Origin of the sequence: Rhodoferax sp. (assembly GCF_028688795.1) — a bacterium.
Classification (GTDB): Bacteria; Pseudomonadota; Gammaproteobacteria; order Burkholderiales; family Burkholderiaceae_C; genus Rhodoferax.
The window spans coordinates 1-57,671 of record NZ_JAQTXM010000029.1; the positions used below are offsets into that span (position 1 = coordinate 1).

Annotated in this window: 49 protein-coding genes (1 of these 49 running past the window's edge); 23 read left to right on the forward strand and 26 right to left on the reverse strand. The window is 57.9% G+C overall.

Features of this window, described 5'->3' with window-relative positions:
• The first annotated feature begins 277 nt into the window (after positions 1-277).
• From PHQ58_RS18220 to PHQ58_RS18255, 8 genes are all read left to right on the forward strand, one after another.
• Positions 278-1,312 (forward strand): LacI family DNA-binding transcriptional regulator, encoded by a 1,035-nt coding sequence (locus tag PHQ58_RS18220; protein ID WP_300113787.1) that lies wholly within the window; start codon positions 278-280, stop codon positions 1,310-1,312.
• A 148-nt stretch (positions 1,313-1,460) separates the two neighbouring features.
• Entirely contained in the window at positions 1,461-2,132 is a 672-nt protein-coding gene (locus PHQ58_RS18225; RefSeq protein ID WP_300113789.1) for an amino acid ABC transporter permease, read from the forward strand.
• Positions 2,132-2,785, forward strand: a complete 654-nt coding sequence (locus PHQ58_RS18230; RefSeq protein ID WP_300113791.1) for an amino acid ABC transporter permease — start codon at positions 2,132-2,134, stop codon at positions 2,783-2,785. Before PHQ58_RS18225 ends, PHQ58_RS18230 begins: the two co-directional genes overlap by 1 nt.
• A 55-nt stretch (positions 2,786-2,840) precedes the next feature.
• Positions 2,841-3,644, forward strand: a complete 804-nt coding sequence (locus tag PHQ58_RS18235) for a transporter substrate-binding domain-containing protein (RefSeq protein ID WP_300113793.1) — start codon at positions 2,841-2,843, stop codon at positions 3,642-3,644.
• Positions 3,645-3,679: 35 nt separating this feature from the next.
• Positions 3,680-4,471: an amino acid ABC transporter ATP-binding protein gene (locus PHQ58_RS18240; protein ID WP_300113796.1), complete on the forward strand. Its 792-nt coding sequence runs from the start codon at positions 3,680-3,682 to the stop codon at positions 4,469-4,471.
• Positions 4,461-5,339 (forward strand): glutamine ABC transporter ATP-binding protein, encoded by an 879-nt coding sequence (locus PHQ58_RS18245; protein WP_300113799.1) that lies wholly within the window; start codon positions 4,461-4,463, stop codon positions 5,337-5,339. The genes PHQ58_RS18240 and PHQ58_RS18245 overlap by 11 nt, the downstream gene beginning before the upstream one ends.
• Complete coding sequence (locus tag PHQ58_RS18250) at positions 5,336-6,280, forward strand: sugar kinase (RefSeq protein WP_300113802.1); 945 nt, start codon at positions 5,336-5,338, stop codon at positions 6,278-6,280. The genes PHQ58_RS18245 and PHQ58_RS18250 overlap by 4 nt, the downstream gene beginning before the upstream one ends.
• 3 nt (positions 6,281-6,283) lie before the next feature.
• Positions 6,284-7,291: a D-glycerate dehydrogenase gene (locus PHQ58_RS18255; protein WP_300113804.1), complete on the forward strand. Its 1,008-nt coding sequence runs from the start codon at positions 6,284-6,286 to the stop codon at positions 7,289-7,291.
• A 7-nt stretch (positions 7,292-7,298) separates the two neighbouring features.
• Here PHQ58_RS18255 and PHQ58_RS18260 read toward each other — a convergent pair whose 3' ends face one another.
• The 5 genes from PHQ58_RS18260 to PHQ58_RS18280 form a co-directional block, all read right to left on the reverse strand.
• The gene (locus PHQ58_RS18260; RefSeq protein ID WP_300113806.1) at positions 7,299-8,027 is read right to left on the reverse strand and encodes a glutaredoxin family protein; all 729 of its coding nucleotides are present in this window, start codon (positions 8,025-8,027) and stop codon (positions 7,299-7,301) included.
• 43 nt (positions 8,028-8,070) lie between these two features.
• Positions 8,071-10,125 carry a M3 family metallopeptidase gene (locus PHQ58_RS18265; protein ID WP_300113808.1) on the reverse strand — a complete coding sequence of 685 codons (2,055 nt, stop codon included), beginning with the start codon at positions 10,123-10,125 and terminating at the stop codon, positions 8,071-8,073.
• A 65-nt stretch (positions 10,126-10,190) separates the two neighbouring features.
• A complete protein-coding gene (folD, locus tag PHQ58_RS18270) occupies positions 10,191-11,057 on the reverse strand; it encodes a bifunctional methylenetetrahydrofolate dehydrogenase/methenyltetrahydrofolate cyclohydrolase FolD (RefSeq protein ID WP_300113810.1) in 867 nt (288 codons plus the stop codon).
• A gap of 76 nt (positions 11,058-11,133) precedes the next feature.
• On the reverse strand, positions 11,134-11,760 hold the full coding sequence (locus PHQ58_RS18275) for a response regulator (protein ID WP_300113812.1): 627 nt from the start codon (positions 11,758-11,760) through the stop codon (positions 11,134-11,136).
• Positions 11,757-14,309 (reverse strand): PAS domain S-box protein, encoded by a 2,553-nt coding sequence (locus tag PHQ58_RS18280; protein ID WP_300113814.1) that lies wholly within the window; start codon positions 14,307-14,309, stop codon positions 11,757-11,759. The genes PHQ58_RS18275 and PHQ58_RS18280 overlap by 4 nt, the downstream gene beginning before the upstream one ends.
• Positions 14,310-14,465: 156 nt before the next feature.
• Between PHQ58_RS18280 and aceE the strand changes: the two genes are divergently transcribed.
• From aceE to PHQ58_RS18305, 5 genes are all read left to right on the forward strand, one after another.
• Complete coding sequence (aceE, locus tag PHQ58_RS18285; protein WP_300113816.1) at positions 14,466-17,186, forward strand: pyruvate dehydrogenase (acetyl-transferring), homodimeric type; 2,721 nt, start codon at positions 14,466-14,468, stop codon at positions 17,184-17,186.
• Between the two features lie 109 nt (positions 17,187-17,295).
• On the forward strand, positions 17,296-19,044 hold the full coding sequence (gene aceF, locus PHQ58_RS18290; RefSeq protein ID WP_300113819.1) for a dihydrolipoyllysine-residue acetyltransferase: 1,749 nt from the start codon (positions 17,296-17,298) through the stop codon (positions 19,042-19,044).
• A gap of 24 nt (positions 19,045-19,068) precedes the next feature.
• Positions 19,069-20,895, forward strand: coding sequence for a dihydrolipoyl dehydrogenase (gene lpdA / locus PHQ58_RS18295; protein ID WP_300113822.1), 1,827 nt, complete (start codon positions 19,069-19,071; stop codon positions 20,893-20,895).
• A gap of 361 nt (positions 20,896-21,256) precedes the next feature.
• Complete coding sequence (locus tag PHQ58_RS18300) at positions 21,257-22,951, forward strand: AMP-binding protein (protein ID WP_300113825.1); 1,695 nt, start codon at positions 21,257-21,259, stop codon at positions 22,949-22,951.
• Positions 22,952-23,062: 111 nt separating this feature from the next.
• Positions 23,063-23,782, forward strand: coding sequence for an SAM-dependent methyltransferase (locus tag PHQ58_RS18305; protein ID WP_300113827.1), 720 nt, complete (start codon positions 23,063-23,065; stop codon positions 23,780-23,782).
• Positions 23,783-23,817: 35 nt separating this feature from the next.
• On the opposite strand, the gene PHQ58_RS18310 is transcribed toward PHQ58_RS18305, so the two are convergent.
• From PHQ58_RS18310 to mltG, 6 genes are read right to left on the reverse strand one after another with little or no spacing between them, the layout of a single operon-like run.
• Complete coding sequence (locus PHQ58_RS18310; RefSeq protein ID WP_300113830.1) at positions 23,818-24,498, reverse strand: ankyrin repeat domain-containing protein; 681 nt, start codon at positions 24,496-24,498, stop codon at positions 23,818-23,820.
• Complete coding sequence (locus tag PHQ58_RS18315) at positions 24,495-25,292, reverse strand: TatD family hydrolase (protein WP_300113833.1); 798 nt, start codon at positions 25,290-25,292, stop codon at positions 24,495-24,497. The genes PHQ58_RS18310 and PHQ58_RS18315 overlap by 4 nt, the downstream gene beginning before the upstream one ends.
• 38 nt (positions 25,293-25,330) lie before the next feature.
• Positions 25,331-25,729: a PilZ domain-containing protein gene (locus tag PHQ58_RS18320; protein ID WP_300113836.1), complete on the reverse strand. Its 399-nt coding sequence runs from the start codon at positions 25,727-25,729 to the stop codon at positions 25,331-25,333.
• A complete protein-coding gene (locus tag PHQ58_RS18325; RefSeq protein WP_300113838.1) occupies positions 25,726-26,730 on the reverse strand; it encodes a DNA polymerase III subunit delta' in 1,005 nt (334 codons plus the stop codon). Before PHQ58_RS18325 ends, PHQ58_RS18320 begins: the two co-directional genes overlap by 4 nt.
• Positions 26,727-27,374, reverse strand: coding sequence for a dTMP kinase (gene tmk / locus PHQ58_RS18330; protein ID WP_300113841.1), 648 nt, complete (start codon positions 27,372-27,374; stop codon positions 26,727-26,729). Before tmk ends, PHQ58_RS18325 begins: the two co-directional genes overlap by 4 nt.
• A gap of 14 nt (positions 27,375-27,388) precedes the next feature.
• On the reverse strand, positions 27,389-28,372 hold the full coding sequence (gene mltG, locus PHQ58_RS18335) for an endolytic transglycosylase MltG (protein WP_300113843.1): 984 nt from the start codon (positions 28,370-28,372) through the stop codon (positions 27,389-27,391).
• 47 nt (positions 28,373-28,419) lie between these two features.
• Here mltG and PHQ58_RS18340 point away from each other — a divergent pair, with 47 nt between their 5' ends.
• The gene (locus PHQ58_RS18340; RefSeq protein ID WP_300113846.1) at positions 28,420-29,349 is read left to right on the forward strand and encodes a folate-binding protein; all 930 of its coding nucleotides are present in this window, start codon (positions 28,420-28,422) and stop codon (positions 29,347-29,349) included.
• On the opposite strand, the gene PHQ58_RS18345 is transcribed toward PHQ58_RS18340, so the two are convergent.
• From PHQ58_RS18345 to PHQ58_RS18360, 4 genes are all read right to left on the reverse strand, one after another.
• Positions 29,350-30,792, reverse strand: a complete 1,443-nt coding sequence (locus tag PHQ58_RS18345) for a diguanylate cyclase (RefSeq protein WP_300113849.1) — start codon at positions 30,790-30,792, stop codon at positions 29,350-29,352.
• Between the two features lie 88 nt (positions 30,793-30,880).
• Positions 30,881-31,096: a hypothetical protein gene (locus PHQ58_RS18350; protein WP_300113852.1), complete on the reverse strand. Its 216-nt coding sequence runs from the start codon at positions 31,094-31,096 to the stop codon at positions 30,881-30,883.
• 11 nt (positions 31,097-31,107) lie between these two features.
• Positions 31,108-31,290 (reverse strand): DUF3563 family protein, encoded by a 183-nt coding sequence (locus PHQ58_RS18355; RefSeq protein ID WP_300113855.1) that lies wholly within the window; start codon positions 31,288-31,290, stop codon positions 31,108-31,110.
• A 463-nt stretch (positions 31,291-31,753) separates the two neighbouring features.
• On the reverse strand, positions 31,754-32,704 hold the full coding sequence (locus tag PHQ58_RS18360) for an alpha/beta hydrolase (protein WP_300113858.1): 951 nt from the start codon (positions 32,702-32,704) through the stop codon (positions 31,754-31,756).
• Positions 32,705-32,845: 141 nt separating this feature from the next.
• Between PHQ58_RS18360 and PHQ58_RS18365 the strand changes: the two genes are divergently transcribed.
• Positions 32,846-36,406 (forward strand): DUF2126 domain-containing protein, encoded by a 3,561-nt coding sequence (locus tag PHQ58_RS18365; RefSeq protein WP_300113862.1) that lies wholly within the window; start codon positions 32,846-32,848, stop codon positions 36,404-36,406.
• Positions 36,407-36,488: 82 nt separating this feature from the next.
• Entirely contained in the window at positions 36,489-39,344 is a 2,856-nt protein-coding gene (locus PHQ58_RS18370; protein WP_300113865.1) for an EAL domain-containing protein, read from the forward strand.
• Positions 39,345-39,357: 13 nt separating this feature from the next.
• On the opposite strand, the gene PHQ58_RS18375 is transcribed toward PHQ58_RS18370, so the two are convergent.
• On the reverse strand, positions 39,358-40,092 hold the full coding sequence (locus PHQ58_RS18375; protein WP_300113868.1) for a ProQ/FINO family protein: 735 nt from the start codon (positions 40,090-40,092) through the stop codon (positions 39,358-39,360).
• A 69-nt stretch (positions 40,093-40,161) separates the two neighbouring features.
• On the opposite strand from PHQ58_RS18375, the gene PHQ58_RS18380 reads away from it, so the two are divergent.
• The 3 genes from PHQ58_RS18380 (at position 40,162) to PHQ58_RS18390 (ending at position 44,493) form a co-directional block, all read left to right on the forward strand.
• Entirely contained in the window at positions 40,162-42,879 is a 2,718-nt protein-coding gene (locus PHQ58_RS18380; RefSeq protein WP_300113870.1) for a circularly permuted type 2 ATP-grasp protein, read from the forward strand.
• On the forward strand, positions 42,876-43,937 hold the full coding sequence (locus PHQ58_RS18385; RefSeq protein WP_300113873.1) for a transglutaminase family protein: 1,062 nt from the start codon (positions 42,876-42,878) through the stop codon (positions 43,935-43,937). Before PHQ58_RS18380 ends, PHQ58_RS18385 begins: the two co-directional genes overlap by 4 nt.
• Positions 43,938-44,034: 97 nt before the next feature.
• Positions 44,035-44,493 (forward strand): RidA family protein, encoded by a 459-nt coding sequence (locus PHQ58_RS18390; protein WP_300113876.1) that lies wholly within the window; start codon positions 44,035-44,037, stop codon positions 44,491-44,493.
• On the opposite strand, the gene PHQ58_RS18395 is transcribed toward PHQ58_RS18390, so the two are convergent.
• From PHQ58_RS18395 to PHQ58_RS18420, 6 genes are all read right to left on the reverse strand, one after another.
• Positions 44,490-46,319 carry a methyl-accepting chemotaxis protein gene (locus PHQ58_RS18395; RefSeq protein ID WP_300113878.1) on the reverse strand — a complete coding sequence of 610 codons (1,830 nt, stop codon included), beginning with the start codon at positions 46,317-46,319 and terminating at the stop codon, positions 44,490-44,492. The two genes, PHQ58_RS18390 and PHQ58_RS18395, sit on opposite strands and share 4 nt — an antisense overlap.
• 51 nt (positions 46,320-46,370) lie before the next feature.
• On the reverse strand, positions 46,371-46,928 hold the full coding sequence (gene folK / locus PHQ58_RS18400; RefSeq protein WP_367187347.1) for a 2-amino-4-hydroxy-6-hydroxymethyldihydropteridine diphosphokinase: 558 nt from the start codon (positions 46,926-46,928) through the stop codon (positions 46,371-46,373).
• Entirely contained in the window at positions 46,929-48,530 is a 1,602-nt protein-coding gene (gene pcnB / locus PHQ58_RS18405; RefSeq protein WP_300113880.1) for a polynucleotide adenylyltransferase PcnB, read from the reverse strand.
• 83 nt (positions 48,531-48,613) lie between these two features.
• Positions 48,614-49,279, reverse strand: coding sequence for an HAD family phosphatase (locus tag PHQ58_RS18410; RefSeq protein ID WP_300113883.1), 666 nt, complete (start codon positions 49,277-49,279; stop codon positions 48,614-48,616).
• A 2-nt stretch (positions 49,280-49,281) separates the two neighbouring features.
• Complete coding sequence (gene hda, locus PHQ58_RS18415) at positions 49,282-49,965, reverse strand: DnaA regulatory inactivator Hda (RefSeq protein WP_300113935.1); 684 nt, start codon at positions 49,963-49,965, stop codon at positions 49,282-49,284.
• The gene (locus PHQ58_RS18420; protein ID WP_300113886.1) at positions 49,965-51,077 is read right to left on the reverse strand and encodes an AI-2E family transporter; all 1,113 of its coding nucleotides are present in this window, start codon (positions 51,075-51,077) and stop codon (positions 49,965-49,967) included. Before PHQ58_RS18420 ends, hda begins: the two co-directional genes overlap by 1 nt.
• A 180-nt stretch (positions 51,078-51,257) precedes the next feature.
• Between PHQ58_RS18420 and purM the strand changes: the two genes are divergently transcribed.
• Both purM and PHQ58_RS18430 read left to right on the forward strand, forming a co-directional pair.
• On the forward strand, positions 51,258-52,310 hold the full coding sequence (gene purM, locus PHQ58_RS18425) for a phosphoribosylformylglycinamidine cyclo-ligase (protein WP_300113889.1): 1,053 nt from the start codon (positions 51,258-51,260) through the stop codon (positions 52,308-52,310).
• A gap of 141 nt (positions 52,311-52,451) precedes the next feature.
• Complete coding sequence (locus PHQ58_RS18430; protein WP_300113892.1) at positions 52,452-53,645, forward strand: MFS transporter; 1,194 nt, start codon at positions 52,452-52,454, stop codon at positions 53,643-53,645.
• Here the strand turns inward: PHQ58_RS18430 and PHQ58_RS18435 are convergent.
• Complete coding sequence (locus PHQ58_RS18435) at positions 53,642-54,157, reverse strand: DinB family protein (RefSeq protein WP_300113895.1); 516 nt, start codon at positions 54,155-54,157, stop codon at positions 53,642-53,644. The genes PHQ58_RS18430 and PHQ58_RS18435 overlap by 4 nt on opposite strands.
• Positions 54,158-54,445: 288 nt before the next feature.
• Here PHQ58_RS18435 and PHQ58_RS18440 point away from each other — a divergent pair, with 288 nt between their 5' ends.
• Complete coding sequence (locus PHQ58_RS18440; RefSeq protein WP_300113898.1) at positions 54,446-55,006, forward strand: isochorismatase family protein; 561 nt, start codon at positions 54,446-54,448, stop codon at positions 55,004-55,006.
• 10 nt (positions 55,007-55,016) lie between these two features.
• Positions 55,017-56,012 (forward strand): GlxA family transcriptional regulator, encoded by a 996-nt coding sequence (locus tag PHQ58_RS18445; protein WP_300113900.1) that lies wholly within the window; start codon positions 55,017-55,019, stop codon positions 56,010-56,012.
• 113 nt (positions 56,013-56,125) lie between these two features.
• On the opposite strand, the gene PHQ58_RS18450 is transcribed toward PHQ58_RS18445, so the two are convergent.
• From PHQ58_RS18450 to PHQ58_RS18460, 3 genes are all read right to left on the reverse strand, one after another.
• Positions 56,126-57,079 carry a PA2778 family cysteine peptidase gene (locus PHQ58_RS18450; RefSeq protein ID WP_300113903.1) on the reverse strand — a complete coding sequence of 318 codons (954 nt, stop codon included), beginning with the start codon at positions 57,077-57,079 and terminating at the stop codon, positions 56,126-56,128.
• Entirely contained in the window at positions 57,076-57,471 is a 396-nt protein-coding gene (locus PHQ58_RS18455) for a PA2779 family protein (protein WP_300113906.1), read from the reverse strand. The genes PHQ58_RS18450 and PHQ58_RS18455 overlap by 4 nt, the downstream gene beginning before the upstream one ends.
• A gap of 94 nt (positions 57,472-57,565) precedes the next feature.
• Positions 57,566-57,671, reverse strand: partial view of a SirB1 family protein gene (locus PHQ58_RS18460; protein WP_300113909.1) — the 3' end only. 764 nt of this gene lie beyond the right edge of the window; only the last 106 of its 870 coding nucleotides appear in the window; the start codon falls outside the window, past its right edge; its stop codon occupies positions 57,566-57,568.

Genomic DNA, 57,671 nt, shown 5'->3' on the forward strand with positions numbered 1-57,671 from the left:
CGGGCTCTGGAAAGCGGTACCCTGCTAGAGAAATCTTCGACAAGAAAATGCCCTCCAAACCGTTACGGCTCAGAGGGCATTTTAACAAATCAACCCAAAAGCGTCAACACTTTAAACTACCGGCTAGGCGACAGCGATGCGGGGCTTTTCTAATTGCACTCGCATGTTTGCGATGCTAGTATTGACTGAAACTGGTTTCAGAAATCTTTAACAAATTCGCAAGTTTGGCCCATTGTCGATGTCCAGCAAATTAACTCTTTCATCAGTCCAAATCGCTTTGCCAACGTCACGCGCCACGATTGCGGATGTGGCACGTGAGGCTGGTGTCTCCAAAGCCACGGTCTCACGCTTCCTTAATCACCGCGACAAACTGCTGACCAAAGACATTGCCACTCGCGTGGAAGTCGCCATTGCTGCGCTGTCTTACATCCCCAGCCCAATGGCCCAATCGCTCAAACGAGGACGTTCACGGCTGATCGGTCTGGTTGTAGCAGACGTCACCAACCCGTTTTCGGTCGCGGTTTTGCGTGGTGCAGAAAAGGCGTGTCAGGAAGCTGGCTACCTGCTGATGATGTTTAACTTGGGTAATGACAGTTGCCGCGAAAGCGAGGCGATTGAGACGCTGACCGCTTATCAAGTGGAAGGCTTCATCTTGAACACGCTGGGCGGTGATGCCAAGGCTGTCACTGAGGCTGCTCGCCACGGCAAGCCGGTTGTGCTGGTAGACCGTCGCCATCACGGCATGCAAGCTGATTTTGTGTCGCTTGACAATGTGGGTGCGGTTCGCATGGGTGTCAGCCACCTGCTTGGTGCCGGTTATCAGGAGCTTCTGTTTGTTTCAGAACAGATCAAGGGCGTTAGCTCCCGGGAGGAGCGGGAGGCTGCGTTTCGCGCTTTTATTGGTAATACGGCGCCTGATTCATCCGGCCTGCAAGGTCGAACCTTCGAACACGCAGCCGATGACCCGCAGGCGCTTGATGATGCCCTGCGCAGCCTGCGCGAGCGTGCTGGCAACCGATTGCCGGCCGTGCTTTCCAGCAATGCAGTGGTGACCTTGCGGGTGGTTGCTGCCATGGCGCGGCTGGGCTGGATGTTGGGAACCGATGTCGGACTGATAGGCTTTGATGACACGGAGTGGTCGCCCTACATTGGGCCGGGCCTGAGCAGCATTGCACAGCCGACTGACGACTTGGGTCGCATTGCGGCTGGCTGCCTCATCGAGCGCTTGAAAGGCCTGCAATTGCCGCCGCGCCAGATTTTCCTGTCTGGTCAGCTGGTGCCGCGCGGCTCGTCGGTGCATACGGTCATTTAGCCCTCATTAGGGTTTTCCTTAGTTGCAAATTGGAATGGGGCATTCTTATAATTATCTGAAACCGGTTTCAGTGCGTCCTTGAAGACAGGAAGATTGGATCCAGTTGACCTGTAAATTTCTGTGATTAACCTGGCGATTGCGCCTGTCCATGAACTATTCTTTTCAATTCGGTGATGTCTTTGCAGCTTGGCCGCTGCTGGTCAAAGGTACGCTCAACACCATTGAGTTGTCGGTGCTCGCCATGCTGCTGGGTTTGATGGTGGCCATTGTTTGCGCCTGGGGCAAAACTGCTGGGCCGCGCCCGTTGCGCTGGGTCATCAATGCTTACATTGAGCTCATTCGCAACACGCCTTTTCTGGTGCAGTTGTTTTTCTTCTTTTTTGCATTGCCCGCACTTGGTCTGCGCTGGTCGGCCTACGCCGCTGCGCTGGTCGCGATGGTGGTGAACCTGGGTGCCTACGCCACGGAGATCATCCGCGCGGGCATCGAGTCCATTCCAAAGGGGCAGATTGAGGCTGGCTTGGCGCTTAACTTGAAGCGCCACGAAATCTTTCGCTTTGTGATTCTGAAACCGGCGCTGCGCACGGTTTACCCGGCGCTCACCAGCCAATTCATCCTGCTGATGCTGAGTTCGGCCGTGGTGTCGGCCATATCTGCAGACGATTTGACCTCGGTTGCAGCCAATTTGCAGTCTCAAACCTTTCGCAGTTTCGAAATTTACATCGTTGTGGCCGGCATCTATCTGCTGCTGGCGCTCTCGTTTTCTGCACTGTTTCGGGTAATTTACCGCCTGACACTCAACTATCCGGCAGGTCGCTGATGCGTACTTTTGGTTTTTCCGAATTTTTGTTCATTCTTGAGGCTGCAAAATGGACCGTTGCGCTGTCAATGATTGCCTTCATTGGTGGTGCCATTGGTGGACTGATCATTGCGCTGTGTCGCACCTCGGACAACCGCGTCGCGCGGCTGCTGTCGAGCGCTTTCATTCAGATTTTTCAGGGCACACCTTTGTTGCTGCAACTCTTTCTGGTGTTCTTTGGTGCACCGGTTTTGGGGCTGGAGATCAACCCCTGGGTCGCAGCTGGCGCAGCGCTTATTCTTAACAGCAGCGCTTTTCTGGGTGAAATCTGGCGCGGTTGTATTCAGGCGATACCCAGCGGCCAATGGGAGGCAGCACAGGCACTGAGCCTGTCCTATGTGTCTCGCATGCGGGACGTGATCTTGCCGCAGGCTGGTCGAATTGCGCTGGCCCCCACGGTTGGCTACATGGTGCAGATCATCAAGGGCACGTCCCTGGCGGCCATCATTGGTTTTGTCGAGGTCACACGTTCTGGACAGATCATCAACAACGCCACTTTTCAGCCGCTGATTGTGTTCAGCGTGGTGGCTGCCATTTATTTCGTGTTGTGCTGGCCCTTGTCTTTTCTGGCTGCACGCATGGAACGACGGCAAGCAGCAGCCCTCACGCGTTGAGCTATTTTCTCTTTCTCACCCTGTTATTTATCACCACAACTCTGGAGACTTCACCATGATCAAGCATCTGCAACGTCGCACATTCACGGGCGCCCTGGCGCTGGGCCTGGCCACCACCTTGGTTGCCTGGGCGCCCTTTGCCAGCGCACAAAGCGTTGCCGACATCAAGAAAAAGGGCGAGTTGACCATTGGCATGCTGGTTGACTTTCCACCCTATGGCACCATGAACAGCAGCAACCAGCCCGACGGCTACGATGCTGACGTTGCCCGCCTGATGGCCAAAGACCTTGGCGTCAAGGTCAATCTGGTCCCTGTGACCGGCCCTAACCGCATTCCATTTCTTCTGACCAACAAGGTAGATTTGCTGGTGGCCTCGTTGGCGGTCACGCCCGAGCGCGCCAAGCAGGTGCAGTTCTCCAAGCCATATGCAGCCGCCAGCATTGTGGTGTACGGTGACAAAAAAGCCGGCATCAAGACCGCCGCTGACCTCAAGGGCAAACGCGTTGGTGTGGCCCGCGCCAGCACGCAAGACGTGGCCTTGACCGCTGTAGCACCCGAAGGCACCGAAATTCGCCGCTTTGATGATGACGCGTCGGCCATGCAAGCCCTGATGTCCGGCCAGGTGGATGCCATTGGCTGCTCGACCACGGTGGCTGCACAAATCGACAAACGCGCACCGGCCAATACTTTCGAGAACAAGTTCCTGCTGCGCCAGCAAGTTATGGCCGTGGCCATGCGCCCCGGGCAAGCCGAATTACTGAGCACGGTGGACGACTTCGTGGCCCGTAACACGGCCAATGGCGAGCTCAACAAGCTCTACCGCAAATGGCTGGAAACCGATTTGCCAAAGATGCAATAAACCCGGTGCAATATCGCTGATAACGGTGCTTCTAAATGACAGACACAACGCAAACCTCTCCCGCCGTAGCCCTTGACGCTGAACCCATCATCCGCATCGAAGCGGTAGACAAATGGTTCGGCAAGTTTCAGGTGCTGACCAACATCAACTTGAGCGTGCGAGCCGGGGAGCGCATTGTGGTCTGTGGCCCGTCGGGTTCGGGCAAGTCAACCCTGATCCGCTGCATCAACCGGTTGGAGACGGTGCAAACTGGCCGCATCGTGGTGGATGGCATTGACCTGACCGCCGGCGGAAAAAACGTGGACTCGGTGCGGCAGGAGGTTGGCATGGTGTTCCAGCAGTTCAACCTTTTTCCGCACCTGACCATTTTGCAAAACTGCACACTGGCCCCCATGCGCTCGCGCGGCCTGAGCCAGCAAGAGGCTGAAAGCATCGCCATGAAATACCTCAAGCGCGTGCGTATTCCAGAGCAGGCGCAAAAATACCCAAGCCAGCTCTCAGGCGGTCAGCAGCAACGCGTGGCGATTGCGCGCGCCCTGTGCATGACGCCCAAAATCATGCTGTTTGACGAACCCACTTCCGCACTCGACCCTGAGATGGTCAAGGAAGTGCTGGACACCATGGTGAGCTTGGCCGAAGAGGGCATGACAATGCTGTGCGTCACGCATGAAATGGGTTTTGCCCGCAGTGTGGCCGACCGCGTGATCTTCATGGCCAACGGCAAGGTCATTGAGGAAGCGCCGCCACAGCAGTTCTTCAGCAACCCACAGCACGAAACCACGCGTAGCTTTCTGGGACAAATTCTGAATTCGCAACATGCGCACTGAGAACGATAGCGCGGCGCGTCCTTTCCAGTCAGGTGTGAGTGTGGCGCGACCCATTTTGATTTCGCTGTCTGCATTCGGCGCGGCTGAAGTGCGCCGCCATGGGCAAGGCTGGTTCAGCGAACTCAGTCTGGCGGCTGGTGCCGATGGCGTTGAAGTGCGCAGCGAGTTGCTGGTTGACCCGGTCAATGAGCTCCCAGCCATCGCGCATGCCATGCGAACTGTTAGCAATCGTCTGGTCTATTCCAGCGCGCAGTACCTCTGGGCAACTGATGGTCAACTTGACACTGCGGCGCTCGAAAGCGCACTGTCAGCCACGCAAACCTTGGGGGCATCGCGCCTGAAGATGTCTATTGGCGGCTTTGGCGTGGCCTCTCATCGCACCCTGGATGATCTTCAAGCGCACCTGCAAAGGACCAACATTGAGCTGCTCATTGAAAACGACCAGACACCGATGGCTGGCACGCTGAGCGCCATGCAAAACTTCTTTGCCGTAGCGCATGCCCAAGACCTGTTTTTGGGCATGACATTTGACATGGGCAATTGGCACTGGACCGGCGAGGACCCACTGCAGGCGGCGACCGCCCTGGCTTCCCAGGTGCGTTATGTGCATTGCAAGGGGGTGCAACGCCAGCCGCAACGCTGGGTTGCCGTGCCCTTGGCCGAGTCCAGCGCGCCTTGGCGTGCCGTGCTGCGCGCCATGCCTGCTGATGTGCCCTGGGCCATCGAATACCCACTCGCCGGCGATGACCTGTTGACTGTCGTTCAGCAGGAAATCGCCCAACTGCGGGGCGTCGCGGTTGGCCTGGCAGGCACGGTCTGCGCGGACAAACCCGACATGTCAAAAATCATGCAGAAAGCCACCCCATGAGCCACGCGCTGGATGTCATTACCTTCGGCGAAGCCATGATGCTGCTGGTGGCCGACCAGCCTGGCCCGCTGGAGCAGGCCAAGGCATTTCACAAACGCACCGCTGGCGCCGAAACCAACGTGGCCATTGGCCTGGCACGCCTGGGCCTCAAGGTAGGCTGGGCCAGTCGGCTGGGCACCGACTCCATGGGGCGGTATCTTTTGGCTGCCATGGCGGGTGAGGGCATCGATTGTTCGCACGTTGTGTGTGACGCGGGCCAAAAAACGGGTTTCCAGTTCAAGGGCCAGGTGAGCGACGGTAGCGACCCACCAGTGGAATATCACCGTGCCGGTTCGGCAGCCAGCCACATGGGGTTGGGTGATATTGATGAAACCTGGCTGCTTAGCGCCCGGCACCTTCACGCTACCGGCGTGTTTCCCGCGATCTCAGCCACCACCTTGCCGGCTGCTCGCAAAACCATGGAGCTCATGCGCGCCGCCCGGCGCACCGTGTCGTTTGACCCCAACTTGCGCCCTACGCTGTGGGCTACGCCCGAGAAAATGCGCGAGGCCATCAACGACTTGGCTACTTGCGCCCATTGGGTGCTGCCCGGGTTGGAAGAGGGACGCTTTCTAACAGGTGAGCAGACGCCTGAAGGCATTGCAAGTTTCTACCGTCAACGCGGTGCCAACTTGGTGGTCGTCAAGCTTGGCAGCGATGGCGCGTTCTATGACGGTGAGGGTGGCAGCGGCTATGTGGCTGGCTTTACAGTGGCAGAGGTGGTAGACACAGTCGGTGCCGGCGACGGTTTTGCCGTGGGCGTGATCAGCGCTTTGCTCGAAGGACTGAGCGTGCCCGATGCCGTCAAACGTGGCACCTGGATTGGCGCGCGCGCTGTCCAAGTGCTGGGCGACAGCGAAGGCCTGCCAACCCGCGCCGAACTCAATCAAGCAGGACTTTGAACCATGCCGACCCCAACAGCCAACACAACACGCAAAAAAGTTTTGGTCTTTCGCGAATTACCGCTCGATCAGCTCGCTCGCCTGCAAACTTTGCATGACGTGATCGTGGCTAACCCGCGCCTCCCGGAACAAGCTGCAGCTTTTCATGCGGCGCTGGCCAACGCGGACGGCATGATCGGCTCCAGCTACCCGGTAGATGCGACCCTCTTGGCGGGTGCGCCGCATCTGAAAGTCATCTCCAGCGTGTCGGTCGGCGTTGACAATTACGATTTGCCCGCGCTGGCGACGCACGGCATCATGCTGTGTCACACGCCCGGCGTGCTGACCGAAACCACGGCCGACACCATTTTCGCGCTCATCATGGCCAGCAGTCGGCGCTTGGTCGCGCTGGCCGACCATGTGCGCGAGGGCCACTGGACACGCAACATTGGCGAAGAACTGTTTGGCTGGGATGTTCATGGCAAGACATTGGGTATTTTGGGCTTTGGCCGAATTGGCCAAGCGCTGGCCCGGCGTGCCGCATTGGGTTTTGGCATGCCGGTGCTGTTCCACAACCGCCGCCCGATCGATTTACCGAGTGAATTGCCAGAACTGGTCGGCAAGGCCCAGCACACAGCGCTGGATGACTTGCTGAAACGCGCTGACATTGTTGCCGCTGTGCTGCCGCTCTCTGCCGAGACCCGGGGCTTGATGGGCCAGCGCGAATTTGGCTTGATGAAACCAGGTGCAGTTTTTATTAACGGTGCCCGTGGCGCGATCGTGCAGGAATCGGCGTTGCTTGATGCGCTAAATCATGGTTCGCTTCGCGCCGCCGGGCTTGATGTGTTTGCAACCGAACCGCTTCCGCTGGACTCACCACTTCGCACTCACCCCAAAGTGACTGCATTGCCACACATTGGTTCAGCAACCTTCGAGACACGTTACGCCATGGCAGAAATGGCCACCAGCAATCTGCTGCTGGCAATGGCTGGCCAGCCGCCGCTGGCCATGATTCAACTCCAAAGCCAATAAGCGCTAATTAAAACTGGATACCCGCAGGGTTGCCTGGGTTAGGCCTGGGCGCCACAGGCGCCACCGCAGGGCGGGAAACTTGTACTGCCGGGACAGGCGTTTCCACTGCCGCAGGCTTTTCGGGCACGGTCAATGGCGTGGCAGCTGACGAGCGGTAACCTGCGGGCAGTTTGGAGCGCTCCGGGTAACCGGCAGCGTTCAGGTACTGCGTCCATTCACTGGGCGAGTAACCCGCCACATGCTGCGCACCAATGGTCAGGAAAGGCAGCGATGTGCTGCCACTAAAGCGCTGCAAAGCATCCGCATCTAGCGCTGTGGCCACTGTTTTTTCCGAGAATGGCACGCCTCTGGCGGTGAGCAGGCTGCGCCCGCTGTCACAAGGCGCGCAGTTGCCACTGGTGTAGATCGTGACTGGGTATTTGGCGACCACTTGGCGCAACTCGAATGGCAAGGCCGGCCCGACCGGCTGATTGGTCGCCACTGTGTTGTCTGTCGATGTGACTTTGGCAGCAGGGGTAGCCGGTGGCTTGTCAGAAAACATGACCCGTCCATCAGGTCCGACGATGCGGTACACCTGCTGCGCCTGCGTGGTCAGGGTCCCAAACAAGACACTGCCACAGGCCAATGCCGCCAGCCAGCGTGCTACTGAAGGCGCAACAATACCAGAGGTGCGGCCAGAGGCGCAGCAAGCAAATACGCCGGCTGGCGTTTTGCTCTTTCCTTGAATTAGCTTCATTTGCAGGTCCTTCAAGTCAGTGTCTGTGACCGGTCTGTGAATGTCAGGCGGGCTGCGCCATGCCTTGGTGGCGCAGCAACGCGTCCAGGGTGGGCTCGCGACCGCGAAAGGCCTTGAACGACTCAATGGCCGGCCGGCTTCCCCCAGCTTCCAGAATGGCTTCGCGGTATTTTTTGCCCGTTTCTGCATTGGGCAAGCCGTCTGCACCTACGGTTTCCTCAAAAGCCGCATAGGCGTCGCTGCTGAGCACTTCGGCCCATTTGTAGCTGTAATAACCAGCCGCATAACCACCAGCAAAAATATGGCTGAAAGTGTGAGCGGTGCGTGCGAAGGTGGGCGGTTGCAGCACAGCGACTTCGTCGCGAACTTGTTGCAGCAATGGCATCACGTCCTGCGCCGGGTCGTGTGCGGTGTGCAACAACATGTCAAACAGAGAAAACTCGATCTGCCGCAGGGTTTGCATGCCGCTCTGGAAGTTTTTTGCGGCCAGCATCTTGTCAAACAAGGCACGTGGCAGTGGTTCGTCAGTGTCAACGTGGGCGGTCATGTTTTTTAGCACATCCCATTCCCAGCAGAAGTTTTCCATGAATTGGCTGGGCAGCTCGACCGCATCCCACTCTACGCCGCTGATGCCGGACACATCACGCTCGTTGACTTGCGTTAGCATGTGGTGCAGACCATGGCCAAATTCATGGAACATGGTGGTGACATCGTCATGCGTCAGCAAGGCGGGCTTGCCGTCAACACCGCTGGCAAAATTGCACACCAGGTGCGCCACCGGGGTTTGCAGCTGGTACGTGTCAGGGCGCAACCAACGAGCACGCACGTCGTCCATCCAGGCGCCCCCGCGCTTGCCGCTGCGGGCCGCAGGGTCAAGGTAAAACTGGCCCACCAGCTCGGTGCGGCCTTCAGCGCTGGTACGTTCAATTCGGTAGAAACGCACCGACTCATGCCACACGGGCGCGTGGTCTTCGCGAATCGACACTTCAAACAGGGTTTCGACAATCTTGAACAGCCCCGCCAGCACCTTGGGCAGCGGAAAGTACTGTTTGACTTCCTGCTCGTTGAAGGCGTAGCGCGCTTCCTTGAGCTTTTCGCTCACATAAGGCCAGTCCCAGGATTTGGGGTCGGACAGGTTCAGGTGCTCAAGTGCAAAAGCACGCATGTCGGCTAGGTCAAGTTCAGCAAACGGGCGGGCGCGTTTGGCCAAGTCGCGCAAAAAGTCCACCACGTGTTGCGGTGATTCGGCCATTTTGGGCACCACCGATAGGGTGCCAAAATTGGGGTAACCCAGCAGCTTGGCTTCTTCCAGTCGCAGTGCCAGCATCTCGCTGATGATGCTGGAATTGTCAAACTTGGTGCTGTCGCCTGTTGCTTGATCAGACGCACGGGTTACATACGCACGGTACAGCGTCTGGCGCAGGGTGCTACTGCTGGCAAACTGCATCACTGGTAGGTAACACGGCATTTTCAGCGTGAGCTTGTAGCCGTCTTTTTCTTCCACTTCGGCTGCTTTTCGCGCAGTGTGTTTCACATCTTCAGGCACGCCCTCCAACTCATCGGTCTGCGCATAGTAGGCAAAAGCATCGGTCGCATCCAATGCGTTTTCGCTGAATTTTTGACTTAAAAATGCCTGCCGTTCGGCAATCTCGGCAAAGCGATCTTTCTCGGCGCCCTTGAGGTCGGCGCCACCCAAGACAAAGTTGCGCAAGGCGTTTTTGAGTGCCTGGCGTTGCTCGCTGTTCAGGCTGGTTGGGTCAATGGCGCGGTATTTGGCGTACAAGCGTTCATCCGCACCCAAGCGCGTATAAAACTCAGTGACTTTCGGTAGCACCGCGTTGAAGGCAGCACGCAATTCCGGTGTGTCAGAGACGCTGTTAAGGTGGCTCACCGAACCCCAGGCCCGGGACAGGCGCTCGGTGGCAACGTCAAGCACTTTGGCAATGCCGTCCCAGCTTGGCGCGAAATCCGGGGCCGTGACAAGCTCAAGCGCGGCATTGGACTCAGTCAATAGCTGCGCAATGGCTGGCTCGACATGCTCTGGCCCAATCTGGTTAAAGTGGGGCAGGCCGTCAAAGGAGAGGAGAGGATTGGTCATGGTCTTGATCAGTTGGGGACAGAGCAGGCTCGCTGCGTGTAGCTGCGGGCAACCCCGCAAAACTCTTATATGGCGGCGCGTTCGGCCGCTTCAAGGGTGTTCATCAACAGCATCGTAATGGTCATGGGGCCAACCCCACCCGGAACGGGGGTGATGTAGCCCGCCACCTGGCGCACGCCTTCAAAGTCAACATCGCCACACAGCTTGCCTTCATCATTGCGGTTCATCCCCACATCCAGCACCACGGCGCCGGGTTTGACCATGTCAGCTGTCACTACATCGCGCTTGCCCACAGCGGCCACAATCACGTCGGCTTGCAGGGTGAACGCCTTGAGATCTTTTGTGGCACTGTGGCAAATGGTCACGGTGGCATTTTTTTGCAGCAGCATCAAGGCCATGGGTTTACCCACAATATTAGATCGCCCAATCACCACCGCGTGTTTGCCCTTGAGGTCATAGCCGATGGATTCAAGCATTTTCATGCAGCCGTAGGGGGTGCATGGCCAAAAGCCCGGCATGCCCGTCATCAGGGCACCGGCACTGGCAATGTGAAATCCGTCCACGTCTTTGAGCGGCGAAATGGCTTCAATGACCTTGTTGGCGTCAATGTGCTTGGGCACCGGCAACTGCACCAGAATACCGTGAATGGCGGGGTCGTTGTTAAGGGCTTCAATTCGCGCCAGCAACTCGGCCTCAGCCATCGTGGCATCAAACTTTTCCAGCACCGAATGAAAGCCGCAGTCCTGGCAGCCCTTGACCTTGTTGCGCACGTAAACCTGGCTGGCCGGGTTTTCACCCACAAGAATCACGGCCAGGCCAGGTGTGATGCCGCGCGCCTTGAGGGCACTAGCGCGCGCGGTGATGTCCGTGCGAAGCTTTTGAGAGAGCGCAATGCCATCGATGATGTGTGCAGTAGGGGTGTTTGTGATCATGTCAAATCCATCAATAAAAAAGCCCGCTAATCCTTATGGGGCGGGCGTAAGTAGCTATGCTAAAAATAGCAAATAATTAGACCTTGGCAGCATTTGGTCCGAGTGCGATTTTGAGCAGATCTGCCACCGTGTTGGCGCCCAGCTTTTCCATGATGTTGGCGCGGTGGGCCTCGACGGTTTTGATGCTGATGCCCAGGTCGTCGGCGATTTGCTTGTTCAGGCGACCAGCCACAATGCGTTCCAGCACCTGCGACTCCCGCAGTGTCAGGCGTGCCATCAAGGCATCGCGGTTGATGGCGCTCTGGTATCCGGCAAATGATTCTTTGGCCTGCTCCAGCATGCGCTCAACCAGAAGCAGCAGTTGCGGCTCGTCGAACGGCTTCTGGATGAAATCCATGGCACCTTTTTTCATGGTGTCAACGGCCATGGGCACATCGCCATGACCCGTGATAAAGGCCAGCGGCAGGGGAGAGTTGCTTTCGATGAGCTTGTTTTGTAGCTCCAGGCCCGTCATGCCCGCCATGCGGATATCGACAACCAGACAGGCCACCTCACGCGCGTCAAAGCGGCTTAAAAACGACTCAGCCGAATCAAAGCAGCGTACCCGGTAGTCTTTGCCTTCGAGCATCCATTGCAATGAGTCGCGTACTGCCTCATCATCGTCAACGACGTAAACCGTGCCTTTTTTGGGGATCAAACTCATGGTGAAACCTGCAATGTGTGTTGTTCAGAACGCTTTATGGGCGTGGCCGGTAGGGGTTCTGCAATGGGAATCCAGAAGGTAAAGCAGCAGCCCGTGATGACCTCTGCATTGTAGGTGTTCTCTGTTTTCATTCGACCCATGTGCGACTCCACGATAGACCGGCACAACGACAGGCCGATACCCATGCCCTCGGCTTTGGTCGAATAAAACGCTTCATACAGGCGCGCCATGACCTCGGGCGAAATGCCGCCGCCTGAGTCGGTCACCATGAATTCGATCACGGGTTTGTCATCTACCCGAGTCGGGGCCACGCGCAGTTTGACAATGCGCTGCGAGGAAGGGCGTTGCGCGGAGTCCACCGACTCAGCGGCATTTTTGAGCAGGTTCAGCAACACCTGCTCGATCAGGATGGGGTCCACCAACAAGTTGGGCAAGCTGGGCGCGACGAATTGGGTGAGCTTGACATTGCGCCTGCGCAACTCGATTTCTGCCAATTCAACCGCCTCGGCCACCATGGTGGCCACATTGGCAACCGTGCGGTTGGGTTCACTGCGCTTCACAAACGCACGAATACGCTGAATGATCTGCCCTGCCCGATGGGCTTGGCGGCCGGTTTTCTCCAGGGCCCCGAGCAACTCTTCTTGCGTGATTTGGTTCGCCTTGATGCGTGACACCATGCCGTTGCAGTAGTTGTTGATGGCGGTGAGTGGCTGGTTGAGTTCATGTGCCACGCTGGACGCCATTTCGCCCATGGTGATCAAGCGGCTGGAGGCTTCGGCGCGCTGAGCTTGAATTTCCGACTGCTCTTCAGCCACCCGCCGGGCGGTGATGTCGGTGGCAATCACCATTTGGGCCAGGCGACCATCGACCCAGCTCAAGTAACGGGTACGTACCTCAAGCCAGCGCCCCAGGCTACCCAAATAGATTTCGGAACTCTCGGCCTCCTTGTCGGACAACTGATCGGTGGGCAGACCCGCATACGCATCCACCGTGTCGCGTGTGTCATCGCTGGCCACAGGGGCGGGCACACCCGCTTCTTCCACCAGTTGCAGGTGGCCGGCTGCCTGGGTGCCAAACCAAAGGCGGTAGAGCTTGTTGGCAAACAGCAATTCATCTGACCCCAAAGGCGCCACCGAGATCGACGCATCAAGCGCCTCCAGCACGGTGGTAAAGCGTTCATGCGAGGCCGCCAGCTGATCGCGAATGCGATTGGGCTCGGTGATGTCGGTCATTGATGTCATCCAGCCTGTTTGCTGGCCAAAAGCATCGATCAAGGGCGACACATACAAGCGCGCGTCAATCAGGGAGTCATCTCGACGTTTGACCCGAAACTGGATGCCACCCGGCGGAATTTTTCCCGCCAGTTCGTCGTTCAGCCGGGTTTGCAGCATGTCAAAATCTTCATCGGGCCAGTAGGGAAAGGGCGCTGTTGTCCCCACCAGCTCGGATTCAGACCAACCGGTCATGCGGCAAAACGCGTTGTTGACATAAGTGATTCGGCCCTGCATGTCCAGTGTGCGCATGCCGGTCAGCATGGAGTTTTCCATGGCACGACGAAACGCCGCTTCTTGCATCAGCGCGTCTTGCGCCTGAATGCGCCGGCGTGTGTGCCCCCAGTTGGCCAGCAGCAACCAGGCGGTGATGCCACTGAGCACCATCACCAGCCAAAACAGGCCGCTGCCAATCACCCCAAGCGAGGTTCGGTAGGCCAGGCCGCGAATCGTCATGCCGTTGCCCACCGGCGACACCGGCATTTCATAGGTGTTGATCGGGCTGGCCCAAGGCAGCAAGTGGCGTTTGAGCTTGCTCTCAGAGACCGTGGTGCCCGCCAGCAACTTGCCGTCCGCATCGTGAAAGGACACCGCGTATTTGGAGGTGATCTCACTGGGCACACCGTATCGAAACATGGCGTCTACCGAGTATTCAGCCAGTAAATCCCCTTTGAAGGTTGCCTTTTCGAGCAAGGGCAAATGCATTTGCAACACCGCTGCCATATCTGTTTCGGCTCGCGGGGTTGAGTAAATGGGCAGCAACAGTTCTCGCACCAGCTGGTAATTGCTGAGCGTGTCTTTGGTTTCAATCAGGGCACCGCTGGACTGCTGGAACTCCTTGCGTAGCCGGGCAGTGTTGTAACTCGCCCGCACTTTCCTGTTTTCATCAATCCAGGTCAGGCTTTGCAGCTCAGGGTAAAGATTGGCCAAGGCTTCCGCACGGGTCACAAAATCTTTGTGACTGACCTCGCGGCTCGACACCTCGCGGGCAAACCGCATCAGCTGTTCTTGTTGCTCCAGCAAGCGCAGGCGCAATCGTTGTTGGGTGTATTCCACATCCCGGTTGATCGCCTCACGCTCACGGGAGATTTCTTCATACCGCAGGTAAGCAAATGCCGACAGGATGGCGGCCAAAAACAACACCACGGCCGCCAACGGCGCCAACACTGCAAACCGGTCCTGGCGATGCGGTGATAGCCGGCCCCACCAACGCTTCAAGCGCGCAGAGGGGGTGAGTTTTAAATCGGACAAGGGGACAAAAAGAGGGTGCAACGGCATGGGCGAAGTGTAGAAGGTTTGCCTCTTTTTAAATGTCATATTATGAAATCACTAGACGCCATTTGAAATATATTAAAAATGGTTATAAAATATTTCAGCCAACAAATAGGCTAATTCATCTAATATTGACCCGCTTTACAACAACAGGAGACAGGCATGTCAGCGATTCCCGAAAGCCATTCAGGCACATCTGCGCCCGGCGCACCCGACCTGGACACCCAGGAAACCCGTGAATGGATGGACGCTTTAAGCGCCGTGATCGAGGCCGAAGGCCCCGAACGTGCTCACTTTTTGCTAGAGCAATTGCTGGAACATGCCCGCCAAAGCAGCATCGACATGCCGTTCTCAGCCAACACCGGTTATGTGAACACCATTGAGGTTGATCAAGAAGAGCGTTGCCCCGGCAACATCGAAATTGAAGAGCGCCTGCGCGCTTACATGCGCTGGAACGCCATGGCCATGGTGGTCAAGGCTAACCGCCATCACCCGGAAGACGGGGGCGATTTGGGTGGCCACATTGGCTCGTTTGCCTCATTGGCGCACATGTTTGGCGCTGGCTTTAACCATTTTTGGCATGCCGAGAGCGAAAACCATGGCGGCGACTGCCTCTATATACAAGGTCACGTGTCTCCCGGCGTCTATGCCCGTGCTTACATGGAAGGCCGCTTGACCGAAGAGCAGTTGCTCAATTTCCGCCAGGAAACTGGTGGCAAGGGCTTGTCCAGCTACCCGCATCCCAAATTGATGCCCGAATTCTGGCAGTTCCCCACCGTGTCAATGGGCTTGGGCCCGTTGATGGCAATTTACCAGGCGCGTTTTTTGAAATACCTGCACGCCCGGGGCATTGCCAACACCGAAAACCGCAAGGTCTGGGTGTTTTGTGGTGACGGCGAGATGGACGAGGTGGAGTCCCTGGGCGCGATTGGCTTGGCCGCTCGCGAAGGCCTGGACAACTTGATTTTTGTCATCAACTGTAACCTCCAGCGCCTGGACGGCCCCGTGCGTGGCAACGGCAAGATTGTGCAAGAGCTTGAAGGCACCTTCCGCGGTGCGGGCTGGAACGTGATCAAACTGCTTTGGGGCGCCAACTGGGACCCCCTGCTGGCACGTGACAAAGACGGCGCGTTGCGCAAGGTCATGATGGACACGCTCGATGGCGACTACCAGGCCTTTAAAGCCAATGACGGCGCCTTTGTGCGCAAGAACTTCTTTGGCCGCGACCCAAAAACGCTGGAAATGGTCGCCAAGATGAGCGATGACGACATCTGGAACCTGCGCCGTGGCGGCCACGACCCGCAAAAGGTCTATGCGGCTTACCACAAGGCGGTGCACCACAAGGGCCAGCCGACCGTGCTGCTGATCAAGACCGTCAAAGGTTTTGGCATGGGCAAAAGTGGCGAGGGCAAAAACAACGTGCACCAAACCAAGAAGCTCACGGACGACGACATCAAGGCCTTCCGTGACCGCTTCAACATCCCTGTGCCTGATAGCCAGATTGCCGACATTCCGTTTTACAAACCAGCGGATGACACCCCTGAGATGAAGTACCTGCACGAGCGCCGCAAAGCGCTCGGTGGCTACCTGCCACATCGGCGCGCCAAGGCTGACGAGCATTTCACCGTGCCCGCGCTGGAGAACTTCAAGAGCGTGATGGAGCCCACCCCTGAGGGGCGGGAGATTTCCACCACCCAGGCCTATGTGCGCTTTTTGACACAGTTGCTGCGTGACCAGGCCTTGGGCCCACGTGTTGTGCCGATTTTGGTGGATGAAGCCCGCACGTTTGGCATGGAAGGCTTGTTCCGCCAGATCGGTATTTACAACCCCGCTGGCCAGCAATACACCCCGGTCGACAAAGACCAGGTGATGTATTACAAGGAAGACAAAAAGGGCCAAATCCTGCAGGAAGGCATTAACGAAGCCGGCGGCATGTCCAGCTGGATTGCAGCGGCCACCAGCTACAGCACCAGCAACCGCATCATGGTGCCGTTTTATGTGTACTACTCGATGTTTGGCTTTCAGCGCATTGGGGACCTGGCCTGGGCCGCTGGCGACATGCAAGCACGCGGCTTCCTGCTGGGTGGCACTTCCGGGCGCACCACGCTCAACGGCGAAGGCCTGCAACACGAAGACGGCCACAGCCACATCTTGGCGGGCACCATTCCCAACTGCATCAGCTACGACCCCACCTTTGCGCATGAAGTGGGCGTGATCCTGCACCACGGCCTCAAACGCATGGTCGAGAAACAAGACAACGTCTTCTATTACCTGACCCTGCTGAACGAAAACTACGCCATGCCAGGCCTGACCCCGGGCACCGAAGAGCAAATCATCAAAGGTATGTATTTGTGCAAACCGGGCACGGATGCGTCAACGGGTCTGCGCGTGCAGTTGCTGGGCTCTGGCACCATCCTGCGCGAAAGCTTTGTAGCGCAAAAACTGCTGCTTGAGGACTGGGGTGTGACCGCCGATGTGTGGAGCTGCCCTAGCTTCAACGAGCTGGCGCGTGATGGCCAGGCCTGCGAGCGTGACAACCTGCTGCACCCCACCGAGACACCCAAAGTGTCATTTGTGGCGCAACAGCTTGAAAACCACGATGGCCCGGTAGTGGCATCTACTGACTACATCAAGTCGTATGCCGAGCAAATCCGCTCGTTTATCCCTAAGGGTCGCACCTATAAAGTGCTGGGCACCGACGGCTTTGGGCGCAGCGACTTCCGCAGCAAGCTGCGTGAGCACTTTGAGATCAACCGCCATTTCATTGTGATTGCCGCATTGAAGGCCCTGAGCGAAGACGGCAAAGTGCCGGTGAGCAAGGTGAGTGAGGCGATTGCCAAATACGGCATCAACACCGACAAAGTGAATCCTCTTTACGCCTAAGCGGAATTCGGGATTTACCTTTCAGCGAAGACTCATGTCGCGAATGCGATGTGAGGTCGACGCGTCAAGGTCGCTCCCACCCATGACTACTTAAAAAGCGAGACACAACATGGCAATTATTGAAATCAAAGTACCCGACATCGGCGACTTCGACGAAGTCGCGGTGATCGAACTGCTGGTCAAGCCCGGCGACACGGTCACGGCCGAGCAAAGCCTGCTCACCGTTGAATCCGACAAGGCCTCCATGGAAATCCCTTCCAGCCACGCTGGCGTGGTGAAGGAGCTCAAGGTGAAATTGGGCGACAAGGTCAGCGAAGGCTCTTTGGTGCTGCTGCTTGAAGTTGCTGGCGAGTCTTCTGCATCAAATCAGGCTGTAGCTCCCGTGGAACAAGCGCAAGCAGCTACGGTTTCTGTAGCCGCTTCAGTTGCGCCAGCGGCTTCCACATCAAATCAGCCCGTAGCCCTTGTAGAACCAACGCAAGCAGCTGCAACTTCAGTAGCAACTGGACCGGTGGAAGTGCGCGTGCCAGACATTGGTGACTTCAAGGACGTGACTGTCATTGAGGTCATGGTCAAGGCAGGCGACACCATCAAGCTGGAGCAAAGCCTGATCACAGTCGAAAGTGACAAAGCTTCGATGGAAATCCCCTCCAGCGTTGCTGGCGTCATCAAAGAACTCAAGGTCAAGCTCGGTGACAAGGTCAACATTGGCGATTTGCTGGCGATTCTGGAAGGCGTTGCTGTGGCTTCCGCCGTGGCACCTTCGGCACCTGCTGCTGCGCCAGCATCTGCATCAAATATGACTGTAGCCCAGGTAGAACAAGCGTCAACAGCTATTAATTCTGCAGCTTCAGTTGTAGCAGCAGCGGCCACCGTGGTCGCGCCAGCGCACAACCCCGGTGCGACCACGCTTGGCTTGCCTCACGCCAGTCCGTCCGTGCGCAAGTTCGCCCGCGAGTTGGGCGTGCCCTTGAACGAGGTCAAAGGCAGCGGCTTGAAAGGCCGCATCACCGACCACGACGTGCAAGCCTTCACGCGCTCGGTGATGAGTGGTGCTGTTCAAACGGTAGCTGCTCAGGCAAGCGCCAAAGCTGTGCCAGCCACATCAAGCAACGACGGCGCAGGCCTGGGCCTGATTCCGTGGCCAAAGGTTGACTTCACCAAGTTCGGCCCGATTGAGCGTAAGGAGATGAGCCGCATCAAAAAGATCAGTGGTGCCAACCTGTTGCGCAATGCCATCATGATTCCGGCCGTCACCAACCACGACGACTGCGACATCACCGATCTGGAAGCCTTCCGAGTCTCGACCAATAAGGAGAACGAGAAGTCGGGCGTGAAAGTCACCATGCTGGCGTTCTTGATCAAGGCATGTGTGTCTGCTCTGAAAAAATTCCCTGACTTCAACAGCTCGCTTGACGGTGATGCCATCATCTACAAGCAGTATTTCCACATCGGTTTTGCCGCCGACACACCCAATGGCTTGATGGTGCCTGTGATCAAAGATTGCGATAAAAAAGGCATCTACCAGATTTCGCAGGAAATGAGCGAACTGGCCAAAAAGGCCCGTGATGGCAAATTGAGCCCGGCAGAAATGTCTGGTGCATCGTTCACGATCTCCAGCCTGGGCGGAATTGGCGGGCGCTATTTCACGCCCATCATCAACGCACCTGAGGTGGCCATTTTGGGCGTGTGCAAATCGACCATCCAGCCCGTTTGGGACGGCAAGGCCTTCCAGCCGCGCCTGATGTTGCCGCTTAGTTTGACCTGGGACCACCGCGTGATTGACGGCGCTGCTGCGGCTCGCTTCAACGTCTACCTGGGCCAGATCCTGGGCGATTTCCGCCGGGTCTTGCTCTAACCCGAACCGATAAGGAATAACAACATGGCACTTATCGACATCAAAGTCCCCGACATTGGCGACTTCGCCGAGGTCACCGTGATCGAACTGCTGGTGAAACCCGGCGACACCGTAAAGGCTGAGCAAAGCCTGATCACTGTGGAGTCTGACAAGGCCTCCATGGAAATCCCTTGCAGCCACGCTGGCGTGGTCAAGGAACTCAAAGTGGCCTTGGGCGACAAAGTCTCTGAAGGCTCCTTGCTGCTGGTACTTGAAGCAGCGGGTGATTCTTCTATAGAAAATCAGCCTGTAGCAACCGTAGTTAATGCGCAAGCAGCTATTCAAAACGTAGCATCTCCAAGTTCAACGGCTGCCAATTATTCCGGCACCTCCGATCTGGAGTGCGACTTGCTGGTGCTTGGCGCCGGGCCCGGTGGTTATTCGGCTGCTTTTCGCGCCGCCGACCTGGGTCTGAAAGTGATTTTGGTCGAGCGTTATGCCCAATTAGGCGGCGTCTGCCTGAATGTGGGTTGTATCCCCAGTAAGGCGCTGTTACATGTGGCGGCGGTGATTGACGAGGTTAGCCACCTGGCAGCCCTCGGTGTGGACTTTGGCAAGCCCGTGGTCAACATTGACACCTTGCGCGGACACAAGGACAAAGTTATTACCAAGCTTACCGGCGGGCTGGCTGCGATGGCCAAGATGCGCAAAGTGACCATCGTGCGCGGCTACGGTGCCTTCGTTGGTGCCAACCATGTGACGGTCGAAGAGACCAGCGGCAGTAGCCAAGAGAAGACTGGCAAGACGCAAACCATTGCGTTCAAAAAAGCCATCATCGCTGCGGGCTCACAAGCTGTGCGCTTGCCGTTCATGCCGGACGACCCGCGCGTGGTAGACAGCACCGGTGCCCTGGCTTTGAAAGAAGTGCCCAAGCGCATGCTGATTTTGGGCGGCGGCATCATCGGCCTGGAAATGGGCACGGTTTACAGCACGCTGGGCGCCCGCCTGGACGTGGTCGAAATGATGGACGGACTAATGCAAGGTGCTGACCGCGACCTGGTCAAAATCTGGCAAAAAATGAACGCGCCTCGTTTTGACAACATCATGCTCAAGACCAAAACGGTGGGTGCCCGCGCATTGCCAGAAGGCATTGAGGTGACGTTTGCCGCAGCAGAGGAGGGTGGCACGGCGCCCGCACCACAGGTGTACGACCTGGTGCTGCAAGCGGTTGGCCGCACACCTAATGGCAAGAAAATCGCCGCCGACAAGGCCGGTGTGACCGTGACCGACCGAGGATTCATCAACGTCGACATCCAGATGCGTACCAACGTACCGCACATCTTTGCTATTGGCGACATCGTGGGCCAGCCTATGCTGGCACATAAGGCAGTGCATGAAGCGCATGTGGCCGCCGAAGTGATTGCCGGTGAACTGCAAGGCAACAAGGAGTTGGCGGCAGCCGCGTTCAACGCCCGCGTGATCCCAAGTGTCGCCTACACCGACCCTGAAGTGGCCTGGGTTGGCCTCACCGAAGACCAGGCCAAGGCGCAAGGTATCAAGGTCAAGAAGGGGTTGTTCCCTTGGAACGCATCAGGCCGCGCCATTGCCAATGGCCGCGACGAGGGTGTCACCAAACTGCTGTTTGACGATTCACCTGAGGCTCATGGCCACGGCAAGATCCTCGGCGGCGGCATGGTCGGCACCCACGCGGGTGACATGATCGGAGAGGTGGCGCTGGCGATTGAGATGGGCGCGGACGCCATCGACATTGGCAAAACCATTCACCCGCACCCCACGCTGGGCGAAAGCATCGGCATGGCGGCTGAAGTGGCACATGGTAGTTGCACGGATTTGCCGCCGGCGCGCAAGTAACGCGGGTCATCCCCAAGAAAAAAGCCCGGTTAACCCGGGCTTTTTTATTATTGCGGCAAGCGCCTTAGTGCTGAATTATCGTGGGTGTAGGCGCTGATTGCACCGATATCCATGCTGTGACCTGTTGCCAAACAACGGGGGCAATTCGTTATGTAAGCGGTGTGCATGAGGCATTAAGCAGGCGTATAAACTTTCCCGGCGCGTATCACCGCAACAATTGCGAATTGTCATTAAGAACGAAACTGCCCATGCTGAACATAGCAAGTGGGTAGGGCACACAAATTGCCCGGCTTTTGAGCACTGGATGGCGCCGAATTTTGGTCATGCAAGAGATCTGAAAAAACCAATGGAGACAAATGTCATGGACACCATTTCATCTGGCCATCTGGCGCTACAACGCCTTTATTACTGGGAAAAGACCGCGCCCAATCAAATCGCGCTGACCCAACCAATGGGCGGCGGCGTGCTGCAAAACTTCACCTGGGCCCAAGTGGGCGACCAGGTGCGCCGCATGGCCACCCACCTCAAAGCGCAGGGTTGGGAGCCGGGCGCAAAAGTGGCCATTCTTTCCAAAAACTGCGCCTGGTGGATGATGAGTGACCTGGCCATCTGGATGGCGGGTTATGTGTCTGTGCCTCTGTACCCTACGCTGGCGCATGACACCGTGAGGCAAATTTTGACGCACAGCGAAGCGCGCGCCTGTTTTGTTGGCAAGCTTGACGACTGGACCAGTATGAAAGCTGGCGTGCCCCCCGACATGCCTTGCATCAGCTACCCGCTGTCGCCGGCAGATGCCCTCAAGCGGTTTGAAGGCTGGAACGCCATTGTGGCCCGAAGCGCACCGCTGCAGGGTGAGCCGATTCGGAACGCAGATGAGCTGGCCACCTTGATTTACACCTCGGGCACCACTGGCGTGCCCAAAGGCGTGATGCACAGCTTTGGCACACTGGCTTGGGCAATTGGCACGGGCGCGGCCAGTGTGGGCATGAGTCAGGATGACCGAATGTTGTCGTATTTGCCTTTGGCCCATGTGGTGGAGCGCGTGTTGGTAGAACACGGTTGGCTGGCCACTGGCATACATGTTTTTTTTGCCGAGTCGTTGGATACCTTTACAAGCGACCTGCAGCGCGCACGCCCAACGATTTTCTTCTCGGTGCCCCGGCTGTGGGTCAAGTTTCAGCATGGGGTACACCACAAGTTGCCGCCAGCCAAGCTTGACCGGTTGTTGTCTATCCCCATCATTGGCGCGCTGGTACGGCGCAAGGTTAAAAAGGCGCTGGGGTTGGACCAGTGCCGTTTTGCTGCTGGTGGCGCGGCCCCCATGCCTGTGCCATTGCTGGCCTGGTACCGAAAGCTGGGTTTGCCCATCAATGAAGGTTATGGCCTGACAGAGAATTTGGCCGTGTCCAACCTCACGCTGGCTGGCCAGAACCAGGAGGGCACGGTTGGCCCAGCTTACCCGGGTGTCGATGTTCGGATCGACGCCACGACCGGCGAGATCCAAATGCGCAGCCCGGCGCTGATGTTGGGCTATTACAAAGCGCCCGACTTAACCCGTGATGCGTTCACGCCTGACGGCTGGTTGCGTACCGGGGACAAAGGTCAAATTGACACGCAGGGCAACCTGCACATCACCGGCCGCGTTAAAGACCTGTTTAAAACCAGCAAGGGCAAGTACGTGGCACCGGCCCCCATTGAAGACAAACTGGTGATGCACGACGCGATTGAAGCTTGCGTAGTCACCGGGGCCAACCTGGGCCAACCACTGGGCATTGTGATGCTGAATGCCGAGGCTTTGGCCCGCGCGGCAAACCCGGGCGCACGGGTAGAACTTGAAACCTCTCTGGCACGTCACTTAAAGTCGATCAACCAAGTCCTCGACCCACACGAACAGCTCAAGTGTCTTGTGGTAACGACGACCACTTGGTCGGTAGAAAACGACATTGTCACGCCCACTTTCAAGGTTAAGCGCAACCGCATTGAAGACCTTTACTCGGCGTCTTATGAACGCTGGGAGTCTTCTGGGCAGTTGGTGATCTGGCAGACCACTTCTTAAGGGACAGCAGCCAGAGACGGCAATTGGTAACAGGCAGATTAGCCAGAAGCCTATACTGCGCGTTCTTTTTCCTACTGCCAGACGCTGACTCACGCGCCTGGCGCACCCCCGATGCCCGGCTATCTGACCAAGCAAGAGAGCATCGCCGTAGCGGGTGTGCCCAACCTCATCATTCGTTCATTACTTGACCGCCAGCAGTTTTTTGATCCTGCCGGGGAGGGCGCGCGACTGGGTATTTCGTCTGCGACCTGGCCCTTGTTTGGGTTGCTGTGGCCATCGGGCGCCGAGTTGGCCGCACGTATGGCCCGACACCCGGTGCGCAGCGGCGAACGTGTTCTGGAGATCGGTTGTGGTTTGGCGCTGGCCAGTTTGGTGGGGCATCGTCGCGGTGCAGACGTGACCGCAAGTGACTGCCATCCGTTGGCAGGGATTTTTCTGAAGGAAAACCTGCGCTTGAACGATTTGTCTGACATGCGGTACCGAACTGGCCAATGGGGCCAGCCTGAAGACGATGCTTTGGCCGTGCCGACGAGTTCGCTGGCCCTGAAGGTCAGCGGCCAGTTTGACCTGATCATGGGCAGTGATGTGTTGTACGAGCGCGATGACGCTGGTGTGTTGGCTGCGTTCATTGATGCGCACGCGATGCCGGTGTCACAGATCTGGATCGTGGACCCACATCGGGGCAACCGTCCGGCCTTTAGCCGGCGCATGGCCAGCCATGGATTCAGTTTGGTCGAAGAACGGCTGGATCGACTGGAAAGTGCGCAGCAGACTGCGTACCGAGGGCGTTTGTTAACTTACTCGCGTGGGGCTTGTGTTGTTGGCACTTAACATAATATACATCGTATAAAGTGTGTTGTTACTCATTACCAGGTCCCTTTAGGCTGAAGGCCACGTACAAAAGCAGAAATGATGTTGGCTGAATCGGTGCGATTGCCGCGGTTGGCAAAGTCCAAAGCACTTAATCCCTGCGAATTCTTGAGTAAAGGGTCTGCGCCAGCTTCAAGCAACAGCTTGACTGCGGACTCGGTGCCGTAAAGTGCGGCCATCATCAGCGGCGTGGTGCCGTTGGGTGATGCGGCGTCGATGTACGCGTTTTCTTCCAGCAGCAGGTTCATCGCTTCCAGATGTCCGTTGGTGGCCGCGTAATGCAAAGGTGCCCAGCCGGGTTTGTTGACGTCAGCTCCTTGTCGGATCAATAGCTGGCAAAGTGCGGTTTCACCTTTGAGCGCGGCTAGCATCAAGGGACTTTCATCTGCCGCATTTCTCACCTCAACCTTGGTCTTCGGCGACTTGGCCAAGACAAGCGCCACATTCAACGCCCCCGATTTGACGGCCAGCAACAGGCCAGCTGTGCCTGCAGCATCGACTGTATTGGGGTCGAACCCACGCAACAAAAGCTCGCTGACTTTCGCCGCGTCATCGCGCTCGATGGCGGAAAAAAAATCATCATACGAGCCCGCATGAGAGACTGAAAAGCAAGTTAAAACAAGAAGATATATCACTTTTTTAAAGTGATTAATGAGGTTTATTAAGCTTGATTTCATGATGACAGCACGCCTGAAAAGAGCGCATCAAAGTTACGACTGGTCGCTTCTGCAATCGCTTCTAGGGGTAACTGCTTGATCTGCGCCAACTGGGTAGCCACAAATGGCACGTACGACGGGTTATTGGTTTTACCGCGATAAGGCATAGGCGCCAGGTAAGGGCTGTCGGTTTCAATCAGCAAGCGATCAAGCGGCACCAATGCCGCCACGTCGCGCAAATTCTGCGCCGTCTTGAAGGTCAAAATGCCTGAAAACGAGATGTAAAACCCCAAGTCAAGTGCTTGACGGGCTACCGCGGCGTCTTCGGTGAAGCAGTGAAACACACCGCCGGCCGAGCCAGTTGAGCCGTCTTCGCCCTCCTCCCGCAGGATCGCCAAGGTGTCCTCAGAGGCCTGACGGGTGTGAATGACCAGCGGTTTTGCCAGTTGCCGGGCCGCGCGGATATGGGTGCGAAAGCGCTCGCGCTGCCAATGCATGTCAGCCACGCTGCGGCCGTTGAGTCGGTAGTAATCCAATCCGGTCTCACCTATCCCCACCACCCGTGGCAGCACACCAAGCGTTAGCAGGTCATTGAGGGTGGGCTCTTGCACGCCTTCGTTGTCCGGGTGCACGCCGACTGTGGCCCAAAAATTGTCGTATTCAAGTGCAAGTTGATGCACACCACCGAACTCCTCAAGTGTGGTGCTAATGCACAAGGCTCGGTCAACTTTGGCGGCTGCCATGGCTTGGCGGATGGCTGGCAGCTCGGCAAGCAGTTCCGGGAAATTTAGGTGGCAATGAGAATCTGTGAACATACATGACGCTGTGCAACCAGACTGGGTTGCTGACAGGTTTAAATGGTTTGTGTGGAACGGTCTGACGCCAGCTGACCCACCAGCATCTCTTCAATTTTGAGCTTGAGCGCATGGGCTTTTTCGTCATTGGGAAACATCACCCCCACGCCTTGGGTGCGGTTGCTGACCGCTTTGGGTGGTGTTACCCAGGCGACTTTGCCTGCCACCGGGTAACGTTGCGGGTCGTCAGGCAGCGAAATCAGCACATAAACTGGGTCACCAAGCTGGTAGTCGCGAACGGTAGGAATGAACAAGCCACCGGTCGCGAAAATTGGAATGTAAGCCGCATAAAGTGCTGATTTTTCTTTCACAGCCAGCTGGATAACGCTGGGACGTGGCAGAGCCGCTTGTGGTTTCACAGAAACTGCGTCATTTTGGCTATGGGTCAAGTCGATCATGTTTTTGAGTTTAGAGCGAATTGCGCCTGGCTGACCAAAGCTTCTTGCATCAAACCGGTATTAAATGGATGTTCTACCGTTTTCATGGCATTTGACAGGGCCCGCCCCCAAGTCGTCAAACTCTGCCAAGTGCCAGTTTTGGGCAAATCAACGGCCTCAAAAAAACGGGGTGAGGCGCCGCTGCGTTGTGCCAGCAAGTCATGACACAGCTTGTGCAACGCATCCACCGTTTGGGCTGGTGTCCAGTCTTTGAAAATGCTTACATCGCCGCTTTGCACGGCGCGTGGCAGGCGCGGCCACAACTCACTGATCGCGGCATATTGAAGGGCGTCTTGTGGTCGACCGCCGGCTGCGCGCAGCATCACGCGGGCTTGCTTGTCGGACACGCCCTGCCCTTGCAACCATGCCATGGCACTGGGTTGATCAGGCCAAACCATGGTGTGGCCAAGGCACCGGCTGCGAATGGTGGGCAACAATTGATGGGCAGCCTCAGTGGCCAATACAAATTTCACATCGCCGGCGGGCTCTTCCAGGGTTTTGAGCAAGGCATTGGCTGTGTAAATATTCATGCGCTCTGCCGGAAACACCAGCACTGCCTTGCCGCGACCGCGTGCGCTGGTGCGTTGTGCAAATTCAACCGCATCACGCATGGCATCTACGCGAATTTCTTTGCTGGGTTTGCGCTTTTTGCTGTCAATTTCATCTTGCGCTTTTTCACCCAGCGGCCAGTTCAGGGCCAGCATCACTGTTTCTGGCATCAGCACACACAAGTCAGCGTGGGTATGCACGTCGATGGCATGGCAACTGCCACAGGTGCCGCACGCACCCTGCGGCGTGGCCCGCTCGCACAGCCAGGCCCTTACCAGCGCCGATGCCAACTCGTGTTGCCCCAAGCCAGATGGCCCGGCCAGTAGCCAGGCGTGGCCGCGCTGCGCCAACAAAGTTTGGGTTTGTGCTGCTATCCAGGGCGCAATGGTGCTGGGGCCGAGTGGTGTGCTCATGCCAGCCAGCCTTTTTGCTTGACCGCTGCCAGCACATCCAGCCACACGGCGTCACGGCTTTGGTCTGCTGCAATGCGGGCGAAACGTTGCGGCTGGGCCTGAAATCGGGCTTGGTAGCCAGCGCGAACGCGGGCAAAAAACGTGACGGGCTGTGCTTCAAACTTATCGGGTATGCGGGCGCCGACCAATCGTTCCGCGGCAATCTCGGGGGCCAAATCGAACCACACCGTGAGTTCTGGTTGACGAATAAAATCACCATCTAGAGCTTTAACAGTCTGCACAAGCAGCTCTAGAAAAGATAGCGTTTTCAGATCAAAGCCGCGCCCGCCACCCTGGTAGGCGAAGGTGGCGTCGGTGAAACGGTCGCACAGCACCACGTCACCCCGGCCCAAAGCGGGCTCAATCACTTGTTGCAGGTGGTCACGCCGCGCTGCGAACACCAGCAGCGCTTCTGTCATGGCGTCCATCGGGTCGTTGAGCACGAGGGCGCGCAGTTTTTCGGCCAGCGGGGTGCCGCCAGGCTCACGGGTTAGTGTTACCACCCTGCCCTGTGCCCTGAAGGCTTGCGCCAGGCCGTCGATGTGCGTGGACTTGCCGGCACCGTCGATGCCTTCAAAGCTGATGAAAATGCCGCTGCTGGTCATGGTTGGGTTTTGAGTCACTGGCCGCGCTGGAATTTGTTGACCGCGCGATTGTGCGCGTCCAGGTTGTCGCTGAATTGGCTGCTGCCGTCGCCACGTGCCACAAAGTACAAGGAGCGGCTGACGGCCGGTTGGGCTGCGGCCATTAAAGATGCTTTGCCGGGCATGGCAATCGGTGTGGCTGGCAGGCCAGTCCGCGTGTAGGTGTTCCAGGGGGTGTCGGCGAGCAAATCGCGCCGACGCAGGTTGCCGTCAAACTGATCGCCCAAACCATAGATCACCGTGGGGTCGGTTTGCAGCATCATGCCAATGCGCAGGCGGTTGGTGAACACCGAGGCAATCATCGGGCGGTCTGCGGCGCTGCCGGTTTCTTTTTCGACGATGCTCGCCAGCGTCAGCAAATCGTCCGGGGTTTTCAGTGGAGAGTCGGTTGCGCGCATGGCCCAGGCCGCAGCCAGGTGGTGGTCCATGGCACGCAGGGCGCGTTGTAGCACTTTCAAGTCGCTGCTGCCTTTGGCGTAGGTGTAGGTATCGGGGTAGAACCGCCCCTCAGGCGCAAGTGCTGGTCGGCCCAGTTTATTCATGATTAAATTAGGTTCTAGCCCTTTTGAATCTTGCGTAAGGTGCTCTGCTTTTAAGAGTGCTGCACGCACCTGCTTAAATGTCCAGCCTTCGACCAGCGTCACCGAACGCAAGGCTTCTTCCCCGCGTGTGAGTTTGGACAGCAAGCTGCGCGGTGTTAGCCCAGCTTCAAGCTCGTAGCTGCCGGCCTTGATCAAGCGGGCCTGGCCGGACAATCGAAACCACCAGTACAGCAGTGCGGGAGAGACGTTCACCCCGCTTGCCACCGCATCCTGAACCACGCCACGCGGTGTGGTGCCGGGCTCAATGGACAAGTCCAGCGTGGGTGCGCTCAGGCTAAACGGCTTGTTCACCCACCAAAACGCCAAACTGCCAAAAGCCAGCGTCAATACAAATACAAAACCGATGAATCGACGCACAACCCTGTTACCTTATCAAAAATGGACTGCGCATGATAATTCACGCCATGCACACCACACTCGAAGGCGTAGCCCCGCTGACACATTCAGGGCTAATCAGGGCACAAGGCGACGACGCCGCCAAATTTTTGCACGGTCAATTAACAAGTGACTTCTCGCTTCTGGGGCTTTCCGAGGCCCGGTTGGCTGGTTTTTGCAATGCCAAAGGTCGTTTGCAAGCCAGTTTTATTGGCTTCAAGCGCAGCCAAACTGACATTTTGCTCATTTGCAGCCCAGACATTCTGGTAAACACCCTGAAACGTTTGAGCATGTTTGTGATGCGCGCCAAGGTCAAGCTGACTGACGCCAGCGCTGATTTTTCGGTGTATGGGCTGGCTGGTTCAGCCGCCGTGACTGCTTCACAAAAGATAACGGCTTACGCTGGTGGTGCTTGGGCTAAAGCTGATTTTGATGAGGCATCTTTGGTAACACTTTACCCCGTCGACGGTGTGCCACGGGCTTTATGGATTACCCCGGCTGGAATGCAGGCACCCGCTGGCGCACCCATGACGGCCGAACAATGGGCCTGGGGTGACGTGCGCAGTGGCATAGCCACTGTGACGCAACCCATTTTTGAGGCGTTTGTGCCTCAAATGCTCAATTACGAATCCGTTGGCGGCGTTAATTTTAAAAAAGGCTGCTACCCCGGACAGGAGGTGGTGGCCCGCAGTCAGTTCAGGGGCACTTTGAAACGTCGTGCCTATTTGGCCTATTCTGAATCGGCTCTGCAAGCAGGCGACGAGTTGTTTGCCCCGGACGATGCCAGCCAGCCCTGCGGCCTGGTGGCACAAGTGGCCCAAGCGCCGAACGGTGGTTTTGACGCAATTGTGTCAATGCAGATTACGGCATTTGGAGCCGGGGGGGTGCGTGCGCAGGCAGCTGATGGCCCTGTGCTGGTTTTGTCGCCTCCGCCCTACCCGTTGCTCGCGGATATCTGATCAGCGGCTTGCGCCTTCGAACCAGATTGAATTGCGTCCGGCATCTTTAGCGTGGTACATGGCTGCATCGGCAACCCTTAACAGGTCATTCTGATCGGCGTCTGTGCCAAGAAACACAACCATGCCAATGCTTGCAGTGCAATGGTGCAGCGCTTTACTGTCTGCCAAGCCTTCGCGCACCACGGTGAGCGAATAGGGCTCAGCAAGCTTATTTCGGATTTTTTCGGCCACCAAGTGTGCTTGCTCCTCGGACTTGACTTGATCGGACGTCAATTCGCTGACCAGCACTACATATTCATCGCCACCAAAACGTGCCACGGTGTCGGTCGCGCGCACGCAACCGGTGAGACGGTTCGCCGCCTCGATCAGTAGCAAATCACCGACCGCATGGCCATGTGCATCGTTCAGTGGTTTAAAGTTATCGAGGTCCAAAAACATCAGTGCGCCGTAACAGCCCGAGCGTGTGCTGGCCGCCAGTGCCTGGGTAAGCCGGTCATCAAGGAGGCGGCGATTGGGCAGATTTGTCAACGGGTCAAAAAACGCCAGTTGGCGCACCTGGTTTTCCAGCAGTTTGCGCTCGGTGATCTCGCGCGTGATGCCGTGGTAGCCGACGATGACGCCTTCTGCATTGAGCTCTGGCTTGGAAAGCACCTCACCCCAAAGCACGCGGCCATCTTTGCAGTGGTGTTGCACTTCAAAGGTTAAAAAACCAGTCAGAGCCCCAGATTGCCTGGCATGCTGACTTTTTTGTATGATGTGTTTTACCGATTCGACACCTTCTTCGGTGAACATCTCAAACGCTGAGTGGCCAACGACGTCTGTGGCCTTGTAACCACGCAACCGTTCATCGGCTGGGCTGATGTACGTTACACAAAGATTGCGATCAGTCTTCCAAAGCACATCCAGCGTGTCTTCAGTCAACAAGCGATACAAGGATTCGCTGTCATGTAGCGCCTGAGTGCGCTCTTCCACCAAAGCCTCAAGGGCCTCGTTTTGCTCGCGCAAGCCCTTCATGGGGTAGACCTCGCCGTCTTGCACCAAGTGGTAGGGAATCGAAATCCCACTGTGCACAATTTTCCAATCTGAGCCTTCGAGGTGGAAGATCAAGACCAATCGTGCGACCTCTGTCGACAGCACATGGTCCGGTATGGGCAGGTGAATGTGAAAGAACGCCGTTACAACGACCACATTGTCACTGATGTCCTGCAAGGCGACGTCCAGCATCTCAATGCGAATTCGACCAGGTACCTGGGAAAAATCGTGACGCGTGATCTCTTCCCAAGCTCTTCGGTCTTTGACCAGAAAATCGCCGCCACCGGTGTAACCGCTGAAGTTGTCGCTGAATCGTGTGGTCAGACGATCGTCACGGGCGGCGTACATCTCAATGTACGCGTCAAACAGCGAGCGAATAAGACGTTCGCGATCAGCACGTGGGGTGGACATAATCATTGGTAAATGGGCCAATAGGGTTGGCTGGCATCTTGCACCAAATAACTATTTATAGATACCCGTCGGGTTAACTCTGCGTAATTTAAACCCGGCGTGCCCAAGGTCCAAGCATCATTTTTTCGAGCGAGTCAATTTGTCGTTCAAACTTTGCCCAGCTTAGCAATGATCTTTCAATCAGTCCAAATTGCACGGCCTTGGCGTACTGTTCGCGGGCCATGTCAAATGGCAAGCCTTGCATCAGCGCGGCGGTGCGGCCCAAACTGGCGGCGGTCTTGCTGAAGTCTTGTGAATTGTTCATGGTTGGCTCCTTCACGGCATTTTGTTGCCAAATATCAAACTGCGGGCATGGTCTCGGGCGGCAAAATCGACCAGACGCATGCGACGCTCAAGGTCAAACATATCGACCGACTCGCAGAGGTAAGCTTCATCACGCTCTTTTTGGCTTTGAAAATTGGAAATGAGCGCTTTGATAAGCGCTATCAGGTTGGACATGGTGAGTCCTTTCGAAGTTAGCAATGGCGCATTCTAAGGGTTTACCCTAATCTGTACTGAGATACGGTCTTTCAGTTGTTGCATTGCAACAAGCGGTGGATCAATGGCAACCCGGTCATAGACGTTGCCGATGCAAGAGGAGTTCCTCGTCACAGACGAGCAGCAACGCAACATGCTGATTTTGCGCAGATGCATGTCTTCATGGATGGCGACGTTCTGGTCGGACCCGACGCATTGCGCCCGATGGCGGCCATGTTGGGAATGACGTTGACTGTCTCTAAACGCTTGCGTTGCCACCGTTTAGGCTGAAGTGGATGGGCCGCACATCGGCTTTTTGCTTTTTAGCGATCCAGTGGATACGCCGTCTACGCGCCGGACACCTCAAAAATTGTCATCGCACTCTGCTCTGAAAAAGAGCTGGCTTAGCACCTGCTGGTGGCAAGTGAGCAGGGCAATTCATCATTCATGCAAAAGCATTTCGCAAGGCATTTGCGGCATCCAGATGGCATGTCAGCGCCTGTGGAATGGCACGGCCCATCTTGATGAATTCATGCGTCACACCGCGGTAAATGTCCAGATCTACCAGCACGCCTGCCGCCCTTAATTTGTCTGCATACTGCAGGCCTTCATCGATCAGCGGGTCACATTCAGCCAGGCCAAACCAAGCCGGGGCTACGCCGTCCACGTCACTGGCCATCAAGGGTGCAAAGCGCCAGTCTTCGCGGTCACGTCGGTTGGGTATGTAGAGGTCGAAAAAGTAGTCGATGTGCGCCGCTTCCAGCACAAAGCCATGACCAAAGGTTTTGTGCGATGGGGTGTCTGCGTGGGCCGTGGTGCCGGGGTAAAACAGCAGTTGTAATTTGAGTGTGATGCCTTGCAGGCGCGCCTGCAAGGCGCAGGCCGCTGCCAGGGTGCCACCAGCGCTGTCTCCGCCGACTGCGATGCGGGTCGGGTCCAGGCCTTTTTCTGCGCCCTGTTGGGTCACCCACTGCACCGCATCCCAGGCGTCTTCAAAAGCAATTGGAAAGCGGTGTTCTGGTGCCAACCGGTAGCCAACCGACAACACGGTGCAACGCGCCAGGTGGCTCAAGGTGCGGCACAACACGTCGTGTGTGACGATGCTGCCAATGGTGAAGCCACCGCCGTGCAGGTACACCAGCACCGGCAGCGGGCCGTCTGCCGGTGCATACAGGCGCACGGGCAACTCGAACCCATCGCGTGCGGGCACCGTGAAACTTTCCACACGGTGCAATTTGGGCGGTGCCAGGTCCAGCACACCGGCGTTGACTTCATAGGCCGCCCGCGCTTGTTGCGGTGTCAGGGCGTGTAGCGGTACTTGTCCCGCGCGCGCCATGCGCTCCAGCACGCCGTGCATGGCGGGGGTCAGTAAGGCGCGCGGGTTTCGATGGGGCATGGTGGGGCAATGTCTTGGTACAGTGGAGTCACATGCTACCAAGCGCAGACGACAAACATGACCGGGATATCGTCTGGCATCAACATTGCTTGTTACCACGCAAGGCAATGCCTGGCTTCTTTCAATCATCGAGACACCCACATGTCCATTCACGCAGCACTGAACCACGTTACCCACTACACCTATGACCGGCTGGTCAATTTAGGCCCTCAAGTTGTCCGCCTGCGCCCCGCCCCGCACTGCCGCAGCAAAATCATTTCGTACTCGCTCAAGATCGAGCCTGAAGGCTGCTTTCTGAACTGGCAGCAAGATCCGTTTGCCAACTACCAGGCACGCCTTGTTTTTCCGGACAAAACCAAAGAGTTCAAGGTCACGGTCGATGTGGTCATGGACATGGCGGTTTACAACCCATTTGACTTCTTCCTGGAGCCTGCTGCCGAAGAGTTTCCCTTCGCTTATGAGCCCGACCTGAAGCAAGAACTGGCCCCGTACCTGGTGCCTGAACCGGTCACGCCTTTGGTGCAGGCCTATCTGGAAAAAATTGACCGAACCAAACGTCGCAGCGTGCTGTTTCTGGTTGACCTGAACCAGAGCGTGCACGAAGCCGTGAGCTACACCATTCGCATGGAACCCGGTGTGCAGGCACCAGAAGAAACGCTCACGCTGGGCTCAGGTTCATGCCGGGACTCGGCTTGGCTGATGGTGAACCTGTTGCGCCATTGCGGCTTGGCAGCACGCTTTGTCTCGGGCTACCTGATTCAACTCAAGCCCGACGTGAAATCGCTCGACGGCCCCAGCGGCACCCAGGTTGACTTTACTGACCTGCACGCCTGGTGCGAGGTGTATTTGCCGGGCGCGGGTTGGGTCGGGTTGGATGCAACCTCAGGCCTGCTGGCCGGTGAAGGCCACATTCCGCTGGCCTGCACACCGCAGCCATCCGGCGCAGCACCGATTGAGGGCCGCTCTGACAAATGTGAAGTGGAGTTTGCCCACCACATGCAGGTGACCCGCATTTACGAATCGCCGCGCGTGACCAAGCCTTACACCGAAGAACAGTGGGCCGACATCATGTCTCTGGGCGAGGCGGTAGACAGCGAACTGGTCGCCGGAGACGTGCGCCTGACCATGGGTGGTGAGCCCACTTTTGTGGCCAACAGCGACCGCGATGCACCAGAATGGAACACGGATGCACTTGGCCCAACAAAACGGGGTTTTGCCACCGAATTGGTGCACAAATTGCGCAAAGAGTACGGCGAAGGGGGCTTTTTGCACTACGGCCAAGGCAAGTGGTACCCCGGTGAGCAGTTGCCACGCTGGGCGCTCAACATCTATTGGCGTGCGGACGGTCAACCCGTCTGGGCCAACCCTGCGCTGTTCACCGATGAGCGGCATCCCACACACTACAAGCCTGAAGATGCCAGCCGCTTCACCCAGTTGCTGGCCGCCAAACTCGGTGTCACCGGCAAGTTTGTTCAAACCGCGTATGAAGATACTTGGTATTACCTGTGGCGCGAACGCCGCCTGCCGGTCAATGTGGACCCGTTCAACTCCAAACTGGACGACGAGATGGAGCGCGCCCGCCTGCGCCGTGTTTTTGAGCAAAAACTTGACACGCCCGTAGGCTACGTGTTGCCGATCAAGGTGGCAGGTTATGACGACATGTATGGCGCAGCCTGGACTACTGGTCCATGGTTTTTACGAGATGAGCGCATGTACCTGATGCCCGGTGACTCGCCCATGGGCCTGCGCCTGCCGTTGGATTCATTGCCTTGGGTGAGCGAGGCAGATTTTCCGTACATGATCGAGCAAGACCCGTCTGTGCTGGTAGATGCCCTGCCCGCCCATGCCACCGTGGCGACCAAATACGCGCCAGGCACGGCAGGCTTGTCGCTGGGGCTGGCTGCACGCCGTGTAGCGGCCGCAGCATCTGTGGCATCAGGCAATAAATTTTCTGCCACCAGCTATCTGGCAGGCACAGGCCCGCAGCCGGAAGCGGCTCGCAAGATGCAAGCGGCCACCGGCCCTGCATCCGACTCCAGCGCGGCCACACATGCCCAAAGCATCAGCCAGTCAGAACCTGGCGACTTTGCCCGTGTGCCAAGTGCGCAGGAGTCTGCCCACTGGGTGACTCGCACTGCCTTGTGTGTCGAAGTGCGAGACCCACGTCGTGCCAGCGGCCCCAAGGCGGAAGCCGTGGGCACCAGTTCGGGCGTGTTGTATGTGTTCATGCCACCGCTTGAAAAGCTGGAGCATTACCTGGATTTGCTGGCTGCCATTGAAGCCAGCGCGCAAGAACTTGGCATGCAACTGGTGCTGGAAGGTTACCCGCCTCCGCGTGACCCGCGTCTGAAATTGCTCAGTGTCACGCCCGACCCCGGTGTGATTGAGGTCAACATCCACCCGGTGACGAACTGGAAAGAACTGGTGGCCAATACCGAGTTCTTGTACAACGCCGCGTTTGAGTCACGCCTGAGCGCTGAAAAGTTCATGACCGATGGCCGCCACACCGGCACCGGTGGTGGCAACCACTTTGTGATGGGGGGTGCCACGCCCTCAGACAGCCCGTTTTTGCGTAAACCCGAGCTGCTGGCAAGCCTCCTGCTGTACTGGCACAACCACCCGTCGTTGAGCTACCTGTTCAGCGGCATGTTTGTCGGGCCCACCAGCCAGGCCCCGCGCGTAGATGAGGCCCGCAACGACCAACTGTACGAGCTTGAAATTGCCATTGAGCAAATTTACAAGAACCGCGACCTTTACGGCCAAAGCATGCCGCCGTGGTTGGTTGACAGGACGCTGCGCAACATCCTGATCGACGCCACTGGTAATACGCACCGAAGCGAAATCTCCATCGATAAGATGTACTCGCCCGACTCCGCCACGGGCCGTTTGGGCCTGCTGGAGTTGCGCGCCTTCGAGATGCCGCCACACCCGCACATGAGCAGTGTGCAGCAGTTGCTGTTGCGTGCCCTGATTGCCCGGTTCTGGAAAACACCATACCGCGCGCCTGCCAGCCGCTGGGGCACCGAGTTGCATGACCGATTCATGCTGCCAGCCTTTATTCAAGCCGATTTCAACGACGTGATGGCCGAGATGCGGACAGCTGGTTACGCCTTTGACGACAGCTGGTTTGCACCACATGTGGAGTTCCGCTTCCCGCTGGTCGGCTCGGTGTGTTCGGCAGGCATTGAACTTACCTTGCGCAATGCGCTGGAGCCTTGGCATGTGATGGGCGAGGAAGGCGCACCAGGCGGCACTGCCCGTTATGTAGATTCATCGCTGGAACGCATGGAAGTGCGCGTCACCGGCCTGAACGAAAGCCGCTATGTGGTCACCTGCAACGGTCACGCCTTGTCGCTGCAACCCACCGGCGTGGTGGGCGAGTTTGTTGCCGGTGTGCGCTACAAGGCATGGAACCCGCCCAGCAGCCTTCACCCCAGCATTGGTGTGCACGCTCCGCTCACGTTTGACATTGTCGACACCTGGATGAAGCGCTCTCTGGGCGGCTGCCAGTACCACGTGTCGCACCCGGGCGGTTTGAGCTACGAGAGCCTGCCGGTGAATGCCAACGAAGCCGAAAGCCGGCGCCTGTCACGCTTTACCCCAATGGGCCACACGCCAGGCCTGATGCATGTGCCACCAGCCACCATCAACGTGCCGGGCAGCCGTGAATTCCCCTTTACGCTGGATTTGCGTCGGGTGTAGCTCAGACGGTTGCGTCAAGACCATGCCGGAGTCATGGCAACTGGGTTTTATAGAATGAAACACGTTTTAACCTAGTTAACACATGTCATTGATAAACCAGACTGCCACGGACTTGTCCACAAAGGATGCGTCCGTGGCACGCTCATTGACATGGCGCTATGCCATAGCCTTGGCGCTGGTGGCAAGCTTGTCCAGCGCGGCCTGGCTCAGTCTGCATTGGGTCATCACCGAGCAAAAAAGTACCGCAGCGGTGGTCAATATCAGTGGCCGCCAACGCATGTTGAGTCAGCGCACAGCACTCTTTTCAAACCTGCTGGTCAGCGCGGCGCCCCCTGAGCGCCCCCTCATTCGGGACAGCCTGGCGGAGGCCATTGAATTGATGGCGCGCTCGCATCAAGGATTAACACAAGGTGACGTCGGGTTGGGATTGCCCTACACCATGACGCCTGCCGAACGCGCCTTGTATTTTGAAGGAGCCCAACCGCTGGACGCCCAAGTACGCACCTACATCGATGCGGTGCGTCGTTTGTTGCGTGCAGCCGATAACGATTTGGCGGCGGGAACTCCTGAACTGGCCTTCATTACCCGCACGGCTACTGGCCCACTGGTCAGCGCACTGGATGCCATGGTGCGCCTGTACCAACAAGAGGGTGAAGCCACCGTGGCGCGGCTTGAAAAGGCGGAAACGCTGTTTTGGCTGGTCACCTTGCTGCTGCTGATGCTGGAAGCGGCGCTGATTTTCCACCCCTTTACCAAGCATGTGAACAACGTCATCGGCAAATTGCAGCATGCCACCCGGCAGCTGCAAAGGCATCAAGATCACCTCGAAGAACTGGTGATTCAGCGTACCGAAGACTTGAATTTGCGCACCATCGCGTTAACGGACAGTGAGGAAAAGTTTCGACTCATCAGCACCGCTGCGCAAGATGCCATTGTGATTATTGGGCCCCATGACGAGTTGGTTTATTGGAACCCAGCGGCTGAGCACATGTTTGGCTATGCGTTCAACGAACTTGACGGCATCACCTTTCATAGCCTGCTGGTGCCGCCTGAGCATCGAGATGCAGCCGAGATCGGGTTGAAACGGTTCAAATCAAATGGGGAAGGCCCGTTGATGGGTAAGCGTTTTGAGGCGGTTGCACTCAAAAAAGACGCTGAAGCGTTCCCCATTGAGCTGTCGGTGTCGGCTGTCATGCTGGAGGCGGGTTGGCATGGCATTGCCATCATTCGTGACATCACGCAGCGAAAGCGGATTGACGCTGAACTGCGCATTGCCGCCACGGCTTTCAATGCCCAGATGGGAATGACCATCACCGATGCCAACAACATCATTTTGCGTGTCAACAAAGCGTTTTCGGATATCACGGGCTATTCTGCAGAAGAGGTGATTGGAAAAACGCCTCACTTGCTGAGTTCCGGGCGTCATGACGATGCGTTTTACAAAGCCATGTTTGCAACCATTGTGGACACCGGCATGTGGGCCGGCGAAATTTGGAACCGGCATAAAAACGGCGAGGTCTTTCCAGAGTGGCTCACTATCACGGCGGTAAAAAGTGATGAGGGTGTGGTCACCCACTATGTGGCAGCCTTCAGCGACATCAGCGAGCGAAAGGCCGCTGAGAGCCAAATCCGCAACCTGGCGTTTTATGACCCACTGACCAACTTGCCCAACCGCCGCCTGCTCATGGACAGGTTGGAACTGGCCATGATCGCAGGGGAAAGGCGCCAACACGTGAATGCGCTGTTTTTCATCGACCTGGATAATTTCAAAGCCATCAACGACACCTTGGGACACCATATGGGTGACCAGTTGCTACAACAAGTCGCCCAACGCCTGAACGCCTGTGTACGCAACGGCGACACGGTGGCTCGCCTGGGCGGCGATGAATTTGTGGTGATGCTGGAAAATCTCAGTGACAACACCACCGATGCCGCCATCCAGGCCGAATTGGTGGGCTGCAAAATCCTGAGCAGCCTGCAAGAGCCCTACCCCATTGCGGCGCATGTCTGCCGCGCCACCGCCAGCATTGGTGTCGCGCTGTTCGCCGACCAAAGTGTGAGCGTGGACGACCTGCTCAAACGTGCTGACATGTCCATGTACCAAGCCAAAGCCAGTGGTCGCAACACCCTGCGATTTTTCGATCCGCAGGTACAAGCGGCGGTGCAGGCCAAGGCTGAGCTCGAAGTGTCGCTGCGAGAAGCCATTGAGCAGCACCAGTTCTGCTTGTATTACCAGCCACAAGTGACTGCCAATGGCCAGATCACGGGCGCTGAGGCCCTGGTGCGATGGTTGCACCCCGTCAGAGGCATGGTGTCACCGGCAGACTTTATTCCTCTTGCTGAACAAACGGGACTGATTTTGCCGCTAGGCGCCTGGGTCATGCGGACTGCGTGCGAACAACTGGCGCAATGGGGACAGTCTGCATTGCAATCACATTGGGTGCTGGCTGTAAACGTCAGCGCCCTGCAGTTTCGCCACCCGGATTTTGTAGAACACGTTGTCGACACGCTAACGCGAACAGGCGCCAACCCGCAGCGCTTGAAGCTGGAGTTGACTGAGAGCCTGTTGCTGGACGATGTAGGCGACATCATTGCCAAAATGACCGCGCTCAAGGCCACGGGTGTCAGTTTCTCGCTGGATGACTTTGGCACCGGCTACTCGTCGCTGGCCTACCTGAGCCGTTTGCCCCTTGACCAACTGAAAATTGACCAAGGGTTTGTCAAAGACATTGAAACCAGTGAGAACGCCGTGGTGATTTGCGCCGCCACCATTAGTCTGGCACACAGCCTGGGACTCAAAGTGGTTGCAGAGGGTGTCGAAACACTAGCCCAACTCCATTTGTTAAGCACGGTTCACAACTGCGATTTCATTCAAGGCTATTTGTTCAGCCGACCACTACCTGTGGCCGACTTTGAAGCCTTCGCGCTTGGCCGGTGAAGCCCCGGAGAATCTACGGGTTAGTTTGAAGCACCGCCTTGACGTCGCGCAGGTCCATGCCCAGCATGTCGGCGAATGCCTCAGGGGTTTTGCCACTGGCTTCATAAGCTTTAAGCAGGGCCGCGCGGCGCGCGCGTTGCTGGTCCACTTCAGCCAGTGCATCGTCCAGCACCACTTGAATAGCCTCAGCAGGCGCGCCAATCCGCGCCAGATAGTCTTGCCTGGACAAACCAGATTGCTCATACGCAGCCACCAATTGCGCGTAGAGCTTAGGCCTCAGGTCGTCCTTGCTGCGGGCTTGACGGCGCTGGAACAACTCAACAATTGACAGATAAATATGTTCTGGGGCGACAGCTTCCACCGGGTTGCCTTGAAGATCATGGCGTTTCAGGCCAGATGCCACGCTTTGCAAGTAGCGCGTGGAGCGGGTGTGCACACCCAGCGCTGTTTTCAGGGTGTCTCGCTTGAAGTCGTCAGGGTGGGTTGCCAACAGTTCCTGAAAAATACCCAATTTAAGCGGCAGAAAGCGCTGACCGAACAACTGAGGGTAAAGCTCAAACAGTTTTTCCAGTACCGGTTGTGCGGACTCAAGGCGGTTTTTAGCTTTGGGTGCTGAGGATACAACCGCAACTGGCGCAGCGGCATCGGCCAAAAGTTCAGTATTTGTCTCAGTTGCTGGTGGGGCAAAGGGTGTGATGGAAGCGGTTTCAGGCAATTCGGTAGCCATGTCGGTCGTGGTGTCAGTCATGTCGGGCAATGTGTTGGGGGAACCCGTGATTGTCAACCAAAGCGCCGCATCGCTGGCATACTCCAAAGTATGAGTGAAGCACCCCTGTTACAAAGCCAGAATCAGAGCCGTCCAACCCCGTCAGTTGACACCCTGGCGCTGCATTGCCACGCAGCCCCCGGGCACTTTGATGAGCTCTCGGGCAAGGCAACGTTGGCAAACTCCCGTCAGGCTGAACCAGCTACTGATTCAGTAGCTTCTAGTGACGTATTGACAAGATCTTGGGCAGACTTTTTCTCGGAACTGTCAGTTGATAGCGCGGATGACATGGACCAGCGCGCCGCCAGTCTGGCACGTCAGATACGCGACAACGGCATCACCTACAACGTTTATGCTGATGAAAACGGACCGCAACGCCCGTGGTCGCTGGACGTTTTTCCGTTGCTGGTTGACGCAGCCAACTGGCGCCACATTGAAACCGGCGTACTGCAGCGGGTGCGGCTGCTGGAGCACATCATGGCCGATGTGTATGGGCCGCAAGCGCTGTTGCGCCAGGGCTTTTTGCCCCCTGCGCTGGTGCATGGCCACCCCGGCTACCTGCGTGCCATGCACGGCGTCAAGCCCGTGGGTGGGCGTTACCTGCACATTGCGGCGTTTGATTTGGCACGCGGGCCGGATGGCAACTGGTGGGTGGTGGGGCAGCGCACCCAGGCCCCATCCGGCTTGGGCTACCTGCTGGAAAACCGCCTGGCCATCTCGGCCCAGTTTCCGCAAGCCTTTGGCAAGCTGCGGGTACAGCGGCTGGCAGGTACCTACCGCGCCCTGATGGACAGCTTGCGCAGCATGAGCCCACTGGGGCAAGACGCCCACCTGGCACTGCTGACCCCCGGTCCCTACAACGAAACTTATTTTGAACACGCCTACCTGGCGCGCTACCTGGGCCTCACACTGGTAGAAGGCGGCGACCTGCTGGTGCGCGACGAGCATCTGTTCTTGAAAACCCTCAAAGGCTTGGTGCCAGTGCATGGCCTCTTGAAACGAGTGGACGACGAGTATCTGGACCCGCTCGAATTGCGCGCAGACTCCACATTGGGCGTACCCGGGCTGCTGCAAGCCATTCGGGCCGGCAACGTGCTGGTGGCCAATGCCCCAGGCACTGCATTCTTGGAGTCCCCCGCCCTGCTGGGTTTTTTGCCGGCACTGTCGCGCCATGTGTTTGGCGAAAAATTGACCTTGCCGGCCTTGGCCACGTGGTGGTGCGGTGAGCGCGGTGCCATGCAAGAAGCGCTGGAAAATTTGAAGAGCTGCGCCATCAAACCGACCTACCCCGGTTCGCCAAGCCACGGTAGTTTTGACTCGGTGCTGGGCGTTCAGCAAGACCAGCCCGCCCTGGACGAGTGGGTGGGGCGCATCATGCGCCAGCCCGAAGAACACACGGTGCAGGCCTACACGCCGCTGTCTCAAATGCCTGCCTGGCAATCGGCCAGCAAGAGTAATGCAGACGATGTGCCGGGCAGCCAGCTGAGGGCGCGCTCCGTAACGCTGCGGGTGTTTGCCGTGTCTGATGGTGCACAAGGCTGGCGTGTGCTCCCTGGTGGCCTGGCGCGAGTGGCCAGCCGCGGGCAAGAGATCACCGCCATGCAGCGTGGCGGCAGCAGCGCCGATGTCTGGGCCCTGACTCAGGGCGAGGTAGACGCCAGCACGTTACTTGCTCCGCACCTGACCCCCGAGAGTCTGATGCAACGCAAGCGCCTTGTGACCAGCCGCGCCGCGGAAAACCTGTTTTGGCTGGGGCGATACACCGAGCGCGCAGAAAATGCCATTCGACTCGCAAGGCTGACCCTGGAATGCCTGCACGGTGAAGAGCAATCCAGCCCGGCGCTGATCACCTGGCTGGGCCAGATGGCGCTGACCAACACGCTGGTGTTGCCCGGTGTGCCCACGCCGGCGCAGGCGGTGCGGGTATTTGAGCGCTCCTTGATTGACAGCCTGGGCAGCACGGCAGGTGCTACCAGCGTGGGTTTTTACCTGCGCGCCCTCAAAATGGCGGCCTCGACCGTGCGCGAACGCTTATCCCAGGAACATTGGCGCATCATCACCCGAGCCGAAGAAGACCTGTTCAGCCGTTTTGCCGAAGCACGCCAAAGGAGTGATTTCTCGACCCTGCATGCGCTGCAAATTCTGAAGGACACCAGCGACCACATGGCCGCCATCACCGGCGCGCAAACCGACCGCATGACGCGGGACGACGGCTGGCGCCTGCTCAGCATTGGCAGGCACGTGGAACGTCTGGCGTTTCTGGCCGGGGCCTTGAGTAGCGCACTGGCCTGCGGCAGCCTGAACACCGACAGCGGCTTTGACGCCATGGTCGAGCTGTTTGACAGCGCCATCACCTTCCACGCCCAGTTCCAGCAAAGTCGCGACATGGCGGCACTGATTGACCTGTTGGTGCTTGACCGTGACAACCCGCGCTCGGTTGCTTGGGTAGCCCACACGCTGCGGGGCCGCTTAGCCAAACTGGCTGGCAGCGAACCGCATGAATTGAGCGCCATGGCCCTGAAAGTACCTAATCCGAACGTGTGGAGCTTGACGCAGCTGTCCGGCTTGCATGTCGATCTGGCCAGCCCGGCCTTCGATCAAACCCTTGACGCGCTTCAACCCGCTGATGCACTAGCTATCGCGCGCTTTGAACTTCTCAACCGGGTCTTACAGCAATGCAGGCAGGCGGCGTTTAACGTCTCAGATGACATCAGCGCCACCTATTTCACGCACAGCGGCCTGGCCAATCGCAGCGTGGGGGCGCTATGAAATTACGCATCACCCACGAAACCGTGTATGACTACCGGCCAGCGGTAGAAACGGCCCAGCACATGGCCTACCTGACACCCCTGCCAACGCAGGCCCAGCAACTGCTGAGCCATCAGCTAGAGGTGACGCCCAGCCCAACGTGTTTGAGCGAGGCGTTGGACGTGTATGGCAACACCCGTAGTTTTTTCTCGCTGCAAGTCACCCACCGCCAGTTGCGCGTGGTGGCGCACAGTGAGGTGGCAACCCAACCCAGTGCTCTGCCCAACAGCACTGTGGCCTGGGAAGCCGTGCGTGAACGCCTGCGTTATCTGGCAGGCGCGCCCTTTGATGCGGCCAGCGAATTTGTCTTTGCCTCGCCCATGGTGCCTAGGCAAAGCGAATTTGCGATGTATGGCCGCCTCAGTTTTCCACCGGGTCGCCCGGTGTTGGCCGGCGCGCTTGACCTGATGCACCGTATATTTGCCGACTTCACTTATGAGAGCCAAAGCACCGAGGTCAACACCCCTGCGCTGGAAGCCCTGAACCAGCGTAAAGGCGTTTGCCAAGACTTTGCACACATTTTGATAGCCTGCCTGCGCTCGCTGGGGCTGGCAGCGCGTTATGTGAGCGGCTATTTGTTGACGCTGCCGGCGCCCGGCACGGTCAAGCTCAAGGGCAGCGACGCCTCACACGCTTGGGCAGCGGTTTACGTGCCCGACTTGCCCGACGGTCAGCGTTGGGTCGATCTCGACCCCACAAATGACCGCGCCGGATGGCTTTCACCCGGCGAAGACTATGTGACGCTGGCCATTGGGCGCGATTTTTCAGATGTTTCACCGCTACGCGGTGTGATTCATGGCGGGGCCAGCCACACCCTCAAAGTAGGTGTCACGGTAGAACCCGTTGCGCAATGGGTGAGCCCACTGCCGACACAAACCCAGTTGCGGGGCCTTGAGTCATGCCAGACGCAAGGCTTTGGTTCAGGGACAAACTTTGGGCAGTCACAAAGCCAATCATCAGGGCCTCTGGTGGTGCCATTGGGCGAGTCATCGCAAAACCAGGGTTCCGGCAGGTCTTAAAATACAGCGGCTTAATGTTGCAAATTTAATAGCTACCAATGCATATAAATAAAGGGCTAGCGCCCATTTCTTCATATATTTTTTGAAAGACATCGTCATGAGCATTTACGCCAAACTAACCCAACTCGGTATCACCCTGCCCCCCGTCGCTGCACCTGCAGCCGCCTATGTGCCCTTTGTTCAGACTGGCAACCTGGTGTTTTTGAGCGGCCACATTGCCAAGAAAGATGGCAAGGTGTGGGCTGGCCAATTTGGCAAAAACATGAGCACCGAGGAAGGCAAAGCTGCCGCCCGGGCCATCGCCATTGACTTGCTGGGCACGCTGCATGCCGCCGTGGGCGACCTGAACCGCGTCAAGCGCATCGTCAAGCTGATGTCATTGGTTAACTCCACAGGCGATTTCACAGAGCAACACCTGGTGACCAACGGTGCCAGCGAACTCATCGGTGAAGTGTTTGGCCCCGAGGCCGGCGCACATGCCCGCAGCGCCTTTGGTGTGGCCCAAATTCCGCTGGGCGCATGTGTCGAGATCGAGATGATTGCCGAAGTGGCTTAAAACGTTTCCCAATCAGAATCGGCTGCCGGTGCGGGCGTTGACCTGACGGGTGCTTTGGCAGGGGCCGAAGTTTTGGCCATCGCCAGGCGATTCATTGGCCCCGGTCCAGCGGGCTTGGGGGCCGCAGCCTTTTGAGTGGTGCCCAACTGCTTGGCGGCAGGCCGTGAGGCCAGTGCGGGTTTTGCCCGGGCTGCGGGCAGTTGGGCTGGCCTGCGGTACGCCAAAGCTTGCGGCCGTGGCGTGATGTCACGCGGTGGGTGCTGCTGCATGGCCAGCGAGGAGCCATTGGTCTTGAACACCGCCACGGCGCGCGCCAATTGGTCGGCTTGGTCGCGCAGGCTTTCGGCGGCTGCGGCGCTTTGCTCCACCAAAGCGGCGTTTTGCTGGGTCATCTGATCGAGGTTGCCAATGGCGCCATTGATCTCTGAAATACCATCACTTTGCTCGCCCGACGCTGCGGTGATTTCACCGATCACATCCACCACCTTGCGCACCGACTGCACGATGTCGTTCATGGTCACGCCAGCGTCAGACACCAATTGGGTGCCAGAGGCCACTTTGTCTACCGAGGTGTTGATCAGCGTCTTGATTTCCTTGGCTGCTTCGGCACTGCGCTGCGCCAGGCTGCGCACTTCGCTGGCCACCACCGCAAAGCCACGGCCCTGCTCACCGGCGCGTGCCGCCTCTACCGCGGCGTTGAGCGCCAAAATGTTGGTTTGAAAGGCGATGCTGTCGATGACACCAATGATGTCGGCAATCTTGCGGCTGCTGACGTTGATTTCTTCCATGGTGGTCACCACTTGACGCACCACGGCGCCGCCGCGCTCAGCCACAGTAGAGGCGGTTGCCGCCAGTGTGCTGGCCTGGCGCGCGTTGTCGGCGCTGAGCTGCACGGTCTGCGTCAAATGGTCCATGCTGGAGGCGGTGGACTGCAGGTTGCTTGACGTTTGCTCGGTGCGTTGGGCCAGGTCGTTGTTGCCAACGGCAATTTCATTGCTGGCATTGGCGATGCTGTCGGTGCTGTTGCGCACCTGGTTCACCATGTGGCCAAGTGACGCATTCATGCTGGAGAGAGACTTCATCAGATCGCCAAATTCGTCACCACGGTTGGTGTCAATTTGCATGCTGAGGTCACCCTTCGCAATTCTTGCAGCCAGATCATTGGCGGCCATTAATGGTTGCCGAATAGACCGGATCAACCACGCCGCACCGGCCATGATGCCCAGCAGAAAAAAGACCACAACACCCGCAATTATTTTCGACGTCGTTGCCCGTGCTTGCTCCATCTCAATCATGAAGGCTGCAGCAGACTTTTCTTCAATTTGAACGAGATCACGCAGTGCGTTCACGTAAATTTTTTGCGCGGGAACATATTCCGCATTGATCATGGCCAAGGCTTCTTCGGCGTTGCCGTCTGCTCGCATCTTGCGAGCGGCATCGCGCAAGCTGATCACCTTCTTGCGGTTGGACGCAATGTTTTCCATCTGGGCCTTTTCGTCCGGCGAAAGCTGCATGGACTCAATGCTCTTCTGGACCTCGTTGATGCGGGCAGTTGTTTCCGCGATGGCTGTCTTGAAAGACGCATCAACCGCCGGATCGCTGCTGATGACACTGGCAGTCACCCGCACAGAGTTGGCCAGGGTATCTGCAAACCACTGATTGGCTAATCTGGTGCGTGTATTCAGATCAGTCAGCGTGCTGTTCATCCGGTCTTGTTGCTCAGCTGTGCGGATGGACACGCCAATCACAAGAAAAACCTGGGCCGATATGATGATCGCTACCGCGATCCAGAGCTTGGCGGCCAGGCGCAGATTGTTGAAAATCATCAGAATGTTTCCTTGTTTGTTCTCAAGCGCGAACACGGCTTGTTGCTGGTTTCAGTGTAATGCACCGTCTCTCAAGGACTGAGACTCATCGAATCGATGAATCTCCTGGCCTACTACAGCACGTAACTGCTCGGCTGTCACGCAGTGAGGCGCTATTTCAGCCAGCGGCACAAGCACAAAAGCCCGCTGCATCATGCGTGGGTGCGGTACCACCAACTGTGGGCTGTCGATGCGGGCATCGCCGTAGAGCAGCAGATCCAAGTCAAGTGTCCGCGGCGCGTTGAGGTAAGGCCGCTTGCGCCCGGCAAGCGTTTCAAGATGCTGCAATTGCATTAGCAGCTCATGGGCGTTGAGATGGGTTTGCACCCCAATCACGGCGTTCACAAAATCCGGGCCGCTGGCATCTACGGGCGCGCTGCGGTACAGGCCAGATGCGCTCACCAGCCGGGTTTGTGGCATGGCCGCGACCTGCGTTATGGCTGTGCGCACGGTGGTGGGTGCATCACCCATGTTGCCACCGAGTGCAATGAAGGCCAGCACCTCGGTACGCCCTGCGCCAGCCACGTTGATGGTTCGCAGCCCGTTGCCGGGTGATGTCACAGGTGTCACTCAGACTTGCGGGTCTTGCGCTGGGGTATCGCCTGCACTTCGATCGGTTGGACGACGGCGGCGGCGGCGTTTCTTGGGCGCCTGGGAACCATCAAGCGCCGCACCATCCATCGACGAATCCCCCTGGTGTCCGGATGGCTCGGCAGGCAATGCCGTAGCGCTTGGCTTTGATGCCCCTTCAACCGTGCCGGCAGGCGCTTTGTGTACCCGTGGCGCACGTGCTGGCCGGGCACGCTGCTGTTGTTCCAGCTTGACGGCATCGACCATGTCATTGCGCAAATCGTCGTTGGCCATGCTGAACTCTTCCCACCAATCAGACACCACGATGTCCAACTCGCCGTTCTCGGCACGCAAGCGCATGAAGTCAAAGGCGGCCCGAAAGCGCGGCTGCTCGGTCAAGCCAAACGGGGCACTGCCTACGCGCTTCTCGAACCGTGGCTGCATCAACCAAATCTCGCGCATGTCGCCAGCCAACTTGCCGCGGCCCGACACGTCACCAATGCGGGCATTGAACACGTCTTCAATCGCATCTTGCAAGGCCGGATGGGGATTTTGACGCTCGCTGATGCGTTTGGCCCAGCCATCACGCACATCGGCCCACAACACGCAGGCCAGCAAAAAGCTGGGGGCTACCGGTTTGCCTTCGCCCACCCGGCGGTCGGTGTCAAGCAATGCGGCTTTGACGAACGGTGAGTCGACGCGTTCAACCACCACATCCAGCAGCGGGTAAATGCCGTGGGCCAGGCCCAGTTCTTTCAGCTTGTCGATGGAGGCCAGCGCATGGCCCGTCTGCAGCAGCTTGAGCATTTCATCAAACAGGCGGCTTTGCGGCACCTCTAACAGCAAGCTTCTGCATTTCACCAGGGGTGTGGCGGTTTTGGGCTCCAGCTTGAAGCCCAGGCCATTGAGCTTGGCGGCAAAACGGATGGCGCGGATGATGCGCACCGGGTCTTCACGGTAACGCGCAGCCGGGTCGCCAATCATGCGAATGACTTTGGCCTTGGCATCTTTGATGCCGTGGTGGTAGTCGACCACAATTTGTGTCTCGGGGTCGTAATACATGGCGTTGATGGTGAAGTCGCGGCGCACCGCGTCTTCTTCCTGCGGGCCCCAGACGTTGTCGCGCAGCACCCGCCCGGTGCTGTCCACCGCATGGGTCATGCCGGCCAATTCGCTCTTGCTGGTTTTCTCGTTACCCGCCACCTGTTCTGCAGCGACGTTGTCAAGGTAAGCGCGAAACGTGGAGACCTCAATCACCTCATGCTCGCGGCCCCGGCCGTACACCACGTGCACGATGCGAAAACGCCGCCCGATGATGAAAGCCCGGCGAAACAGCCCTTTGACCTGCTCCGGCGTGGCGTTGGTCGCCACGTCAAAATCTTTTGGGGCCAGCCCGAGCATCAGATCACGCACGGCACCGCCTACGATGTAAGCCTCAAAACCCGCCTGTTTCAACGTGCGCACCACACCTGACGCTCGCTCGTCGACCAATTTGGGGTTGATGCCGTGCTCGGCCGGACCAATCTCCATGCGTTTGCCAAATGGGTGTTTGGCCGCCGGGGCAGGTTTGCCCAAAAGTTTATTGATGAAATTTTTGATCATTTATGTTTGTTTTCTTAACTATGCGATACCAAGCGCTGTCGTCATTGGGAACGCAGTGATGCGATACGGCCTTGGCCCTGATTTTAGAAAAGCTCGAGTATGCGCCAGCCACGTGCCAGAGCCACCTCGCGCAACCCCGCATCAGGGTTGGTGGCCACCGGGTAGTTGACCCTTTGAAGCAGGGGCAAATCATTGCTTGAGTCGCTGTAAAAAGTGCTTTCGACATCGCCCCAGGTCATATGACGGGCATGCAGCCATTGCTCAACCCGTGCCACCTTTCCTTCACGAAATGACGGCGTGCCATCGATTTCCCCGGTGAACCAGCCGCTTGCCGAGTCACGCTCCAGCTTGATGGCAAGCAGCTCATGCACACCAAATGCATGGGCAATGGGTGCGGTGACGAATTCGTTGGTGGCTGTGATGATCACCACCACATCCCCCGCCGCCTGGTGCTGCTGCACCAGTGCCAAAGCCTGAGGCTTCATGGCTTTTTTAACCACAGCCCTCATGAAATCTGCGTGAGCAGCTTCTGAATTTATAGCACCCTGACGGCGCATTGCGGCGGTGGCGAAGCGGATATATTCGTGAATATCGAGCGTGCCGGCTTTGTATTGTTCGTAAAACACCTCGTTGCGTTGAGTAAATTCTGCCGCGTCGTTCCAGCCCAGTGCGGTGGTGAAGACACCCCACTCGTAGTCCGAGTCCATGGGAATCAAGGTGTGATCCAGGTCAAAGAGCGCCAGTTTCATCGTTAGGTGTTGTCCATCATGGTTTTAATCAGGGGAATGGTGACGGCGCGCTGGGTCTGAAGGGCGTAGCCGTCCATCAGGTCAAGCAGCTCCATCAAGCTGCCCAAGTCACGGCTGAAGCGCGTCAGCATGAAGTCCATCACCTCGTTAGTCAAAAAAATACCGCGTGTATCGGCGGCCTGGCGCAGCACCGCGCGGCGCTCGGGCTCACTCAAGGCCTGCAGGGCAAACACATGGCCCCAGCCCAGGCGGGTGCGCAAGTCGTCGCGCAGCTTCAGGTCGGCAGGCGGCAGGCTGCCCGCAGCCAACACGGCCAGTTGCAGGGTTTGCGCGTGCACAAACCAGTTAAATGCCACGTGTTGCAATTCGGTATTAAAGGCATGCACGTCATCCATCAAGACACAAGCCCAGTTTTCGTCGAATTCTGGCGGCGCCTGCACATTTGGGTCGAGCCAGCCCACAGACTCGCCTTGCTGCTGCAGCGCTGCGCGCAAAGCCTGGAGCAAATGCGTTTTTCCGCAGCCGTTGCCGCCCCACAAGTAGGTGGGCACGGGAGAGCGCAGCGTACTGGTGGCGTCACCGAGCCAGAGTGTCAGGTGCGCAACGGCGGCTTCGTTGGGGCCCGCGCAAAAATTTTTCAGGCTCGGGCCAGTGGGCAGACCCATGTCAAGCACCAGTTGTTGCATCATGCGTCCTGTGCGTCCTGTGCGTCCTGTGCGTCCTGGTACAGCGTGCTGCCAATGTACGCAGTGCGCAGACGCCGAATGGCCACCAGCAGCACGGCACTGAGCGGCAGCGCAATCAGCACGCCAACAAACCCCAGCAAATGGCCAAACGCCATCAAGGCAAAAATAACGGCCAACGGGTGCAGGCCAATGCGCTCACCCACCAGCCGCGGCGTCAGCACAAAGCTTTCTACCAACTGCCCAATGCCATACACCACCGCCACCATCACCAGCGCGCTGACGTGGCCGGTTTGGGCGGAAAACTCCAAAAACCCGGCCAGGGTGGCCAGAATCAGGCCCAGACCAAATCCTAGGTAGGGAATAGCCACTGCCAAGCCGGTGAACACGCCAATCGGCAAGGCCAGATCGAGCCCAAACAGCGCTAGACCAGCACTGTAGTACACCGCCAGCACCACCATCACCAGCAATTGGCCGCGCAGGTATTGGCCCAACACGGCGTCGGCCTCTTCGGTAAAGCTGTCTACCGCCGAGCGCAAGCGGGGAGGCACCAGCACCAGCAGCAGCCCCATAAAACGGCGCCACTCCATCAGCAGGTAAAACAGCACCACAGGGATCAGCACCGCATTGCCCACCACTGATAGCGCGACACTACCGCCGAGCTTTGCTGACGCCAGCAGGCGGCCCAGCATGTCTTCAAAATTGGCATTCAAGTGCTCCATGGCAAAGGCCTTGAGGCTCGCCACATCCAGCGTCAGCTTTAGTCCAAACTGGGACAACAAAGGTTGCGAAGCGGCAGTGAAGCGGTCAAGCATGGGCGGCACCTGCTCGCGCAGCAGCGGCAGTTGCTTGACCAGGATTGGCACCACGAGCAGCATCAGGGCCAGCAACATAAGCAGAAAAACCACCTCAACCAGCACCACAGCGGCCAGCCGAGGTATGCGCCCGCGGCCCAGATGGTCAAGCCAATCCACCACCGGGGTCAGCGCATAGGCCAGAATGGCAGCCACCACAAAGGGGGTCAACACCGGTGCCAGCAGCCACAACACGGCGACCGCGCCCAGCAACAATGCGCCCCAGGCGGTGGCTCTTTTTTGTGTGGAAGTAAATTGCATCGAAATGGCGAAAAGCCGGGCCCTTAAAACAAAAGTTCAGCGCAGACCCACTTAAGCAAGTGGCGTCGCAACTAAAATCTGGCCAAATTCTATCGGGCTTGACCGCAGCAGCTTTCTTTTTGGCAGTTTTGCGGACCCACAGGCCAAGCCCACACCCTTTTCCCCTCATCGACCCAAGCCATGACCACTTCCAACACCCCTACCACTCCCCTATCGTACAAAGCCGCGGGCGTTGACATTGACGCAGGCGACGCGCTGGTGGAACGCATCAAGCCTTTGGCTAAAAAGACCATGCGCGAAGGCGTGCTGGCTGGCATTGGCGGCTTTGGCGCGTTGTTTGAAGTGCCCAAGCGCTACAAGGAGCCTGTGCTGGTGAGTGGCACCGATGGTGTCGGCACCAAGCTTAAATTGGCATTCGAGTGGCAAATGCACGACACCGTGGGCATTGACCTGGTGGCCATGAGTGTCAACGACGTGCTGGTGCAAGGCGCCGAGCCGCTGTTTTTTCTGGACTACTTTGCCTGCGGCAAGCTCGATGTGGACACCGCAGCCGCTGTGGTGGGCGGCATTGCCAAGGGCTGCGAGCTGTCCGGCTGTGCGCTGATTGGTGGCGAAACCGCTGAAATGCCCGGCATGTACCCAGCGGGTGAATACGACCTAGCTGGTTTCGCTGTGGGTGCGGTCGAAAAATCAAAAATCTTGACCGGTGCCGACGTGAAGCCCGGCGACGTGGTGCTGGGCCTGGCCTCCAGTGGCGTGCACTCCAACGGTTTTAGCCTGGTGCGCAAGTGCATTGAACGCGCCGAAGGCGCTGGCAGTGTGCCCGCCACACTAGACGGCAAACCTTTCAAACACGCCCTGATGGAGCCCACCCGCCTGTATGTGCTGAACGTACTGGCGGCGCTTAAGCAGCACCCGATCAAGGCGCTGGCCCACATCACCGGTGGCGGTTTGCTTGAAAACATTCCCCGCGTGCTGCCCGAAGGCATGGCCGCGCACCTGGTCAAGGGCAGCTGGCCGCAAACCGAGCTGTTTGCCTGGCTGCAGAAAACCGCTGGCATTGACGACATCGAGATGAACCGCACCTTCAACAACGGCATCGGCATGGTGGTGGTGATTGACGCAGCCAACGCTGCCGCTTGCGCTGCCACGCTGCGCGCTGCGGGTGAAACCGTGTTCGAGATTGGTGTGATTGCCGAGCGCGGTGACGCGGCGGCGGTGTTGGTGCGCTAGCCATCATGGGCCGCTTGGGGCGGGCTTTAGTTTGCTTTGGTTGATTCAAGTCGACCAAAGCATGGCGCCAAATTTGCTATCTATTAAATAGCTGCTTACGCTTATTATATAAGGGCTAGAGCCCGATTTATCATATAAATCATGGCCACACGCTTTGCCACCCTGCGGCAGATTCCGGGCAGCATCTGGGCGCTGGGATTTGTGAGCCTGCTGATGGATGTGTCGAGCGAGCTGATCCACAGCCTGCTGCCGGTGTTCATGGTCACCGCTTTGGGCATCAGCGTTTTTACAGTAGGGCTGATCGAAGGCGCGGCCGAAGCCACGGCGCTGATCGTCAAAGTGTTCTCAGGCGCTTTGAGCGATTACTGGGGCAAGCGCAAACCCCTGGCGGTCCTGGGCTATGGCCTGGGGGCGTTCACCAAACCGCTGTTTGCACTGGCCACCTCCAGCGGCTTGATCATTACTGCCCGCCTGGCCGACCGCGTTGGCAAAGGCATACGCGGCGCCCCACGTGACGCTTTGGTGGCTGACCTGGCACCGCCCGAACTGCGCGGTGCCGCCTTTGGCCTGCGCCAGTCGCTTGACACCGTGGGTGCGTTTCTGGGGCCAATGCTGGCGGTGGGTTTCATGCTGCTTTGGCATGACGACTTTCGGGCTGTGTTCTGGGTCGCCAGCGTGCCCGCCTTTTTGTGCGTGGCACTGCTCATCTGGGGCGTGCAAGAGCCCGATAAGCCGCTGGCTGTCAAACGCCTCAACCCCATCAGCCGTTCCAACCTGGCGCGCTTGAGCCCAGCCTATTGGTGGGTGGTGGGCGTCGGTGCGGTGTTCACCCTGGCGCGGTTTTCTGAGGCTTTTCTGGTGCTGCGCGCCAACGAAGGTGGGTTGGCGCTGGCCTGGACCCCGGTGGTGCTGATCAGCATGAACGTCGTCTACGCCGCCTGCGCCTACCCGTTTGGCAAGCTGGCCGACAAGTTACCCCACACGCAGCTGTTGGGCTGGGGCTTGCTGCTGTTGATTGGCGCTGACGCTTTATTGGCCTACAGCAACAGTGGCGTAGTGTTTTGGGCTGGCGTGGCACTGTGGGGCCTGCACATGGCCATGACACAAGGCCTGCTGGCCGCCATGGTGGCTGACACAGCCCCGGCTGATTTGCGTGGCACAGGCTACGGCTTTTTCAATCTGCTCAGTGGCTTGGCCATGCTACTTGCAAGCGGGCTGGCGGGTTGGCTGTGGCAGAGCTTCGGTGCAGCCACCACGTTCATGGCTGGCATCGGATTTGCGGGCGTGGCGCTAGTGCTGATGGTGCTACGACCACGCGGCTCGGCTCCAAGCTAGGCAAGGGCCTGGGCTTGTCTGCGCGATGGCTCGCGGACATGGAGAAACTTGGTATACAGATCACGGGGCGGGGCAACAGCCATTGACTTCAACACCTGCCCCACGTTCCCTCGGTGATATGACCCGTGCGTAATGACATGAAACAGCATCTCTTCACGAGACATTTGGCCGACATCACCATCGGTGAAGCGGAAGGAAATGCTTTCATTGAGTTGTTTATCGGTAATCGTGGCAACGTGGCTTTCAAACCAGGCATCAGTTTCTGCGACGGCGAATTGAAGGTCACCGAGTTTAGGTGTGGCTTGCGTATTTGTCGCCGTGTAGTTATGCGGTTCACCCGTCAAGTGGGCCCGAAATATCTGGTCCACGACATAGATGTGGTTAAGCGTGCGAATGGCAGAGTGGATGGCAGCGGCGTGCGGCTCAGAGCTCACTGTAGCAAGCACGTTGAACAGCTCATTATTGGCCCAGGATTTTTGTGCAAGCAGTGACTGAAGTGAGGTTTTGGACATGATGTGGGGCGGTTAGTTGTTGACTGGCCTAAGTAATTTATACCGCAAAACTCGCGAATGTAACTGGCCATGCGTACGCCCAAAGCGCGGGCATTGACGCCATCTTCTTTAACGCGCGGACGCCAGGCCTGGCTCAATGGATGCGCGTTGCACAACAAGAAAAGCCATCAAGCGCCCTTTAAGGAATTCACAATTCATGTCTCAATTTGACTGATACTTGTCGTTCTTCAGTCGGCTTTATGATTGATCTAAGCGCATCATTGAACTTTTCAACTCACGGGAAAATCTATGAAAACATGTCTTATTTTGATTGATGCACAGGAGTCATTCCGCCAGCGTCCGTATTTCACCGACACTGACCTGCCCGCCTATCTGGTCGCACAAAACGCCCTGATTGACGGTTGCGTGGCCCAGGGCGTGCCGATTGTTCGGGTTTTTCACGTCGACGGCCCAAAAGTGGTCAGCAACCCGTTTTCTATCGAATCCGGCTTTGTGCAGCCGCTGGCCGAGTTACACGCTTTTGAAGCCTCAGCCACATTTATCAAGGGGCGCCACAGTGCACTGGTAGGCACCGGGCTGGAGGTGTGGCTGACACAACTAGGCATCCAGAGGCTGATCGTCAGCGGTATTCGCACCGAGCAATGCTGCGAAACCACCACGCGCCACGCCTCTGACTTGGGCTGGTCGGTGGACTACTGCCTGGATGCCACGCTGACCTGGGACATGCAGCATCTGGACGGCTCTACGCTGAGTGCCGCCGACATCAAAGCCCGCACCGCGGCCGTGCTGAAAGATCGCTTTGCCACGGTTTGCAGCGCTGCTCAGGCGCTGGAGCGGACAGCAGGTTGACAGGCAATTTATGACCAGACAGACAGCGGCCATTACACCGATCCAGGTGCTGTTCGCCCTGCTGCCCGACAGCTTGGCGCTGGATTGGGCTGGGCCGGCTGAGGCCTTGCGCATCGCCAACCAGGCGTTGCTGGCACAGGGCCAGCCCGAGCGCTTTGTGCTGCGGTTTGTTGGGCCAGTCAGTGAAGCAGTCAGTTCGGTCGGCCTCAGACTGGCTGGTCTTGAGGCGCTGCCTGACAAGCTGACCGAGCCAACCTGGGTGGTGCTGGTGGGTCAGCCGGGTGCCACGATTCCGGTGCAATCCGAGGCGACCCAGGGGCTGCTGCACTGGCTGCGTGGCCTGCGGCTGCAAACCCATAAACTGGAGCTGATGACGGTGTGTGCGGGCGCTTTATTGGCAGCGCACGCGGGCTTGCTGGCGGGCCACCACGTGACCACGCACCACCACCATCTGGCTGAATTGCAGACGGTGGAGCCTGCGTGTCATGTGGTTGAAAACCGGGTGTTTGTGGAAGACGCGCCGGTGTACAGCAGCGCAGGCGTGACCACTGGCGTGGATTTGACACTGCACCGCATGGCACAAATCTGTGGCGAGCCCATCACCGCGCTGGTGGCACAAACCATGGTGGTGGCCATGCGTCGCGGCCCAAACGACCCGGAGCTGTCACCGTTTTTGGCCTACCGCAACCACCTGCACCCTGCCCTGCATCGCGTGCAGGATGCCATCAGCAGCCAGCCCGCTGCCGAGTGGCATTTGGCCAGCATGGCAGCCGTGGCCTGCACGTCGCCCCGACACCTGACGCGGCTGTTCATGGCGCACGCCGACATTGCGCCGCTGCAGTACCTGCGTCGCATCCGGCTGGCGGTGGCACAAACGGCGCTGCAGTCTGGCCGCAATGTGACGCAAGCCGCGGCGCTTGCCGGGTTCAGTTCCGATACTCAATTGCGCCGGGCCTGGCATCAGTTGGGTGAAACGGGAACACCGTCGAACCCAAATTCACTATAGTTATAGTAGCTGTTTATGCATGTTTTATAAGCACTAGAAGGCTAAAAGGCTTATAAATTTCAAGCAACGACTGGCGCAAGGTGCGGAAGGCTTCAGCCCGCCAGTGCATCGGCCTATTTGCTGAGAATTTCCTTCTGCAAGGCGAGGTACGCTGGCAGGCGCGCGCCACCCAGTGTCACGGCTTTAGAGATGGCTTGGCGGGCCTCTTGACGGCGGCCCAACTCCAGCAGCACTTGGGCCAGATTGTTCCAGCCGTCAGCAAAATCGGCGTGTTTCAGGACGGCGTGGCGAAAGGCTTTGGCTGCCACTTCACGTTGCCCTAGGGCGTAAGCTGTGTTGCCCACACCCAAAAGTGCAGCGCGGTCGTCAGGCCAGCGCTTCACGGCTGCGGCAAACGCTAGCTGCGCAGCAGCCACATGCACGCGTTCCAACGCCGCTGCCGCTGTGGTGAAGGTTTGTGGCTCGGCAGTGGCTGGCAGTTGACCCGGCTTCAACGCCAGCATGGCCCAATATTGCCCGCGCGCCCAAGTGCGCTCAAAGGCAAACATTGAAATCTCCATGCGCGCCGTGCGCCCGGAATGCAGCAGCAACACATGGCGCGCGCGGTCATAGCCCATCACCACAGCGTAGTGCCACACCGGGTAAATCTGAAACGCTAGGTTCTGAAACACCAACACCGGGTGACCGGCAGCCACCTCGCGCAACACGTCTTCCACTTGTGGCTTCAAAGGGTAAGCCAGCAAGCCCTGGCGACGCGTGGCGGCCAGCATTTCGGGCTGCAGTGAGCCTTGGCGACCCGGCAGGTAAACCTGACTGACCAAGGCCTCAGGCGTGACCTGCACCCCAGCCGTAGTTGCCACCATGGCCAATGACGCCGGCCCGCATTCAAAGTCTTCCTGCGGGAAAAACGGCACCTGGGTGAGTTCTACCTGTGCAGGCACGTCTTCTGGCCAGCGGGCGTCCAGCATGGCCACCTGCCGCGTGGCGCAGCCACCCAAAAACAGCATCGCCCAAACAAAAACCCCCGTCAAAACGGGGGTTCGAAGGCTCAGGCGTTGGCCGATCATCGAACCGATCGTGTGAACGGAAACACCTTGGTCAGGCCCATGATGTCTGTCACCAGCAAAACTATGAACACGGTAAACAGAATGCCCAGCACGTCGCCACCGGCCGGGGCCTGATCAATCCGACCCGCCAGTTGGGCCACTTCAGCATCGGACATGGCGGCCACACGTTCCATGGCGGCTTGTGCGGTCACGCCTTGGCCGAGCATGGCTTGGCGAACCTCGGCACGGGCGAAAAACTGGTTCACCGTGTCACGGCTGGCACTTTGGCTGGTTGCCGCAGGCGCGGTGATTTCTTCGGTGGCGACGATGCGAGCCTGCGCACTGAACGGCAAGCCTGCTGCGGTGATGCAAACGATCAGGCCAGTGGAGATGATTTTTTTGATGCTGTTCATGGGTACTCTTTTGGGTTGTGGCAAAAACCCCCTGATTCAATCGACATCAGCCGCAAAAGTCAAAGCCACTTACACCTTGACACATCAAAAGTCGTCAGCTGATGGCGCGGCGCAACTCTGCCACGCGCTGGGCAATCGCGGCACGGTCGGTATAGAGATTGGTACTGTTACCGTGCATGGTGTTGGCCAAGTAGGTTTCC

What these genes read in the sequence shown, in the direction of transcription:
- aceF (WP_300113819.1), top strand. Translation starts at nt 17,296, where the DNA reads ATGGCAATTATTGAAATCAAAGTACCCGACATCGGCGACTTCGACGAA.
- PHQ58_RS18310 (WP_300113830.1), bottom strand. Translation starts at nt 24,498, where the DNA reads ATGAAATCAAGCTTAATAAACCTCATTAATCACTTTAAAAAAGTGATA.
- PHQ58_RS18370 (WP_300113865.1), top strand. Translation starts at nt 36,489, where the DNA reads ATGTCATTGATAAACCAGACTGCCACGGACTTGTCCACAAAGGATGCG.
- PHQ58_RS18340 (WP_300113846.1), top strand. Translation starts at nt 28,420, where the DNA reads ATGCACACCACACTCGAAGGCGTAGCCCCGCTGACACATTCAGGGCTA.
- PHQ58_RS18320 (WP_300113836.1), bottom strand. Translation starts at nt 25,729, where the DNA reads ATGATCGACTTGACCCATAGCCAAAATGACGCAGTTTCTGTGAAACCA.
- PHQ58_RS18390 (WP_300113876.1), top strand. Translation starts at nt 44,035, where the DNA reads ATGAGCATTTACGCCAAACTAACCCAACTCGGTATCACCCTGCCCCCC.
- PHQ58_RS18275 (WP_300113812.1), bottom strand. Translation starts at nt 11,760, where the DNA reads ATGAGTTTGATCCCCAAAAAAGGCACGGTTTACGTCGTTGACGATGAT.
- PHQ58_RS18345 (WP_300113849.1), bottom strand. Translation starts at nt 30,792, where the DNA reads ATGTCCACCCCACGTGCTGATCGCGAACGTCTTATTCGCTCGCTGTTT.
- PHQ58_RS18300 (WP_300113825.1), top strand. Translation starts at nt 21,257, where the DNA reads ATGGACACCATTTCATCTGGCCATCTGGCGCTACAACGCCTTTATTAC.
- pcnB (WP_300113880.1), bottom strand. Translation starts at nt 48,530, where the DNA reads ATGATCAAAAATTTCATCAATAAACTTTTGGGCAAACCTGCCCCGGCG.
- PHQ58_RS18225 (WP_300113789.1), top strand. Translation starts at nt 1,461, where the DNA reads ATGAACTATTCTTTTCAATTCGGTGATGTCTTTGCAGCTTGGCCGCTG.
- PHQ58_RS18430 (WP_300113892.1), top strand. Translation starts at nt 52,452, where the DNA reads ATGGCCACACGCTTTGCCACCCTGCGGCAGATTCCGGGCAGCATCTGG.
- PHQ58_RS18230 (WP_300113791.1), top strand. Translation starts at nt 2,132, where the DNA reads ATGCGTACTTTTGGTTTTTCCGAATTTTTGTTCATTCTTGAGGCTGCA.
- PHQ58_RS18265 (WP_300113808.1), bottom strand. Translation starts at nt 10,125, where the DNA reads ATGACCAATCCTCTCCTCTCCTTTGACGGCCTGCCCCACTTTAACCAG.
- PHQ58_RS18365 (WP_300113862.1), top strand. Translation starts at nt 32,846, where the DNA reads ATGTCCATTCACGCAGCACTGAACCACGTTACCCACTACACCTATGAC.
- PHQ58_RS18355 (WP_300113855.1), bottom strand. Translation starts at nt 31,290, where the DNA reads ATGTCCAACCTGATAGCGCTTATCAAAGCGCTCATTTCCAATTTTCAA.
- PHQ58_RS18315 (WP_300113833.1), bottom strand. Translation starts at nt 25,292, where the DNA reads ATGTTCACAGATTCTCATTGCCACCTAAATTTCCCGGAACTGCTTGCC.
- aceE (WP_300113816.1), top strand. Translation starts at nt 14,466, where the DNA reads ATGTCAGCGATTCCCGAAAGCCATTCAGGCACATCTGCGCCCGGCGCA.
- PHQ58_RS18445 (WP_300113900.1), top strand. Translation starts at nt 55,017, where the DNA reads ATGACCAGACAGACAGCGGCCATTACACCGATCCAGGTGCTGTTCGCC.
- PHQ58_RS18260 (WP_300113806.1), bottom strand. Translation starts at nt 8,027, where the DNA reads ATGAAGCTAATTCAAGGAAAGAGCAAAACGCCAGCCGGCGTATTTGCT.
- PHQ58_RS18450 (WP_300113903.1), bottom strand. Translation starts at nt 57,079, where the DNA reads ATGATCGGCCAACGCCTGAGCCTTCGAACCCCCGTTTTGACGGGGGTT.
- PHQ58_RS18325 (WP_300113838.1), bottom strand. Translation starts at nt 26,730, where the DNA reads ATGAGCACACCACTCGGCCCCAGCACCATTGCGCCCTGGATAGCAGCA.
- PHQ58_RS18240 (WP_300113796.1), top strand. Translation starts at nt 3,680, where the DNA reads ATGACAGACACAACGCAAACCTCTCCCGCCGTAGCCCTTGACGCTGAA.
- PHQ58_RS18420 (WP_300113886.1), bottom strand. Translation starts at nt 51,077, where the DNA reads ATGCAATTTACTTCCACACAAAAAAGAGCCACCGCCTGGGGCGCATTG.
- folD (WP_300113810.1), bottom strand. Translation starts at nt 11,057, where the DNA reads ATGATCACAAACACCCCTACTGCACACATCATCGATGGCATTGCGCTC.
- PHQ58_RS18375 (WP_300113868.1), bottom strand. Translation starts at nt 40,092, where the DNA reads ATGACTGACACCACGACCGACATGGCTACCGAATTGCCTGAAACCGCT.
- purM (WP_300113889.1), top strand. Translation starts at nt 51,258, where the DNA reads ATGACCACTTCCAACACCCCTACCACTCCCCTATCGTACAAAGCCGCG.
- PHQ58_RS18410 (WP_300113883.1), bottom strand. Translation starts at nt 49,279, where the DNA reads ATGAAACTGGCGCTCTTTGACCTGGATCACACCTTGATTCCCATGGAC.
- PHQ58_RS18395 (WP_300113878.1), bottom strand. Translation starts at nt 46,319, where the DNA reads ATGATTTTCAACAATCTGCGCCTGGCCGCCAAGCTCTGGATCGCGGTA.
- PHQ58_RS18435 (WP_300113895.1), bottom strand. Translation starts at nt 54,157, where the DNA reads ATGTCCAAAACCTCACTTCAGTCACTGCTTGCACAAAAATCCTGGGCC.
- PHQ58_RS18360 (WP_300113858.1), bottom strand. Translation starts at nt 32,704, where the DNA reads ATGCCCCATCGAAACCCGCGCGCCTTACTGACCCCCGCCATGCACGGC.
- PHQ58_RS18440 (WP_300113898.1), top strand. Translation starts at nt 54,446, where the DNA reads ATGAAAACATGTCTTATTTTGATTGATGCACAGGAGTCATTCCGCCAG.
- PHQ58_RS18250 (WP_300113802.1), top strand. Translation starts at nt 5,336, where the DNA reads ATGAGCCACGCGCTGGATGTCATTACCTTCGGCGAAGCCATGATGCTG.
- PHQ58_RS18280 (WP_300113814.1), bottom strand. Translation starts at nt 14,309, where the DNA reads ATGCCGTTGCACCCTCTTTTTGTCCCCTTGTCCGATTTAAAACTCACC.
- lpdA (WP_300113822.1), top strand. Translation starts at nt 19,069, where the DNA reads ATGGCACTTATCGACATCAAAGTCCCCGACATTGGCGACTTCGCCGAG.
- tmk (WP_300113841.1), bottom strand. Translation starts at nt 27,374, where the DNA reads ATGACCAGCAGCGGCATTTTCATCAGCTTTGAAGGCATCGACGGTGCC.
- PHQ58_RS18385 (WP_300113873.1), top strand. Translation starts at nt 42,876, where the DNA reads ATGAAATTACGCATCACCCACGAAACCGTGTATGACTACCGGCCAGCG.
- PHQ58_RS18350 (WP_300113852.1), bottom strand. Translation starts at nt 31,096, where the DNA reads ATGAACAATTCACAAGACTTCAGCAAGACCGCCGCCAGTTTGGGCCGC.
- PHQ58_RS18305 (WP_300113827.1), top strand. Translation starts at nt 23,063, where the DNA reads ATGCCCGGCTATCTGACCAAGCAAGAGAGCATCGCCGTAGCGGGTGTG.
- PHQ58_RS18380 (WP_300113870.1), top strand. Translation starts at nt 40,162, where the DNA reads ATGAGTGAAGCACCCCTGTTACAAAGCCAGAATCAGAGCCGTCCAACC.
- PHQ58_RS18455 (WP_300113906.1), bottom strand. Translation starts at nt 57,471, where the DNA reads ATGAACAGCATCAAAAAAATCATCTCCACTGGCCTGATCGTTTGCATC.
- PHQ58_RS18245 (WP_300113799.1), top strand. Translation starts at nt 4,461, where the DNA reads ATGCGCACTGAGAACGATAGCGCGGCGCGTCCTTTCCAGTCAGGTGTG.
- hda (WP_300113935.1), bottom strand. Translation starts at nt 49,965, where the DNA reads ATGCAACAACTGGTGCTTGACATGGGTCTGCCCACTGGCCCGAGCCTG.
- PHQ58_RS18255 (WP_300113804.1), top strand. Translation starts at nt 6,284, where the DNA reads ATGCCGACCCCAACAGCCAACACAACACGCAAAAAAGTTTTGGTCTTT.
- PHQ58_RS18235 (WP_300113793.1), top strand. Translation starts at nt 2,841, where the DNA reads ATGATCAAGCATCTGCAACGTCGCACATTCACGGGCGCCCTGGCGCTG.